The organism is Ruegeria sp. YTSC192, assembly GCF_059609705.1.
The window spans coordinates 221,632-278,582 of the sequence record NZ_JBXWMG010000003.1 but is presented as its reverse complement, the minus strand read 5'-3'; the positions used below and the strand labels follow the sequence as shown (position 1 = coordinate 278,582).

The window sequence follows — 56,951 nt, the reverse complement described above, 5'->3', positions numbered from 1 at the left end:
GCGTTCCGATCATCATAGCCCAGAACGTATAGGGGATCTTCTTCCGCAGCCCACCGTATTCGGTCATCTCCTGCTCGTGGTGCATCGCATGGATCACCGAACCGGCCCCGAGGAACAACAGCGCCTTGAAGAACGCATGCGTCAGCAGGTGAAACATCGCCGCTGAATACATGCCGACACCAGCGGCCACGAACATGTAACCCAGCTGCGAACAGGTGGAATAAGCGATGACGCGTTTGATGTCGGTCTGAACCAGACCCACGGTCGCCGCAAAAAACGCGGTCGAGGCCCCAAGGAAAGTGATGAACCCGGTGGCACCCGGCGCGAATTCCATCAACGGCGACATGCGGCAGACGAGGAACACACCCGCTGTCACCATGGTCGCGGCGTGGATCAGGGCCGACACGGGCGTCGGGCCTTCCATCGCGTCCGGCAACCAGGTGTGCAGGATCAACTGCGCCGATTTACCCATCGCGCCAATGAACAGCAACACGCAGATCACTTCGATCGCGGTCCATTCACCCCACAGGAAGTGCAGCTTTTCCTCGGCCAGCGCAGGCGCCGACGCGAAGATGTCCGAGAAGTTGATGCTGTCGGTCAGCAGGAAGATCGCGAAGATGCCCAGCGCAAAGCCGAAATCGCCGACCCGGTTGACGATAAACGCCTTCATCGCCGCCGCATTGGCCGAAGATTTGCGGTAATAGAATCCGATCAGCAGGTACGAGGCGACGCCCACACCCTCCCATCCAAAGAACATCTGCACCAGATTGTCTGCCGTCACCAGCATCAGCATCGCAAATGTGAAGAAGGACAGATAGGCAAAGAAACGTGGCTTATAGCTTTCGCCCTCGCGCCATTGCGGGTCGTGATCCATGTAGCCGAAGGAATACAGATGCACGAGCGCCGAGACAGTCGTCACCACGATCAGCATGATCGCGGTCAGACGGTCCAGACGAATGGCCCAGCTTGTCGACAGCGATCCGCTCTCGATCCAGCGCATGATCTCGATCTGTTGCGTCAACCCGTCGAAGGTGAAGAACACGATCCACGACAGCAGACAGGCCAGAAACAACAGGCCCGTCGCAGTCCACATGGCCGCTTTCTCGCCAATAAATCGCCAGCCAAACCCGCAGAGCAGCGCGCCCACCAGCGGGGCAAAGAGGATGGTGGTTTCCATATTCTCTTACCCCTTCATCATATTGACGTCTTCAACCGCGATGGTGCCACGGTTGCGGAAGAAGCAGACCAGAATGGCCAGCCCAATCGCCGCCTCGGCCGCCGCCACGGTCAGCACGAACAGCGTGAACACCTGCCCGACCAGATCGCCGAGGAAACTAGAAAACGCCACAAGGTTGATATTCACCGCCAGCAGCATCAGCTCGATACTCATTAGCAGGATGATGACGTTCTTTCGGTTCAGGAAGAGACCGAAGATGCCGATGACGAACAGCGTCGCCGCGACCGTAAGATAGTGTTCAAGTCCGATCATCGTCTTAAAGTCCCTGCCCCGGTTTCACGTCCTTCAATTCCATCGCCTTGGCCGGGTCGCGCATCATCTGGCCGATGATGTCCTGACGCTTGATGTCCTGACGGTGGCGCAGAGTCAGCACGATCGCACCGATCATCGCGACCAGCAGGATTAGGCCCGCCAGTTGGAACAGAAGGAAGTATTGATCATAAAGGATGACGCCCAGAGCCTCGGTATTGTGGCGGTCCGCTGGAACCGGCTGCGCCAGATTGGACGCCGCGCCCTGCGCGCTGTCCCATGCTCCGAACGCCATGATGAATTGCATCAGGATGACCAGACCGATCAGCAGGGCCAGGGGCATGTAGCGTGCCATCTCGGCCTTCAGCTCGGCAAAGTCCACGTCCAGCATCATCACCACAAACAGGAACAGCACCGCGACCGCGCCGACATAGACGATGATCAGCAGCATCGCCACGAACTCGGCCCCCAGCAGCACGAACAGGCCCGCCGAGGACAGGAAGGATAGGATCAGCCAAAGCACCGAATGCACTGGCTGGCGGCTGATCACCGTGAACAGCCCGCCGGTGATGGCGCTGATGGCAAACAGGTAGAAGGCAAAGACGGTCATTGATCCTCATCCTCGTTGTCGCCCAAGACCTCTTGCGCCAGATCCAGCGCGCGGGTCATGGCCGGGATGCCAGCAAAGACCGACATCTGACCGATCGTTTCCACGATCTCTTGTTTCTTCGCGCCCGCCTCCAGAGCATGACGCACGGTCTGGCGCACGGCCGCATCCGCTTGCGCACCCTGACAGGTCAGCCCGGCCAGCGTCAGCAGCAGGCGCGTCTTGGCATCCAGCCCGTCCTTGTTGACTGTGTTGCCGAACATCATCTCCATGACCTCTTTGGGCATGGTCGGCCACAAGTTCTCGAACCCTTTGGGCGAGAAATTCTCCATCGCCGGGTTCATCGCCTTGGCCATGTCCTGCGCCTGCTTCATCATCAGCTCAAACGGATTTTGGGGCGTGTCACTCATCTGTACGGTGCGTCCATTTCCAGATTGCGGGCGATCTCGGCTTCCCAACGCTCGCCGTTGTCGAGCAGCTTTTCCTTGTCGTAGAACAGCTCTTCACGGGTTTCCGTGGCGAATTCGAAGTTCGGGCCTTCGACGATAGCATCGACTGGGCAGGCCTCTTGGCAGAAGCCGCAATAGATGCATTTGGTCATGTCGATGTCATAGCGCGTGGTGCGACGGCTGCCGTCTTCGCGCGGTTCGGCGTCGATGGTTATGGCCTGCGCCGGGCAGATCGCTTCGCACAGTTTGCAGGCGATGCAGCGTTCTTCGCCGTTCGGATAGCGGCGCAGGGCGTGCTCGCCGCGGAACCGAGGCGACAGAGGGCCCTTTTCGTGCGGATAGTTCAGGGTGGCCTTGGGGGCGAAGAAATACTTCAGCCCCAGCTTCATGCCGACCCAAAAGTCCTGCAGCAGGAAATATTTGGCAGCGCGGGTGTAGTCGATTTGGGTCATATCAGCCTCCTACGCTCCAACGCGCGAATGCGCCCCAGAACCAGTCGAATTTTGCTGCAAAAGCCACGAAGACCACCCAAGCCAATGAGAACGGCAGGAACACTTTCCAGCCCAACCGCATCAGCTGGTCATAGCGGTAGCGGGGCGTGATCGCCTTGACCATCGCGAAGAGGAAGAAGAAGAACGCCATCTTGGCGACCATCCACAGCACGCCGTCGGGCAAACCGGGAATGGGCGACAGCCAGCCGCCGAAGAACAGCAGTGTGGTCAGCGCGCACATCAGGAAGATGGCGATGTATTCTCCCGCCATGAACAGCAGGAAGGGCGTGGCCGAGTATTCGACCTGATAGCCAGCGACCAGTTCCGATTCCGCCTCGGGCAAGTCGAACGGCGGGCGGTTGGTTTCCGCAAGCGCTGAGATGAAGAACAGGAAGACCATCGGGAAATGCGGCAGCCAGTACCAGCTGAAGAAGCCGAACGAGCCGTCCTGAGCGCGCACGATATCGCCAAAGTTCATCGATCCTGTCGAGATGATCACACCGATGATGATCAAGCCAATGGACACTTCGTAAGAGATCATCTGCGCCGCAGAGCGCAACGAACCAAGGAACGGATACTTTGAGTTCGACGCCCAACCGCCCATAATCACGCCATAAACCTCCAACGAGGATACGGCGAAGACATAGAGGATCGCCACGTTCAGATCTGACAACACCCAGCCGTCGTTGAACGGGATCACGGCCCAGGCGATCATTGCCAGCACGAAAGAGGTCAGCGGGGCAAGGATAAACACGGTACGGTCCGCACCCGCCGGGATGACGACCTCTTTGACCACATATTTCAACGCGTCGGCGACCGTTTGCAACAGACCGTAAGCGCCCACCACGTTCGGGCCACGGCGCATCTGAACAGCGGCCCATATCTTGCGGTCACCATAGACAAGGAACAACAGCGAGATCATCACAAAGGCCACAACGGCAAGCACCTGCGCCAGGATGATCAGGGCGATGCCGCCCGGTGTGTTAAAGAAATCAGCCATTGGTCCTCACACCGTGGGTCGTCGGGGATATCTTTGCGGGACGGATCATTCTGCGGCCATCCTGTTTGTGTTTTTCGTCTGCGCCGACAGCTCAGCCATCAATTGCGAGGCACGCGCGATCGGGTTGGTCAGGTAGAAATCCTTGACCACATTGCGGAAAGTGGCGTCGCCCAGCGTACCAGCCTCAAGCGGTTGCACCTCGTTCTCGATCACCTCGTCGATACGCGCCAGATGCGGCACCGCCTCGATCAACGCATTCCGCAATTGCGCCAAAGAGTCGAAAGGCAGAGTCGCCCCCAACTCGGCCGAGAGCGCACGCAAGATCGCCCAGTTTTCTTTGGCCTCACCCGGCGCGAAACCCGCACGCATGGCCAGCTGAGGGCGACCTTCGGTGTTCACGAACAACCCGTTTTCCTCGGTATAGGCTGCGGCAGGCAGGATCACATCAGCGCGGTGCGCGCCACGGTCGCCATGGCTGCCCTGATAGATGACGAATGCGCCGTCTCCGATCTCGACCTCATCCGCGCCGAGATTGTAGATCACATCGGCGGCGCTGATCGCGTCCATACCGTCTGCGTTGGTGGCATCCACATCCATCGCGCCCACGCGCGCGGCGGCGGTATGCAGGATGATCAGCCCACTTTCGGTATTGCTTGCAACGGTTTGTGCGGCGGCCAGAATAGCGGCGCCATCGGCCTCTTGCAGTGCCCCCTGCCCGACAATGACCAAAGACCGCTTTGCTTTGATCTCATCATCGCCGCCCATGTCGACGACCTTTTGCAATGCTGCGCGGTCATCGCCCATGTGGTGGTATTCATAGGTCAGATCGGCCGCTGGGCCGACCAGTGCAACCTCGGCCCCATGCGCCCAGGCCTTGCGGATACGAGCGTTCAGAACAGGAGCCTCATCGCGGGGATTGGTGCCGATCAGCAGAATACGTTCGGCCATGTCGATATCTTCGATCGCGGCAGTCCCGGCATAGGCCCCACGATTGCCCGCAGGCAGCTTGGCCCCATCGGTGCGGCATTCGACAACGCCACCCTGCCCTTCGATCATCTGTTTCAGCGCAAAGATCGCCTCAACCGGAGCCAGATCACCAACGAGACCCGCCGGTTTTTCGGCCCCTTTCAGCGCTTCAGCGGCTTTGGTGAGCGCCTCAGGCCACGAGGCCGGGCGCAGCTTGCCGTTTTCGCGCACATACGGGCGGTCCAGACGCTGACGGCGCAACCCGTCCCAGACAAACCGGGTCTTGTCGCTAATCCATTCCTCATTCACGCCGTCATGGTTGCGCGGTAGGAAACGCATCACTTCACGTCCTTTGGTATCCACGCGGATGTTCGATCCCAAGGCATCCATCACATCGATGCTTTCGGTCTTGGTCAGCTCCCACGGACGCGCGGTGAAGGCATAGGGTTTCGAAGTCAGCGCCCCCACGGGGCACAAATCAATGATGTTACCCTGCAAATTCGAGTGCAGCGTCTGATTCAGGTATGAGGTGATCTCAGCGTCCTCACCCCGTCCGGTCTGGCCCATCTGGGTGATGCCGGCGACCTCGGTGGTGAAGCGCACGCAGCGGGTGCAACTGATGCAGCGTGTCATAGCCGTGCCGACCAGCGGCCCAAGATCCAGATCATCAACGGCGCGCTTGGCTTCTTTGAAGCGCGAGCCAGAAACACCATAGGCCATGGCCTGATCCTGCAGATCACATTCCCCCCCCTGATCGCAGATCGGGCAATCCAGAGGATGGTTGATCAGCAAAAACTCCATCACCCCTTCGCGGGCTTTCTTGACCATAGGTGAGTTCGTCTTGACCTGAGGCGGCTGCCCTTCCGGCCCCGGGCGCAGATCACGCACCTGCATCGCGCAGGAGGCCGCAGGTTTCGGAGGGCCGCCCACGACCTCAACCAGACACATCCGGCAGTTCCCCGCAATCGACAGACGTTCGTGATAGCAAAAGCGCGGCACCTCGACCCCGGCCTCTTCACAGGCCTGGATCAGGGTCATGGCACCATCGACTTCGATTTCCTGCCCGTCGATATTGATCTTGCGGAGGTCAGACATCGTCAGTTCGCCCTCAAATAAACGCCGATGGCGCTGTTTCTGTCGATTTCCTTCCGCCCCAACGTGCAGAAGGAATTCGGGTTTTCATAGGTCACGCCGTTTGACGCCAGATAAGCCTCGCCCTTGGCGCGCATCCGGTCTTTTTCAGCATCAGAGTCGATATAGGCCCGGATTTCCTGGTCCGAATAGCCAAGGCTATTCGCCTCGGACCGCAGCCCCCACATCACGTTAATCGCTTTCAACTTCCGCCCGCTGATCGAGGGGCAATAGTCCGAAATCTCTTTCGCAACTGCGATGTAATACAGCTCATTGTCGATCTGTTTCACCTCACGCAGAGGCGGTTTGGCCTCGGCAATCGCGGGGATCATCAGCGCAAGACCGATGGCAAGTGTTTTCGCATAAGACATGACAGGTCCTTTCATCTTGGGTCGACCAAGATGGGTGTCGCCCTGTCTGCTATGCAATAACAGACCGCTGGCCCTGCCGTGATATGCGGAAAATAGCCTCATGGTCTTTGGCAGGTTCCAGCAAATGTCAGTTTGTCGTCGCTGATGCGCAGGTTTTGCGGCTCGGTATCCGGGCCGACCTTCCACGCGATACGCGACGAGCCAAAATTCTGGATGCAGAACTTGGTGCCTTCGAACCGGCCCGCCTCACGTGCGCCTTCCAACGAAGCGGATACATTGTTCACCACAACAGTGAATTCGGTCGGGGTCTTGCGTTTGTCGACCGATTTGGCCTTGGCGCGGAAGAACTGGCCGTCGAACAGCACACGGTCCTTGGACGAGGTGACGGTGCAGGCCGAAATCAGCACAAGCCCCGCAAGGCCAGCCAAGGTTGAGAATTTCATTGTCTTCACTTTGTTTATTCCTGTCAGATGGCTGGCATCTGGGCGGCTGCGCGCGTGATCAGAAAGGTGTGTCATCCCGCTCACTCCGCTGCGACCTGAGCGCAACGATTGTCGCGCCATTTGCTTGCTTGTTTCAAATCCGCCCATCCAAAGGCGTGCTCACTAGGACCTTCCTGGCGCAGACGATCAAGCCGCGTCATGGCTTCATCCAGATCCGGCTGGTGCCCCACGGGCACCCACCACATCACGAAATGCTGATCCCCCAGCAGTTCAAACCACTCTTGGCGGCGGTCGTAAAACTGTTTGTGTATGGTGCCCCAGACAAATGTCTCAAGGCTCGCGACATCTTCCCAGACTGTCAGGTTGGCAACAAATTGAGGATCGTCCCCAATCGCGTTTTCCGTATTCCCGGTTCCCGGCTCGCCTGAACCTTCCATCATCCATACAAAGCCCGGCATCCGCTTGCCCAAGCCGTTGACCTTGTCGAGATTGGCCATGAACTCAGCCACCCGAGGGTCATCCGTCGGGGCCAGCAGGCGGCCAATATTCAGTTCGGCCAGATGATATCCGTCGGGCTGCCTGATCATTCCGCTGCCATTGCCCCCATACGGCCTGATTTCTGGGCCTTGATGCGGTCTTCGATCTCTTCGCGGAAGTTGCGGATCAGGCCCTGGATCGGCCAGGCCGCGGCGTCGCCCAAGGCGCAGATCGTGTGGCCTTCGACCTGTTTGGTCACGTCAAACAGCATGTCGATCTCTTCCAGCTCGGCCTCACCGCGCACAAGGCGGTCCATCACGCGCATCATCCAGCCGGTGCCTTCGCGGCACGGCGTACACTGGCCGCAGCTTTCATGCTTGTAGAATTTCGACAGCCGCCAGATCGCCTTGATGATGTCGGTGGACTTGTCCATCACGATCACCGCCGCCGTCCCAAGGCCCGAGCCCAGCTCACCGCGCAGATAGTCGAAATCCATGATCGCGTCGCGCATATTCTCGCCGCGCACACAGGGAACGGACGATCCACCCGGAATGACCGCCAGCAGGTTGTCCCAACCACCACGAATGCCACCGCAATGGGTTTCGATCAGTTGCTCGAACGGGATCGACATCGCCTCTTCGACGACGCAGGGGTTGTTCACATGGCCCGAGATCGCAAACAACTTGGTGCCCGCGTTGTTCTGACGACCAAAGCCCGCGAACCAGTCCGCACCACGGCGCAAAATGGTCGGCACAACAGCAATCGATTCCACGTTGTTCACCGTGGTCGGGCAGCCATAAAGCCCTGCCCCCGCCGGAAACGGAGGCTTCATGCGTGGCATGCCCTTCTTGCCCTCAAGGCTTTCGATCAGCGCGGTTTCTTCGCCGCAGATATACGCACCCGCGCCGTGATGCAGGAATATGTCGAAATCCCAGCCCGAACCGGCGGCGTTCTTACCCAACAGCCCGGCTTCATAAGCCTCATCAATCGCGGCCTGCAGCGCCTCGCGTTCGCGGATGTATTCGCCGCGCAGGTAGATATAGCAGGTATGCGCATTCATCGCGAAAGAGGCGATCAGGCAGCCTTCGATCAGCGTATGCGGGTCGTGGCGCATGATCTCGCGGTCTTTGCAGGTGCCCGGTTCGGATTCGTCCGCATTCACGACCAGATAAGACGGACGGCCATCGCTCTCCTTTGGCATGAACGACCATTTCAGACCGGTGGGGAAACCCGCACCACCACGCCCACGAAGCCCTGAGTCTTTCATCGTCTGGATGATCCAATCCCGGCCCTTGTCGATCAGGCCAGCGGTGCCATCCCAATGCCCTCGGGCTTGCGCGCCGCGCAAAGTACGCTCGTGCATCCCGTAGATGTTGGTAAAGATCCGGTCCTGATCCTTCAGCATCGCGTGTTACCTTCAGCTGTCCTGACGCATGCGCCAGAGTTGAAATATGTTGACGCTTGCATAGATGAAGCCGGCCAAAGCGGCAAAATCAAATAGCAGCGCATAGCGCCCCGGCAGTCCGATCGCGGGGCCGATGAACAAAGTCATGACAAGCCAAGCCACCATCGTCACGGCGATGACGATGCCTATATGTCGACCCTTGCGGGCCATGGCTTGCTCTTTGTCCTTGTCCATCTCGTCCTTGGGGCCCTGCGGGCGCGTTTAGTCTTCGTAAGTGCCGTCTTCCTTGGCACGTTTGGCGAATTCGGTCTCATCCCCGACCGCCAGCTTGGCCGCCTGTTCAATCCAGCCATCGCGTTCAATCCGGCCTTTGAACTTCAGGCGCGCATCCACCCAGGCCACATGTTCCGCCGTCCACGAGGCGATCTGATCATAGTGGAAAAAGCCCAGACCGTTCAGTGTCTCTTCCAGCTTCGGCCCAACGCCTTTGAGCATCTTGAGGTCATCCGGCAAGCCCCCGCGCGCCTCGGTCAGCGTTCGGGGTTTGTCTTCCTCGACCTCTTTCGCTTTGGCCTCTGCCGCCTGTTTGACGGCAGGCTTCGGTGGCTCAGGCGCTTTGGGTGGTTTCGCAGCTGCCGAGGCTCCGGCTTGTTTGCCGTCCTTGCCCAGCCAAGGCGTGAGGATCGGAACCTCGGTCCCGTCGATCCGCTTGACCGTATCTCCCAGTTCTGCCGCCAAGGCCACGCTGGCATTGTGTTTCGGCTTTCCGGCCTCATGGTCCGTCAGACTGCTGAGGCCCTTCAAAGGCTCAGCCGCATAGCGCCCGTTCTGAGGGCCGGGCGTGGGAACTTTACCTGCTGCCAGATCGTCAATGATCTTGCCAAAGCTGTCGGCGGTCAGATCCTCAAAGTAATCCTTGCCGATCTGCGCCATCGGAGCATTGGTACAAGAGCCGAGGCATTCCACCTCTTCCCAGCTCAGCTTGCCATCGGCGGATAGTTCATGAGGTTTGGCCGCAATCTTGTCCTTGCAAACCGCGATCAGATCCTCGGCCCCGCAGATCATGCACGACGTCGTGCCGCAGACCTGAATATGCGCCACCGAACCAACTGGCTGCAGTTGGAACATGAAGTAGAACGAGGCGACCTCAAGCACGCGGATATAGGCCATACCCAGCATGTCGGCGACGGATTCAATCGCCGGACGGGATAGCCAGCCCTCCTGCTCCTGCGCGCGCCACAGCAGCGGGATTACCGCGCTGGCCTGACGCCCCTCGGGGTATTTGGTCATCTGCGCTTCGGCCCATTGCTGGTTGGCAGCGGTGAAGGCGAAGCTTTCGGGTTGTTCGGGGTGAAGACGGCGGAGCATTAGCGGTCAATCTCTCCAAATACGACGTCCATGGTGCCGATGATGGCGGCGACGTCGGCGAGTTGGTGTCCCCCCGCAACGTGGTCCATGGCTTGCAGATGCAGGAACCCCGGCGCGCGCAGTTTGGCGCGGTAGGGTTTGTTGGTGCCGTCGGCGACCAGATAGACGCCGAATTCACCCTTGGGGGCCTCGACGGCGGCGTAGACCTCACCCGCAGGGACGTGGAAGCCTTCGGTGTACAGCTTGAAGTGATGGATCAGGCTCTCCATCGAGGTTTTCATGTCGGACCGTTTCGGCGGGGTGATCTTGCCCCGGGCCAGAACGTCGCCGGGGCAATCGCGGATTTTGGCGATGGCCTGACGGATGATGTGCAGTGACTGGCGCATTTCCTCCATGCGGCAGAGATAGCGGTCGTAGCAGTCGCCATTCTTGCCGACGGGAATCTGGAATTCGAACTCGTCATAGCATTCATAGGGCTGCGCACGGCGGAGGTCCCATGCCAGACCTGATCCGCGCACCATCACGCCCGAGAAGCCGTATTTCTGAATGTCATCCTCGGTCACCACACCGATATCGGCGTTACGCTGTTTGAAGATGCGGTTTTCGGTCAGCAACCCGTCGATATCGTCCAGAACGGCGGGGAATTCGTGGCTCCATGCCTCGATATCGTCCAGCAGCTCGGGCGGCAGGTCCTGATGGACGCCGCCGGGGCGGAAATAGGCGGCGTGCAAGCGGGCACCGCAGGCACGCTCATAGAACACCATCAGCTTTTCGCGTTCCTCAAAGCCCCAGAGCGGCGGGGTCAGAGCGCCCACATCCATCGCCTGCGTGGTCACGTTCAGCAGGTGGTTCAGGATGCGCCCAATCTCGGAATACAGCACCCGGATCAGCGAGCCCCGGCGCGGCACCTCGACCCCGGTCAGCTTTTCGATGGCCAGACACCAGGCGTGTTCCTGATTCATCGGCGCCACGTAATCCAGACGGTCGAAATACGGCAGGTTCTGCAGATACGTCCGGCTTTCCATCAGCTTCTCAGTACCACGGTGCAGCAGACCGATATGCGGATCGCAACGCTCGACGATTTCTCCGTCCAGCTCAAGTACCAGACGCAAAACCCCATGCGCTGCAGGGTGTTGCGGGCCGAAGTTGATGTTGAAATTGCGAATCTTCTGCTCGCCGCTCAGCGCGTCCGTGCTGCCGTCATCATATCTTGAGCCGTCCATCACCGCCTCCGCTTTTTCTTCGCATCCGCGCGCACCCGGATCTTTTCGGCCTCAGCCGCCTTGGCCGCGGCACCGGCAAGCAGCACCCCAAGAGCGCCCAAAATGATCAGTTCCCCCAGCATCTCAGCGGCGCTCCAATTCTTGTAGCTTGATCCCCACCCACCAGAGCAGGGCAATCGTGCCGAACGGGATCAGACAGAGCAAACACCAGACTTTATTGATCCCGAAGAAGGGCAATATCTTGATCATCGGGATGATCGTCAGTGCGGAAAGGATCAACCACCAGATGCCACCCATCACTCTGCCTCCTGCTTCTCATCCCCCGGCAAGATGTAATTCGCACCTTCCCACGGGGACATGAAATCAAACTGACGGTATTCCTGCACAAGGCTGACGGGCTCATAAACCACGCGCTTCTGCGCCTCGTCATAGCGAACCTCGGTATAGCCGGTGGTCGGGAAATCCTTACGCAAAGGATAGCCACGGAACCCATAGTCGGTCAGGATGCGCCGCAAGTCAGGATGGCCCGAGAACAGGATGCCGAACATATCGAACACCTCACGCTCGAACCAGTTGGCCGAGGGGTGGACGTCGACGATTGACGGCACCATGTCTTCTTCGCGGATTGAGACCCGCAGGCGGATGCGTTGGTTCTGGTACATCGACAGGAAGTGATAAACCACGTCGAACCGTTTGGCCCGTTCGGGGTAGTCAACGCCCGTGATATCAACCAGCGTCGAGAACTGGCAGGAGCGGTCATTCTTGAGGAATTCGATGAACTCCAAAAGGTTTGACAGCGCGACATCCACGTTCAGCTCATCATGGGTGACATCCCAGGACAGCACACAGTCGGACCGTTTCAGTTCAAGATGCGTACCGAGTTCTTTAAGTGCTTCGCTCATCCGCCCTCTCCCTCAGCGCACGATGGTGCCGGTGCGGCGGATTTTGCGTTGCAGTTGCATCAGACCGTACAGCAGCGCCTCAGCCGTCGGAGGGCAGCCGGGGACGTAGATATCCACCGGAACAATACGGTCACAGCCGCGCACAACCGAATAGGAATAGTGGTAGTAGCCACCGCCATTGGCGCAGGACCCCATCGAGATCACATAGCGCGGCTCGGGCATCTGGTCGTAGACCTTGCGCAACGCGGGGGCCATCTTGTTGGTCAGCGTTCCGGCCACGATCATCACGTCGGACTGTCGTGGGGACGCACGCGGCGCGATGCCAAACCGTTCCGCATCATAGCGCGGCATCGAGGTGTGCATCATCTCAACCGCGCAACAGGCCAGACCGAAGGTCATCCAATGCAAAGACCCGGTGCGCGCCCAATTGATGATGTCTTCGGTCGAGGTCAGCAGGAAACCTTTATCCTGCAGCTCGGCGTTGAGGGCCTGGGTGGCGACTTCTTTGTCGACGCCGGCGGTATTTGCACCCGTCATCACTCCCATTCCAGGGCCCCCTTCTTCCATTCATAGGCAAAGCCGATGGTCAAAACGCCCAGGAAAACCATCATCGACCAGAACCCCACATCGCTGATGTCCTTGAAGCCCACGGCCCAAGGAAACAGGAAAGCAATCTCGAGGTCAAAAATGATGAAAAGGATCGAAACCAGATAGAAGCGCACGTCGAATTTCATACGGGCGTCATCGAAGGCGTTGAAGCCGCATTCGTAGGCGCTGACTTTTTCGGGATCGGGGTTGCGAACTGCCAAAACGACAGCTGCCAGAATCAGAACAATTCCCAGGCCGATGGCTACGGCCAGAAATACCAGAATAGGGAGATATTCCCGCAGCAGGTCTTCCACGTCTAGCTCCTTTCCTGCGCATCCCCTTTCGGGGGGCGCCGTCAATTGGCGTGTTGACTCGACTTTCTCTAGCCCCACGCGGTCAGAGGGTCAACCGAACACAAGCGCGCACCGCATCATTCATCCCCTTGACAGACCGTCGGGAATCACCCCGATTTCGCCTCGGCGGACAATAGACGCCCCAAGTTAATCTTTGTTGTTCCACTTGGGGTTACGTTTTTCAAAGAAAGCTTCAATGCCTTCCCGTGCTTCCTGTGTCTCCCATCGGGCAACCAACGCCTGGATCGTATGGTCGATCACACTGTCGTCAAGACGCGGACCGAGGTTTTGAACCAAGGCCTTGGCTGACGCCACAGCGCCCGGCGCACAGGACAGGTAAGGGGTGATTTCGTCTTCGACGGCACGCATCAGTTCATCGGCTGGCACCACTTTTGCCAACAGGCCAAGCTCCACCGCTTCGGCTGCATCAAACAGACGCGCCGACATGAATACGCGCCGCGCGCGCGCCTCACCCATCCGCGCGATCACGTATGGCCCAATCGTGGCCGGGATCAGCCCCAGCCGGGTCTCGGTTAGGCCCATTTTCAGCGTCTCAACGCCAATCGCGACGTCGCAGACCGAGGCCAGCCCGACGCCACCGCCAAACGCGTTGCCCTGCAATGCGCCAATCAGAGGTTTGGGCATCTCGTTCAGCGCCTGCAGCATTTTCGCCAGCTTGCGCGCCTCGGTGAAACGGGTCTCGGCATCCGCAGCCATCTGATCGCGCATCCACCCCAGATCGCCTCCGGCGCAGAAGCTCTTGCCAGATCCAGTCAACACAACAACGCGCACCGCCTCATCGTGCCCCAGCTGCGCCGCTGCCTGAGTCAATTCGCTGATCATCAGCGCCGACATGGCGTTGTGCTTTTCGGCGCGCGACAGGGTCAGCGTCGCGACACCCCGGTCATCCGTGACGACCGCAATCGTTTCAAACATGTCAGCCTCTCATTGCCTGCGCCATCTCCGCAGCTTCGTCCAGAACCGCTGTGTCCAGACCGGTCTCATATCCCAGCCGTTCCAGATGGGCAGCGACGGCTTCGGTCGCGACATTGCCAGCCGCGCCGGGCGCATAGGGGCATCCCCCCAAACCACCGACCGCAGCGTCAAACACCCGAACACCTAGCGCCAGCGCGGCATCTATATTGTCCATCGCGCGCCCGTTGGTGTTGTGGAAATGGCCTGCAAGCCGGGTAACCGGCACCCTGTCGCGCACCGCCAGCAGCAAATGTGCGATCTTGTCCGGGGTTCCCTGCCCGATCGTGTCGCCCAGCGAAATCTCATAGCACCCATGCGCAAACAGAGCGTCCGCGACCTCAGCCACTTTTTCGGGTGGGGTTGGACCGTCATAAGGGCAATCGGTCACGCATGAGACATAGCCCCGGACGGGCAGGTCGATATGGCGCGCGGCCTCAAGGATCGGCGCGAACCGTTCGATGGATTCCGCGATGGTCGCGTTGATATTGGCTTTCGAGAACCCTTCGGAGGCCGATGCAAACACCGCAATCTCGTCCGCTTTGGCCGCCAGCGCGTCTTCATAGCCGCGCATGTTCGGCGTCAACGCCGCATAGCGCACCCCCCCGGCCCGTTTAATCCCGGCCAGAACCGCGCCGCTGCCTGCCATCTGCGGCACCCATTTGGGCGACACAAAGCTGGCCACCTCAATCCGGTTGAACCCGGCGCGGCTAAGACAATCGACCAGTGCCACCTTCTCGGCCACCGGAATCTCGCGCTGTTCGTTCTGAAGCCCGTCCCTTGGCCCAACCTCGAATATCTCGACCCGTTCTTTCATCAGCGCATCCCTTCCCGGCTTCTTTTCATTTTACATTCGGATGGCCCGACTGTGCCACGCAATGCACGGCCCGAACAGATCAATCCTCGGCCAAGCGAACCAATGCCGCCCCGGCCTCGACCTGCGCACCCGCGTCGGCCAACACTTCGGCCACCACTCCGTCGCGGGCGGCGAGCAGGGAATGTTCCATTTTCATGGCTTCCAGAATCGCCAGCCGGTCACCCTCTTTCACTGCCTGTCCTGCCGAGGCGAAGACGGCCTTGACCAGACCGGGCATCGGCGCCTCGATCACGTTGGTATCTCCTGCGGCGCTGGTATCGCGATCCAAGGGGTCGACGATTTCGAACACCTGACCATAGCCTTCAAATACCGTGATCTGAGGTCCAGCGATGGCGACATTGGGCATGCGCTGTCCATCAATGACCCAACCGCCATTGCGCTGCGCGATCACCTGCGTGCCATCCACGGTCCAGACCTGCCGGTGCGGGCTTTCGACCTGAACATTCAGATCAATGACCTCTCCATCGCGCATCAGCTGCACGGCCCGATGCAACGGCCCCCACAGGGTGAAGCCGGTCTCTGAGGTCGTCTCCGTCAGCCCCAGCGCGGTCATCGCCGCAGCCACGACCGAGGCATTGGTCGCACCGGACATCCTCACCAGATCCTCCAGATCGCGCCCGATCAGACCCGTATCCACATCGCCCGAGGCAAACCCAGTATGGCGTGTCAAAGCGCCAAGAAAGGCCAGATTGGTCACCGTCCCGGCGACCTCGGTCTCACTTAGGGCGCGATGCAAGCCTTCCAGCGCGACCGCACGGGTCGGACCATGCACGACGACCTTGGCGATCATCGGATCATACCAGGGGCTGATCGTATCCCCCGCCCGCACGCCGCTATCTGCGCGGCACTCAGGCGGAAACTGCAGATGGGTCAGAGTCCCCGTTGCGGGCAAAAAGCCCTTGGGCACATCCTCGGCATAGAGCCGCGCCTCAAACGCGTGACCATTGATCGACAGGTCGTTCTGCTGCTTCGGCAGGCTTTCTCCCGCTGCTACGCGCAACTGCCATTCCACCAGATCAACGCCCGTAATCGCCTCAGTCACCGGATGTTCAACCTGCAGACGCGTGTTCATCTCCATGAACCAGAATCGATCCGGCCGCAGCCCTTCGGACGCGTCGACGATGAACTCAACCGTCCCGGCCCCTTTATATCCGATTGCCTCTGCCGCACGAACACCGGCCTGCCCCATCGCCTCGCGCATCTCAGCCGTCATACCGGGGGCGGGAGCCTCTTCGATCACCTTCTGGTGCCGCCGCTGAAGCGAGCAATCCCGTTCAAACAGATGCACCGCATGGGTACCGTCACCAAAGACCTGAACCTCGATATGCCGAGGCTTGGAGACGAATTTCTCGACCAGGACCGCATCATTGCCAAAGGCGGTCTTTGCCTCACCCCGCGCACTGTCCAACGCGTCCGAGAATGCATCGGGGGTCTCGACCAACCGCATACCCTTACCGCCGCCGCCCGCAACCGCCTTGATCAAAACCGGGTAGCCAATGGCCGCAGCTGCCTCGGCCAGATGGGCGGGGTCCTGATTGTCACCGTGATATCCGGGCACAACGGGAACGCCTGCGTCCTCCATCAAAGCCTTGGCCGCATCCTTGAGGCCCATCTTGCGGATTGCATCCGCAGATGGGCCGATGAACGTCAGGCCTGCGGCCTCAACCGCATCCACGAAATCCGGGTTCTCGGACAGAAACCCATAGCCGGGATGGATCGCCTGCGCCCCGGTCTCGAGCGCCGCCTGGATGATCACATCCCCCTTCAGATAGCTTTCTGCCGGGGCCGAACCGCCAATATGCACCGCCTCATCCGCCATCTGCACATGCTTGGCCAAGGCATCCGCATCGGAATACACGGCGACACAGGACACACCCATTTTTTGAGCGGTTTCCATCAAACGGCAAGCAATCTCACCCCGGTTTGCGATTAGGATTTTACTGAACATGGCAAACCGCCTCTTCGAAGATAGAACCAGACGAGCATTCGGTGCTTAAGTTCCAAGAGGATGCAGTGCATTCGAAAGCTTCATCGCGGAAATAAAACAGAAAGTTTCTCGCAGGGTCAGACCTGGCTGACATAATGGTCCAAGGTGTCTCGTCCTGACCTTCCCTAAAGTCGCCATCCACCTCGTAAAACTCTCCCCAAGCTGGCGCCACTTTGCTGAATCTGCACTGCCCACCGAACCACCCGTGATCATTGATCGACGTGAAACGAAATCGCTGGCAACCAACAAACCGGATAAACAGGTGCCCTCGTGCCAGACGCGATGGGTTCAACCACTCATTTGGGCAAAACCGTAGCCAGAGATCACAACCTGCTTTTGCAGCCGCAGGCATCGGCGTATTCGGATCCGCGTTCCAATCTTCGTTCAATTTCGTGAAATGAGTGTCCATTGGGCAATCACATCCTGAACACGCCGAAACGTGTTTCCTCAATTGGGGCGTTCAGCGCGGCGCTCAGCGATAAGGCCAGCACGTCGCGCGATTTGCGCGGGTCGATGATGCCGTCATCCCACAGGCGTGCAGAGGCATAGAGCGGATGAGACTGTTCCTCGAACATATCCAGCGTCGGGCGTTTGAATTCGGCCTCTTCCTCGGCGGACCATGTCCCGCCCTGCCGCTCGATCCCGTCGCGTTTCACGGTGGCCAAAACGCCTGCCGCCTGCTCGCCGCCCATTACGGAAATGCGCGAATTCGGCCAGGTCCACAGGAACCGAGGCTGATAGGCCCGCCCCGCCATGCCATAGTTTCCGGCTCCGAATGAGCCTCCGACAAGCATCGTGATCTTCGGCACCGAGGTTGTCGCCACCGCCGTCACCATCTTGGCCCCATGCCGCGCGATGCCCTCGTTTTCGTATTTGCGACCGACCATAAAGCCGGTGATGTTCTGCAGAAACACCAGTGGAATATGGCGCTGAGAACACAGTTCGACAAAATGCGCGCCCTTCTGCGCGGCCTCGGAAAACAGCACGCCATTATTGGCGATGATCCCGACGGGGCAGCCTTTGACATGGGCAAACCCGGTCACCAGCGTTTCCCCGAACCGTGGCTTGAACTCATCGAAACGCGAGCCATCGACCAGACGCGCGATCACCTCTCGGATGTCGTAGGGCGTGCGCAGGTCAGCCGGAACAACGCCGAGGATTTCCTCAGGATCATAAGCGGGCTCTTCGGATGCCTCAAACCGTAGGCCGGGCTTCAGCCCGGCACCGCCCAATGAGCCAACTGCCCGCCGCGCCAAAGCCAGCGCGTGGGCGTCATCCTCGGCCAGATAGTCCGCCACGCCGGACAGGCGCGTATGCACATCGCCGCCGCCCAGATCTTCGGAACTGACAACTTCTCCGGTCGCGGCCTTGACCAGAGGCGGCCCGGCCAGAAAGATCGTACCCTGTTCCTTCACGATGATGGTCACGTCCGACATAGCGGGCACATAGGCCCCACCCGCTGTACAAGAGCCCATCACCACAGCGATCTGAGCGATCCCCTTCGCGCTCATCCGCGCTTGGTTAAAGAAGATGCGGCCAAAGTGGTCGCGGTCCGGGAAGACCTCATCCTGATTGGGCAGGTTCGCGCCGCCACTATCGACCAGATAGATGCAGGGCAGATGGTTTTCCTCGGCAATCTCCTGCGCGCGCAGGTGTTTCTTGACGGTCATCGGATAGTACGTGCCGCCCTTCACGGTGGCGTCGTTGCAGACCACCATGACCTCGCGCCCCTGTACCCGACCAATACCCGCGATCACCCCGGCACAAGGCGCGGCGTCGCCATACATCCCATGCGCCGCCGTCGCGCCGATTTCCAGAAACGGAGACCCCGGATCGAGCAGGTTCGCCACCCTGCGTCTGGGAAGCATCTTGCCCCGAGAGACGTGTCGCGCACGGGATTTCTCGCCACCGCCCATACGGGCTGCTTCCGCCGCGGTCGAGATTTGCGCCAGCGCGTCAAGATGGGCTGCGCGGTTTGCTTTGAAGCCCTCAGAGGCGGGCATGGCCTTGGATGTGAGTTTCATTGCACCCCTACTCAACCTTTTCAGTTTCGGACAACCAAGCACGCTCTACTATCCGGGCGGCTCGCCAACCTGCTAAAGCATCGGTGTAAGAACATACTGCTTCTTCTGAGATATCTCCGACATCAATTTTTCCGCAATCCGGCAGCGGTGGAACAGGCCCAAGTCCATTGTCTCTTTCGAAAACTTCCTTTGCTGTAGGCAGAGCTTCGAAACCTAACTTACGCTCGTCAGGAATTCGCTGCCAGCGAACGTCAGCATCACGCAGCATCCAATTCGTGACTTCAACAAGACAGTACTCGTTCCTTGCTAGGTCAAATGCATATTCACACATTTTGCGAGCGTGACTGACGCATTCGCCGTCCATGATAAGCGCCAACTCAGTATTTGGAATACTGTCTGCACAGAAACTCAGACGTGCACCGACGCCAAGCTTGTCCTCATTGGCAGCCAGTTCGCCAGTTATTGGTGCCAAGCCCAACAATGCCAAAGGTAGTATCTTTAGAGTTTTTTTCATTGGCTCACCTCCGCGCTTGCCCGCGCCTTCAATTCCTTCCGGATCACTTTCCCCGTCACCGTCATCGGCAGCTCCTCCAGAAACGCCACCTCGCGCGGATAGGAATACTGCGCCAGCCGGTCTTTGACCCAGTCCTGCAACTCCGGCTCTGAGGCCTCGGCCCCCGGCTTCAAAACCACATAGGCCTTCACGATCTCGGTCCGCAGCTTGTCGGGCTTGCCGACCACGCCGACCGTTGCCACCGCCGGGTGGGTCAGCAGGCAATCCTCAATCTCCGCAGGACCGATGCGATATCCGGCGGATGTGATCACGTCATCATCTCGCCCGACGAAGCGCAGATAGTCACCTTCCCATACGCCTCTGTCTCCGGTGACCAGCCAATCTCCCCGGAACTTCTCAGCCGTGGCCTCAGGCCGGTTCCAGTACTCCAATAGCATCGAGGCCGAGCCGCGCCGGATGGCCACGTCGCCCTCTTCATCAGTTGGGTTTCCGTTTTCGTCGATCACCGCCACCTCGTGCCCCAATACCGGTTTGCCGATACAGCCGGGGCGCACCGGGAAATCCTCGGCGCAAGACGAGACAACCATATTACATTCGGTCTGGCCGTAGAATTCGTTGATCGTCAGTCCAAAGGCCTGTTGCCCCCAGGCCAGCATCTCGGCCCCCAATGGCTCACCGCCCGATGCAACCGACCGCAGGCCCGGGATGCTCTGATCCGCCGCCTTCAGCATCCGCAGCGCGGTCGGTGGGAAGAACACGTTGCGCACCCCGCCGCGCGCGACTACGTCGGCGCAGGCCTCAGGGGTAAATTTGTCCAGCCGTGAGGCCACCACGGGGATGCCCAGCGCGAGGCCCGGCATCAGAACATCGAACAGCCCTCCGATCCAGGCCCAATCCGCCGGGGTCCAGAGGCAATCCCCCGCGCGCAGGTGATTATGGCTGATCGAAACGCCCGGCATATGGCCGGTCAGTACACGGTGCCCGTGCAAAGCCCCCTTAGGGCTGCCGGTTGTGCCAGAAGTATAGATCAGCACGGCAGGGTCTTCGGGGCCGGTATCCGCAAAGGGCAGCTCTGGGCCGGGATGGGCAACCTCAGCGGCGATCATCGGCTCAGCCAGATCACCCAACAGCCCGGCGCCCTCGGCATCCGTCAGAACGATCCCTGCCCCGGCATCTGCCACGCGGGAGTGCAGCGCGTCCCGTTTGAACAGCTTGAACAAAGGCACCGAGATCGCGCCGATCTTCCAGATCGCCAGATGCGCCGCCGCACACCATGGGGACTGGTTGAGCAGAACGCCAACCCGGTCACCGGTCTGGACCTTGGGCAAGAGCGCCCGCGCAAGCCCATCAGCCATCTCGTGCAGCTGACCGTAAGTGACCGGTCGCGCCTCGCCCTCGGTCAGATCGACCAAGGCGACCTGTTCGGACGGATGGCTCAGACACTGGCGCGCCATGTTCAGCCGGTCGGGGACATCCCAGCCACCCTCCGAGCGCAACCCCGGTATGCGCAGATCGCCTGACATCAAAAATATCCCTTATTTTTCAATATTCTGGCAAAGTTGCACGCGGTGACTGCATTCACGCAAATTTGACTCAGATCAGAGAGCGCAGGCAACGCCCGTGCAAAACAGCGGCCATCAACTGAACCAAAGGCAGAAAAATGACCAATAAACTCGCCGCTTTGACCCTCTCCACCGCGCTGGTCGCGCTGGCTGGCCCCGCACTCGCCCAATCGCAAGGTGACTGGACCGTTGGTTTCGGTGTCGGCTACCTGGACCCGAAATCCGACAACGGAACGCTGGCAGGATTTGACGCCGAGGTCGACGACGACACCCGTCCGATCTTTACCGTCGAATACTTCATCCGAGACAACCTGGGTATCGAATTGCTGGCCTCCACGCCGTTCGAACACGATATCACCTTGGGCGGCAGCACCGACGCTGGCAGCACCAAGCACCTGCCCCCCACCTTGTCGCTGAACTACCACTTCCCGACCAACAGCGCGTGGAAGCCCTATGTCGGCGCAGGCCTCAACTACACTATCTTCTTTGAAGAAAGCTCTCCGCTTGGCGACCTGGAACTGGACAACTCGTTCGGTCTGTCGCTTCAGGCTGGTTTGGACTATCAGATCACTGAACAAGGCGCCGTCCGTTTGAACGTGCGCTGGTTCGACATCGACTCGGACGTCAAACTGAACGGCGCCGACATCGGTACAGCCGAAATCGACCCGTTCCTGGTTGGCGTATCCTACGTCCATCGCTTCTGATCCCTTGATCGAAACGCCCCGCAGTTCCCTCGGCTGCGGGGCGATTTCTTACCCGAGCATTTCGCCCATCATTTCGCGACCGATGAGCATGCGGCGGATTTCGCTGGTCCCTGCCCCGATCTCCATCAGCTTGGCATCCCGGAAGATCCGACTGACCGGAGCGTCCGACAAGAACCCCGCCCCGCCCATCGCCTGAACGGCCTGATGCGCCTGCGTCATCGCCGCCTCAGAGGCATAGAGGCAGCACGCCGCCGCGTCCTGACGGGTCACATCCCCACGGTCGCAAGCCTTGGCGACCTCATAAACGTAAGCACGGGCCGAGTTCATCGCGGTGTACATATCCGCGATCTTGCCCTGCATCAGTTGGAACATGCCGATAGGTTTGCCGAACTGTTTGCGCTCGGCCAGATAGGGCATGATTTCATCCAAACATGAAGCCATGATGCCGGTTCCGATCCCGGCCAGCACGACACGTTCGTAGTCTAGCCCTGACATCAGAACGGCAACGCCCTTGCCCTCTTCGCCCAGAACATTCTCGAACGGTACTTCGACATCTTCAAAGATCAGCTCAGCCGTGTTCGACCCGCGCATCCCAAGCTTGTCGAAATGGGGCGAGGTCGAGAACCCCGTCATCTCCTTCTCGATCAGAAACGCGGTGATCCCTTTCGATCCTGCTTCCGGGTCAGTCTTGGCGTAGACGACCAGAGTATCCGCGTCCGGCCCATTGGTGATCCAATACTTGTTCCCGTTCAGGCGGTAGTGATCATTGCGCTTCTCAGCGCGCAGCTTCATCGACACCACATCCGACCCGGCCGAGGGTTCGGACATCGCAAGCGCGCCCACATGCTCGCCCGAGATCAGGCGGGGCAGGTATTTTTGCTTTTGCTCTTCCGTGCCATTCAGCTTGATCTGGTTCACGCACAGGTTCGAATGCGCACCATAGGACAGCGAGACCGAGGCCGAGGCCCGCGCGATCTCCTCAATCGCGATCGTGTGCGCCAGATAGGTCATGCCCGCGCCACCATATTCCTCAGGCACGGTCACGCCTAGAAGGCCCAGCGTGCCCATCTCGGTCCAAAGCTCATTGGGGAACGCGTTCGACGCATCGACCTCGGCCGCCATCGGCTTGACCCGTTCCTGCGCCCAACGATGCACCATCTCGCGCAGCGCGTTCACGTCCTCGCCCAGATCGAATTGCATACTCGCCATGAACATTGACGCTCTCCTCTCAGCATTAATGAACAAGTGTTCAATAACTGGATACCAGCGAATCTGCGGCGGGTCAATCATTCCGGGCGTTGCGGTCCCGGCACGAAAAACGCCGCCCGAACCGGGGCGGCGTTTTCCAAAAATCAAGCGTGCGCCGCTGGCGCACTCAATTGGATCACGATTGGTAGACGGCTCCGACCTCGGCCCGGATGATGCGGGCGATCAGCTGGCAGTCTTCCACCGAAAAGGTCAGAGGCACGCGCATATCCATAATCCCCGCCAAAACCCGGTCCGAGGCAGGCATTCGCTCACTCTCGGCATAGCGCCAACTGTCATAGCGTGAGGTAAACCCGGTGGGCTCGGCACCGCCGAACCATTTCAGCTCTACTCCGCGGCTGGCGCAGCGACTGATCACCTCGGCGATCCGCTCCGGCAACCAGTCGAGCAGAAGGAACTGGATCGAGGACCCCACATAGGTCTCTGCCTCGGGACGCTCGACCATCGTCAGGCCGGGCGTTCCTCGCAGACCGTCTTCGATAGCCTGATACCGTTCGTTCCAGCGGGCTACCTGCCGATCCAGATCCCGCAACTGTGGGCGCAAAATCGCAGCCCGAAGGTTATCCATACGGCCCGAAACGTTCGGCGTAGTGTACTTGATCCGCTCGAACACCTCTGGCCCCGGGGCAGCCAAGTGCCGCTCGTAGAGCATATAGGACCCCGATAGCATGGTCGCTTTGGCCGCAAGTTCCTCATCATCGGTAACCAGCAGACCACCCTCGCCCGAGTTCACATGCTTATAGGTCTGGCACGAATAACACCCGATGGCCCCCTGCCGACCCGAGAGCTGCCCGCGCCACGCAGCCCCCATCGTGTGGGCGCAGTCCTCGATAACGACAACCCCGGCGGCATCGCAAAGCTGCATCAACCGGTCCATGTCGCACAGATGGCCACGCATATGGCTGAGCATCAGAACCCGCGCCTGATTCAGCTTGGTCGCCAGATCCTCCAGATCAATGGTCAGGTTTTCGGTCACGCCGACAAAAACCGGCTTGGCCCCGACCGAAGCAATCGCCCCCGGCACAGGGGCCAGTGTGAACGCGTTGGTCAAAACCGGCTCGCCGGGCTGCACACCCACGGCCCGCAAGGCAGTCGCCAAAGCATAGCCACCCGACGAAACGGCAAGGCAGTATTTCGCCCCCATCTGGGCCGCGAATTCCTGCTCCAGCAGCGCGGTCTCGCCCAATTCGCCAGGCACGACGTTGTAGCGATGCAAACGCCCATGTCGCAGAACGGCCAGAGCGGCCTCGACCGCCTCGTCCGGGATGGGTTCTTGCTGGGTGAAACTGCCGGTGAATATCTCAGTCATGACCTAGTTCTGGGGCTCCATCCGGTCCGGGTCAAGGGATCACGCGGCAGAACCGATCAACTCGGCCACAAGATCGGGCAGATCATCGAAATGATGCAGCAAGGCTTCAGGCTCCAAAGCGGCCATATCGTCGCCCGAGGGGCCGAACGTAACCAGAACCGAAGGCACCCCGGCTGCTTTCGCTGTATTTCGGTCGGTATCGGAATCTCCGATCAGAACGCACAGGTCAGGATGCCCACCTGCACGCCGTGCGGCCTCGCGCAGCGGTTCGGGGTCAGGTTTACGCACCGGCAGAGTGTCCGCACCGATCAAGGAGGCGAAGTGATCCAGCACACCCAATTGGCTGAGCAATTGATGCGCCAGACGTTCAGGTTTGTTGGTGCAGATCCCAACGCCATAGCCTGCGGTTTTCAGGCCCTCGACCGCCTCCAAAGCGCCGGGGTAGAACTGCGTGTGGGTGTCGATGTCTTGCGCGTATGCCTCAAGCAAAACCGGATAATACGCGTCGACCGTGCCTTCATCATAGGCCCCGACGCGCTTCAAGCCATGAGTCAGCATCATCCGCCCGCCACGCAGCGCAACGCCCGCATCCTGGCCATGGACCAGAACATCCCCGTGACCCATCGCGCGAAAACAATGGTTTGCAGCGGCCAGCAAATCGCCCGATGTATCCGCCAAAGTGCCGTCCAGATCGAAGATGACCGTGCGCATTGCGCCTCCTTGCTCGGCGGGTTTCCGCCATGTCCTGTTGCAATCGGCAATCTTGTTTGATGGCCGAACGGCTTGCGCCTTAGCCCTCAGCGGATAAAACGGACAGCAACAAAACACAAAGAGAAAACGATTTCATGACCATCGCCCTTGTCATCCTTGCCGCCGGGAAAGGCACCAGGATGAATTCGGACATTCCCAAAGTCCTGCACCCGATCGCGCAGGCCCCGATGCTGGTTCATGCCATGCGCGCCGGTTCAGTGCTGTCGCCCGAGCGCACCGTGATCGTCACAGGCCACGGGGCCGAGGCCGTCGCCAAGGTCGCCCAGACCGAGGATGAGACCGCGCAGATTGCCGTGCAAGAGGAACAACTGGGGACAGCCCACGCCGTCGCGCAGGCCCGCAATGCGCTAGAGGGGTTCGACGGCGATGTCGTGGTTCTTTATGGCGACACACCGTTCCTGCAGCCCGACACGCTCGAGCGGATGATCGAAGCGCGCGCGCAGAATGATCTTGTGATTCTGGGCTTTGAGGCCGCAGACCCAGCCCGCTATGGCCGTCTGGTGATGAATGGCGACACGCTGGAACGGATCGTCGAGTTCAAGGACGCCTCGGACGCAGAACGCGCAATCACCTTCTGCAATTCAGGCCTGCTGGCCTGCAACGCGGCAACCTTAATGTCCCTGATTGACGCGGTCGACAACGACAACGCCTCGGGCGAATACTACCTGACGGATGTGGTCGAAATCGCCCGCTCCCGCGGTCTGAGCGTGACAGCGGTTGCCTGCGATGAGGCGCAGACGCTGGGTGTAAACTCTCGCGCAGATCTGGCCGCAGCGGATGTGGTATTTCAGGCGCAGGCCCGGGCCGAGCTGCTGGATCTGGGGGTCACGCTGATGGCCCCGGACACCGTCTACCTTGCCGCCGATACTGTGATTGGGCGCGACACCGTGATCGAGCCGAATGTGGTCTTCGGCCCCGGCGTGACGGTCGAAAGCGGCGCAACGATCCGGGCGTTTTCGCATCTGGAAGGTTGCCATGTCAGCCGAGGGGCCATCATCGGCCCCTATGCCCGCCTGCGCCCCGGCGCGGAACTGGCGGAAAACGCCCGCATCGGCAATTTCGTCGAGATCAAGAATGCAGAGATCGCCGAGGGCGCGAAGGTCAATCACCTCAGCTATATCGGGGATGCCTCGGTCGGGGCAGGTTCGAATATCGGGGCGGGCACGATCACCTGCAACTATGACGGCGTGATGAAGCACAAAACCACGATTGGAGAGGGTGTTTTCATTGGCTCCAACACCATGCTCGTAGCCCCCGTTAGCGTAGGCGATGGCGCGATGACGGCAACCGGCACCGTCGTGACCAAAGACGTGGAAGCCGAAGCGCTTGCCGTTGCGCGCGCCAAGCAGGAAAACAAGCCCGGCTATGCGCGCAAATTATTTGATATGTTGAAGGCGAAAAAGGCTCGCCGTAGTAAAGAGGTTTGATTTTATGTGTGGAATTGTAGGTGTTCTGGGGCAGCATGAGGCCGCCCCCATTCTGGTTGAAGCCCTGAAACGGCTGGAATATCGTGGCTATGACAGCGCTGGCATTGCAACTGTCAACGATGGCATCCTGGATCGCAGGCGCGCTGTTGGAAAGCTGGTAAACCTAAGTGACCTGCTGGTCCACAACCCTCTGCGCGGCAAATCCGGGATTGGACACACCCGCTGGGCCACGCATGGCGCGCCCTCGGTCACCAACGCGCATCCCCATAAGGCCGGGCCTGTCGCCGTCGTCCATAACGGAATTGTCGAGAACTACCGCGATCTGCGCGCCGAGCTGGCCCAGCATGGCGTGGATTTCGTGACTGAAACCGACACCGAAACCGTCGCGCTGATGGCCGCACATTACCTGAACAGCGGACTGTCCCCGACCGAAGCAGCCTTCAAGACAATTGATCGGCTAGAAGGCGCGTTTGCACTGGCCTTTCTGTTCGATGGTCAGGACGACCTGATCGTGGCCGCGCGCAAGGGCTCTCCGCTGGCGATCGGCCATGGAGAGGGTGAGATGTATGTAGGCTCGGACGCGATTGCCCTAGCTCCGCTGACCAACAAGATCACCTATCTTGAAGAAGGCGACCGCGCCGTTCTGACCCGCACCTCGCTCGAAATCCGCACCGAAGCGGGCGAGTTGGCCAACCGCGCGGTCCGTAAGATCAAGCTGGACACAGCCCGCGTCGACAAGGGCGAGCACAAGCACTTCATGGCCAAGGAAATCGCCGAACAACCGGTTGTCGTGGCCGAGGCGATCCGGTCGTACCTGCCCGCCGGCGATGACCGCGTGGTTCTGCCCGAGAGCGATCTGGATTTCACCAAACTGGACCGTCTGACCATGGTCGCCTGCGGCACGGCCTTCTATGCCTGCCTGACAGCGAAATACTGGTTCGAGCAGCTGGCGAAAATGCCGGTCGAAGTCGATATCGCCAGCGAATTCCGCTATCGCGAACCTCCGATCACCGAACGCACGCTGGCCTTGTTCGTCAGTCAATCAGGCGAGACCGCCGATACGCTGGCCGCACTGCGCTATTGCGAGGGTAAGGCCGACAAGATCGTTTCGGTCGTCAATGTTCCCGAAAGCTCGATTGCGCGGGAAAGCGACCTTGCCCTGCCCATCCATGCGGGGGTTGAGATCGGCGTTGCCTCGACCAAGGCCTTCACCTGCCAACTTAGTGTGCTGCTGATGCTGGCGCTCAAAGCCGCCGCTGATCGGGGCACGCTGAGCGATGAGGAACTGGCCGATCACGCCGCCGCCCTGCGCGGCTTGCCCTCGGTGCTGAACGCCGCTTTGGATCAGAACCGCGCCATCCGCAAATCCGCCCAGCGCCTGTCCGAGGCGCGCGACGTGCTGTTCCTGGGTCGCGGCCTGATGTACCCGCTGGCGATGGAAGGCGCGCTGAAGCTGAAGGAAATCAGCTATATCCACGCCGAAGGTTATGCCTCGGGCGAATTGAAACACGGCCCCATCGCGCTGATCGACAAGCATATGCCAGTCGTGGTCATGGCCCCGCGCGACGCCGTTTTCGACAAGACCGTCTCGAACATGCAAGAGGTGATGGCGCGTAAGGGCAAGGTGATCCTTGTGTCGGACGATGATGGCATATCCGAGGCTGGCGATGATGTCTGGAGCACAATCCGTATGCCCCACGTTCACACGAACCTGACCCCGATCCTATACTCGGTTCCGGCGCAGTTGCTGGCCTATCACACAGCTGTCGCCAAGGGGACGGATGTGGACCAGCCGCGTAACCTCGCGAAATCCGTGACTGTGGAGTAAGACATGGCCAAGCAATTCCCTCAAATGGACGATGCGCATCAGAAATTCATCAACGAGCAGCACATGTTCTTCGTGGGCAGCGCCGGGGTTGAGGGGCGGGTCAATATCTCACCCAAAGGCATGGATTCCCTGCGTATTCTGGGGCCAAACCGGATTGTCTGGATGAACCTGACCGGCAGCGGGAATGAGACCGCCGGGCATCTGCTTGAGGTCAACCGCATGACCCTGATGTGGTGTTCCTTCACCACGCGCCCGCTGATCCTGCGCACCTACGGCACCGCACAGACGCTACATGCAGGCGATGACGGCTGGGACGAACTGGCTGCTCACTTCCCCAACCACCGCAGCGCGCGGCAGATCTATGATCTGAACATTGATCTGGTGCAGACATCCTGCGGCTATGCGGTTCCGTTCATGGAGTTCCAGTCGGATCGCGACACGATGCAGAAATGGGTCGACGGCAAATCCGACAACGATATCCGCGCTTATTGGGTCGAGAAGAACCAGCAGACGATTGACGGCAAACCTACCGGGGTTCCGGTCTAGACCATGCTTGCCCCCTATCTGGATCAGATCAAGGCGCACGCCGATGCCGAGCACGCGGAACAGGTCGCGGCCTATCACAAGGCCGAGCGTCCCTATCTGGGCGTCGCCGTCCCGGTTCTAAACGATCTGACCAAAGTTTGGCGCAAGGACTTGTCGGTTGCTGGGCGCGTCACCCTCGCGGATGCGCTCTGGCAGACCAACATCCACGAGGCCCGCGTCGCGGCCTCCAAACTGCTGACCCAGGCGCGGATTCGCCCGGATGAAGATGTCTGGGCCTTGTTGCAAAGCTGGGTGCCCGATTTCGACGCATGGGCCATCGCCGACCACGCCTGCACCGCCATCCAGAAACGCCTGAGCGCCGATCCAGCGCGGCTGGATCAAGTCGAAACCTGGACGGGATCAGACCATATGTGGACCCGCCGCGCCGCTCTGGTCTCGACCCTGCCCTGGACCAAGCAGAACCACCCCAAGCCAGAAGATCTGGCGCGCCGAGATCGTATCCTCGGTTGGGCTGCGGGCTATGTGCCCGATCGGAACTGGTTCATTCAGAAATCCATTGCATGGTGGCTGCGGGAGCTCTCTAAACATGATCCCGACAGGGTCGTGGCTTTTCTGGACGCGCATGGCAACGCGATGAAACCCTTTGCCCGGCGCGAGGCTGGGAAATACCTGAAGGGTTAGTTGGCGTAGATCTCGACCTCGACCAGCTGATCGAACGGCACCAGCAACGCCCGCATGGCATCCAGTGACAAACGGCTGCCGCCCGTTTCGGGCCCCGAGGCCGGAACCAGCGTGATATAAGCCTGCGCCCCGGTTTTCGGCACAACCACCCGCGCGGTTACCTCGGAATCGACCAAGGGCGTCTGCATCCAGCGGCCCGGAGTCGACGGATCACCCAAACCGGCAATGGTGGTCTTGGCCCCGGTCCAGTTTGCCGTCGCAGGTGCGGGCTGGATATAGGCTGTACTTTCCACCTCGGCGGACGCGGATTCGACGGCATCGGGCGTAGCCTCGGCCGTCGCTTCATCACGCCCGAGCAAACGATCCGTTGTCGAACGCACGGTATCGCACCCGACCAGCAAAACGCAGGATATCACAAGCAGTTCTCTCATACCCCGAACCTACTACCCCTCAGGCAGCTGTACCAGACCAAAGCACAGTTCACACTTGTCGCGGGCCTGTTCCAGCTTTACCTATACCGAATGACTGCTCCGCTGATTGATCCTTTCGCCCGCGCCATCACCTATCTGCGCGTCTCGGTAACCGACCGCTGCGACTTTCGCTGCGTCTATTGCATGTCCGAGAACATGACCTTTCTGCCCAAGAAAGAGCTGCTGACGCTGGAAGAACTGGACCGCATGTGTTCCACTTTCGTGAATATGGGCGTTGAGAAACTGCGCATCACCGGTGGTGAGCCGCTCGTGCGTCGCAATATCATGACGTTCTTCAACTCCATGACCCGTCATCTGGAAAGCGGCGCACTGAAAGAGCTGACGTTGACAACGAATGGCTCGCAGCTTGCGCGATTTGCCGATGATCTGTACGCGGCGGGCGTGCGGCGGGTGAATATCTCGCTGGACACGCTGGATGAGGACAAATTCGCCGCCGTTACGCGCTGGGGGCGTCTGAAACAGGTTCTGAACGGGATTGATGCGGCGCAAAAGGCGGGCCTTCGGGTCAAGATCAACGCCGTGGCTCTGAAGGGCTTCAACGAACCCGAATTGCCCCAGATCACCGAATGGTGTGCCGAGCGCGACATGGACCTGACCTGGATCGAAGTCATGCCGATGGGCGATATCGGCAACGAAGACCGGCTGGATCAATACTGGTCCCTCAAGGACGTGCGCAAGGAATACGAAAACCACTACAGCGTGACCGATCTTGCTGAACGTTCCGGAGGGCCTGCGCGCTATGTCCGGCTTGAGGAAACTGGCCAAAAGATCGGCTTTATCACCCCACTGTCCCATAATTTCTGCGAAAGCTGCAACCGCGTGCGCCTGACCTGCACCGGTGAGCTTTACATGTGTCTGGGTCAGGAAGACATGGCCGACCTGCGCCCCCCGCTGCGCGATCACCCGGACACGGAGAAACCCTTGGAAGAGGCAATCCGCGCCGCGATCAACCTCAAGCCCAAGGGCCATGATTTCGACTATTCCCGTCAGGCCGTCGATGGCCAGATGAGCCGCCACATGAGCCATACAGGCGGCTGACATGCCCGGCTCTGACATTCGTCCGACGCTGCTGTACACGCTGTACTGCAGTATCACCTCTCTCGCGCAGCCTTTGGCATGGCGTGCCGTGCGCAAGAAACTACAAGCGGCTGACGTTCCCACGCAGCGCCAACAGGAACGGCTGGGCCATGCCAGCCTAGACCGCCCCGCTGGACAACTTATCTGGTTTCACGCGGCCAGCGTTGGTGAAAGCCTCTCGGTCCTCAGCCTGATCCACCGACTTGGCGAGCGCCTGCCGCAAACCGAGTTCCTGATCACCTCGGGCACACCCACCTCAGCCGCGCTGGTTGCCAAGCGCCTGCCGCCGCGCACCCGACATCAATTCCCCCCCCTGGACAGCGCCGGCCCTGTACGACGGTTTCTGGACCACTGGGCCCCTGATGCCGCGATTTTCGTAGAAAGTGAAATCTGGCCCCGCCTGATCGTCGAGACGGCAGAACGCGGCACACCTCTGTGTCTTCTGAATGCACGCTTGTCCGACAGGTCCGTAGCAGGTTGGCAAAAGCGCCCCGAAACGGCGCGTTTCATCCTGGACCACTTCGCGCTGTTCCTGACGCAGAATGACAAAACCGCCCAGAACCTGATCACGATCGGAGCGGACCTACAACGCGTCCAACCCGGAACCAACCTCAAGGCGATGTCCGACCCACTGCCGGTGGATCATACCACTCTGGCGGATGTCCAAGGCCAAATCGGTCCTCGCCCCGTCTGGATCGCCAGCTCGACCCATGCAGGCGAAGAAGAAACGGTTCTGGTCGCCCACAACGCCTTGCTGAAGCAGTTCCCAGATTTGCTGTTGCTGCTGATACCGCGACACCCGGAACGGCGCGAGGAGGTCGCGACCCTCCTGACCAAAGCCAAACTCACATCGGCCTTCCGAACTAAAACAGACCCGATCACCCAAAAGACACAAGTCTACGTGGCCGATACCCTTGGCGAAACCGGAACATGGTACGCGCTTTGCCCGATTGTCTTTCTCGGCGGGTCTCTGAAAGAGATCGGCGGTCACAACCCGTTCGAACCCGCTCAAGCCGGGGCCGCCGTGATCACCGGTCCGGGCTACTTTAATTTTGCCGAAACTTTTGCACCCCTTATCGAAACCGGCGGGGCCGTTCAGGTCGAAACCGCAGAAGATCTGGAGATAGCCGTCAACAACTGGCTGTCCGACGACGCAGCCCTGACCCAAGCCCGCACTGCCGCCCGTGCCTGCGTCTCAACCCAAAAAGACGCGCTGCAAAACGTGATCGAAACGCTCTGCACCACGCTCGACCTCGAGCCGAAGGATCCTTCTTCATCTGGCTGAAAATACCTCGGGGGTGTGGGGGCAGAGCCCCCACCCTCTCCACTAGGCCGCAGGCATCCGCTGCTCGACAATCTCGGCCCACCAGCTGCACCCGGCTGGAATGGCCTCATCGTTGAAATTGTATTCAGGGTGATGAACCATGGCCGTGTCGCCATTGCCCACCAGAATATAAGCCCCCGGACGTTCTTCCAGCATAAAGGCAAAATCCTCGCCGCCCATGACCAGAGGAGCCTCTTCGCAAGCACCCGACACCGACCGTGCGACGTCAGCCGCAAACTCAGTCTGCTCATCGCTGTTCACCATGACAGGATAACCGCGGATATAGGTCACATCGGCCGTGCCACCAAAGGTCGCCGCTACGCCGTTGCAGATTTCGTTAATCCGCTGTTCGGCCAGATCGCGCATTTCCCTGCTCATGGTGCGCACGGTTCCCTTGATCTGAACCGACTGCGGGATCACATTGAACGCTTTCGACGAGGTCTCGAACGAAGTCACCGACACAACCACCTGATCAACCGGGTCCGCATTGCGCGAGGCAATCGTCTGCAGCGCCAGTACCGCCTGCGCCGTCATCACGGTGGTATCGACCGTCTCATGTGGTTTCGCGGCATGTCCGCCGCGCCCTTCAAACGTAATGTCGAACTGATCGGTGGCCGCAAAGAACGACCCCGGACGGATCGAGAAGCTGCCGACCGGTTTTCCCGGCCAGTTATGCATCCCGTAGACCTCCTGAATGTTCCAGCGGTTCATCATGCCGTCTTCACACATCTCACGACCACCGCCGCCACCTTCTTCGGCGGGCTGGAAGATCACGACAACAGTGCCGTCAAAATTGCGTGTTTCCGACAGGTACTTTGCCGCACCCAGCAGCATCGCGGTATGACCATCATGACCGCACGCATGCATCGCGCCCGGCGTTTTCGAGGCATAGTCGAGCCCCGTCGCCTCGAGGATCGGCAGAGCGTCCATATCCGCGCGCAGACCGATCACCTTGCCTTTGCTGTCCGACTTGCCCTTGATCACACCCACAACGCCGGTGCGGCCAATACCGGTAACAACCTCATCGCAACCGAACTCTGCCAGCTTTTCGGCCACCAAAGCACTGGTGCGGTGGGTTTCAAACAGGATTTCAGGGTTTTCGTGCAGGTCACGTCGCCACGTTGTGATCTCGTCCTGCAGTTCCGCAAAGCGGTTTTTGACTGGCATATCTTGTCTCTCCTAAACTATTCCGCCGGCATCCGGCGTTCGACCATCTCAGCGAACCAGCTACAACCGGCAGGTATGGCGTCATCATCGAAATTGTATTCCGGGTGGTGACACATGGCCGTGTCTCCGTTCCCTAGAAAGATGTAGGCTCCGGGCCTTTCTTCAAGCATGTAGGCGAAATCTTCCGACGGCATGATCGGATCGGTTCCATCGTTTACCTTTCCAGCCACGGCTGCGGCGGCCTCGGCGGCATAGCCGGTCTCGGCCTCGGAATTCACCGTCACCGGATAGCCCGGAGTCCATTCTACCATGGCCGACGCATCAAAGGCCGAGGCCGTATCTTCGGCAATCCGGCGAACACGCTGTTCCGCGATTGCGCGGTACTCGGGGTCAAGCGTTCGTACCGTGCCTTTCAGACGGACCGTATGCGCAATCACGTTCGAGGCGACGCTGTCCGTCTCGAACGTACCCACGGTCAGAACAACCCGTTTGATCGGATCGACGGTACGGGCCACAACGGATTGCAAAGAAACAACAATATGTGAAGCGACAAGCGTTGTATCCACCGCCTCATGCGGGGCGGCCGCATGGCCACCCTTGCCGGTGACGGTAATCTCGAACTCATCCGACGAGGCCAGCAAGGCTCCGGGCCGGATCGCAAATTCGCCAACTGGCAGGCCGGGCATGTTGTGCATGCCGTAGACTTCCTGAATACCCCAGCGCTCCATCAACCCGTCCTGACACATGGCGAGACCTCCGGCGCCGCCCTCTTCGGCGGGTTGAAAGATCAGCACGGCGGTGCCATCGAAATTCCGCGTCTCGGCCAAATACTGCGCAGCCCCAAGCAGCATCGAGGTATGCCCGTCATGCCCACAGGCATGCATCTTGCCCGGAACGGTCGAGGCATAGTCCAAACCCGTCGCCTCTTCGATCGGCAGAGCGTCCATATCTGCCCTCAGCCCGATCACCCGACCTTTGGTGTCCGAGCGGCCCTTGATCACAGCCACAACACCCGTCTTGCCGACGCCCTCGGTGATTTCATCGACACCGAAGGCATTCAACCGTTCCACAACAAAGGCGGCGGTCTCGTGAACGTCATACATCAGCTCGGGATGAGCATGCAGATGGCGGCGCCATTTGATGATCTCTGCCTGCATTTCGGCAAGTCTGTTTTTCACCGGCATATTGGACCTCCTCAGGGTCAGGTGGACAGTTTCTCGACCAACCGCTGCATGAACGCATGGCCCGCTTCAAACTGCGCGACCGAGATGAACTCGTTCGGCTGATGCGCCTGCGCGATGTCTCCCGGCCCGCAGATCACTGCCGAATAACCTGCTTCCTGAAACTGCCCCGCCTCGGTGCCATAGCTGACCACATGGCTGGCATTGTCGCCGGTCAGGGCGCGTACCAAAGCTTCGGCCTCACCATCCTGTTCGGGGACCAAGCCGGGGATCGAGAAATTTTCAGAGATTTCGATCCGTGCTTCGGGGCGAACCGCCTGCATCCGCGCCTCGACCGCGCGCACCTGTTCGAAATAGACATCGCGCCACGCGGCTTTGCTCTCATCCGGCACCGTGCGGAAATCGAGCATAAAGTGGCAATCCTTGGCGGTGATGTTATGCGCGGTGCCGCCTTCGATCTTACCTACATGCACCGTGGTCCAGGGCGGATCGAACACCGCAGCCGTTTCGCTGGGCGTGGTCGCCTGATTGCGGGCGTTCTGTTCGTTCGCCCAATTGATCAGCGGCGCGGCCTCCATGATGGCATTCACGCCGGTGTGCATGATCGAGCTATGAACCTCGAACCCGATCATATGCGTGTCATAGCCAAAACCGCCCTTATGGCCGGTGACAGCCTGCATTGTCGAAGGTTCCCCCACGATCACGGCCGAGCCTTTTGGCAGCACTTTGTTCATCGCCTCGATCATTGGCGGAGCGCCAGTGCACCCGACCTCTTCATCGAAGCTCAGCGCCAATTGCAAAGGACGCTTGAGACCCGCTTCGCGCGCCTCGACCAGCGCCCAGATCGCGAGCGCGTCAAAGCCCTTCATGTCGCAGGTGCCGCGTCCGTAATATTTGCCGTCCTTCTCGGTCACGGTGAACGGGTCCGTGTCCCAGGGCTGCCCGTCCACCGGCACCACATCCGTATGACCCGAAAGGACAACGGCCCCCTCTTCCAACGGGCCGACATGGGCAAAGATCGCCGCCTTGTGCGGCTGATCCGGGTCCGGCCAGCGATGGGCTTCGATACCGTGTTCGTTCAGATAACCTTCAACCCAGTCCACCAGTGGCAAGTTTGTGTCACGGCTTACAGTCGGGAATGAGATCAGTTTGGTCATGATCTCAAGCGGCGTCAGACGCTGTGCCATATTTATTAGTACCCGCTATCCGTGGTCAGGACGAAATGGCCCGGCTCAACCTCTTTGTATTCCGAAGGTTCCGGCGTGTAGTCGATTGGATGAATGGGCGACGGGATCGGTTTGAAATTCAAGTCTTTTTCCGACTTCCGCTTGTTTGGATCAGCAATCGGAACCGCCTTCATCAGCGCCTGCGTATACGGGTGCTGCGGGTTTTCGAACACCCGCGCGCGCGGGCCAAGCTCAACAATCCGGCCCAGATACATCACACCCACATGGTGGCTGACCCGTTCCACAACGGCCATATCGTGGCTGATGAAGAGATAAGACAGGCCCAGCTCGGATTGCAGCTCCATCATCAGGTTCAAAACCTGCGCCTGTACCGACACATCCAGCGCCGAGACGGCCTCATCCGCGATGATCAGCTTGGGGTTCAGGGCCAAGGCACGGGCGATTGCGATGCGCTGACGTTGACCGCCGGACATCTCATGCGGGAAGCGGCGCATGAAGCTGCGCGGCAGTTGCACCTTGTCGAACAACTGCGCCACCCGGTCCTGCAATTCCGCCCCCGAGGCCACACCGTAGTTGCGCATCGGTTCGGCCACTTGGTCGATCAACTGCATCTGCGGGTTGAGCGAGGCGAACGGGTCTTGAAAGATCATCTGCATATCCAGCCGCGCCTTGCGAAGGCCGGACTGATCCAACTTCATGATGTCAACGCCATCCAGATCGACCTCACCCGCCATCGGTTCGACCAACCGCAGGATCGAGCGCCCCGCCGAGGACTTGCCGCACCCCGATTCACCCACAAGGCTTAGCGTCTGACCCTTGTTCAGCGTGAACGATACATCCTCGACCGCATGCACGTTCGAGATTGTCCGGCGCAACAAGCCGCCTTTGACCGGGAAGCGCGTTGTCAGGTTTTTCACCGTCAGCAACGGCTCTTCCGTACCGGGAATCGGAGCGATGTTCTGCCCTTCAACCCCCAGCAGCTTCATCGGCTCGGGTGCGGATTTGCCCTGCATCTCACCCAATTTCGGCACCGCAGCCAGCAGCGCCTTGGTGTAATCGTGCTGCGGGTTTTCGAAAATTTCGGTGACCGTGCCCTCTTCGACCTTGTTGCCGCGGAACATGACCACCACGCGGTCGGCCATCTGCGCCACCACGGCCATGTCATGAGTAATGAACATCACCGCAGTACCGGTTTCGCGCTTCAAACGGTCCATCAGAGCCAAAATCTCGGCCTGAATGGTCACGTCCAACGCGGTTGTCGGCTCGTCCGCGATCAGCAGACGCGGCTCGCACGCCATCGCCATCGCAATCACGACGCGCTGGCGCATCCCGCCAGACAGTTCGTGCGGGTATTGTTGCAACCGACGCTCGGGTTCAGGGATGCGCACTTGTCGCAGCAGCTCCAACGCGCGTTCTTCGGCCTGCACCTTGGACATTTTCTTGTGAATGCGAAGCCCTTCGGTCAGCTGCCGGCCAACGGTGAAAACCGGGTTCAGGGCTGTCATCGGCTCCTGAAAGATCATTCCGATCTCATTGCCACGAATCTGTTTCATCAGATCCTGATCGGCTGCAGACAGGTCCATTTCGCCCCCGTCCCGCCGATCGAACAGCAGTTCTCCGCCCGCGATTTCGCCGCCACCGAACTCGACCAGACGCATCAGCGACAGCGATGAGACGGACTTTCCCGATCCCGATTCGCCAACAATACAAACGGTTTCACCCGGCCTGACCTCGAACGAGACGTCCTCGACGCCAACGACAGGGCCATCCTTGGTTTGAAACTCAACCCGCAGTTTTTTGATCTGTGCAATCGGCTGATCCAGCACCTGCGCACTCCCCTTGTCGTCATTGTTTTTTGTTCTGAATGCCAAACGCTAAGGCCGCCGATCAGGAAAAGTCAAACCATTACACAATTTCGCCACGGCACCACTTGCTTTTTTCTCAAGTTCTGTTTCGATACCCGCGTATGCGCCTTGGGGAGATGGCGTGCAGAGAAACAATGTTAGCGCTATTTTCGTGTTTTACCAAAATCTTACCCCCATGCGACAACGCCAAATCCGCAGGCATTGCGGAGATAATCGAGACACGCAAGTGTCCAATTCGGGAGTGACTTATGAAGATCAAAACCCTTTTGCTTGGTGCGATTGCAAGCACAGCGATGGCCCCGGCGGCCTTTGCCGAGCGTGGATCGGACGGAAATGTCAGCATCATTTATTGGCAGGCTCCGTCAATCATGAACCCGTTTCTGTCGGGTGGTACAAAAGATGTTGAGGCAGCCTCGCTGGTGATCGAACCACTTGCGCGCTACGACCAAGACGGGAACATGGTGCCATATCTGGCCGCTGAAATCCCGACCGTTGAAAATGGCGGCGTCAGCGAAGACCTGACCACCATCACCTGGAAGATTGCGCCTGGCCTCACATGGTCGGACGGTTCTCCGTTCACCTCGGCCGATGTGGTATTTACCGCAAACTACTGCATGGACCCCGAAGGCGGTTGCGCACAGGTGACCAAGTTTGAAGGTGTCACCGATGTCGAGGCTGTCGATGACCTGACCGTTAAGGTCACATTCGACGCGCCGACGCCCTTCCCCTACGGACCGTTTGTGGGTGGTGAAAGCCCGATCATTCAGGCCGCTCAGTTCGCTGACTGCATGGGCGCAAGAGCCCCAGAATGCACCGATCAGAACTTCAACCCGATCGGCACCGGCCCGTTCGTCGTCACCGAGTTCAAGCCGAACGACGTGATCACATTTGCGGCCAACGAAAACTATCGTGATCCGGCAAAACCCGCATTCGCAAGCGTGACCTTCAAAGGGGGCGGCGACGCAACTGCTGCTGGCCGCGCGGTTATGGAAACCGGTGAGTTCGACTATGCCTGGAACCTGCAGTTGGCCCCTGAGGTCATCGCGCAGATGCAGGAAGGCGGCAAAGGAACCCCGGTCGCAGGTTTTGGCCCGCTGGTCGAGCGTATCATGCTGAACCAGACCAACCCGTCGCCCGACCTGCCGGAAGGTGAGCGCTCGACAGCCGCGCATCCGCACCCGTTCCTGCAAGACCCGGCCGTTTACAAAGCCATGTCCATGGCCATCGACCGCCCGCTGCTGGTCGAGATCGGTTATGGTCAGGCAGGCAAAGTGACTTGCAACTGGGTCCCGGCCCCTGCTGCGTTCAACTCAACCTCGATGACCTGTGACACACAGGATATCGAAGGCGCGAAGAAACTGCTGGATGACGCAGGCATCGTTGACACCGATGGCGACGGCGTTCGTGAAAAAGACGGCGTTCCGCTGAAAATCGTCTACCAAACCTCGACCAACGCTGTGCGTCAGGACTTTCAGGCGCTGATCAAGGAATGGTGGAGCCAGATCGGCATCGAATCCGAACTGCGCAACATCAACGCGTCGGTCTTCTTCGGCGGTGATCCGGGTTCGCCTGACACCTTCCAGAAGTTCTATGCAGACGTTGAGATGTACGCCAACACCTTCAACGGCACCGACCCGCAATCCTATCTGGGCAACGGTCTGTGCGACAAGGCACCCAAGCCGGAATCGCAGTGGCAAGGTGAGAATATCAGCCGCTTCTGCAACGAAGAGTTTGATGCCTTGCACGCCAAACTGGCTGAAACCGCAGGTCTTGAGGCCCGTGCGGAAATCGCCAAGCAGCTGAACGATATCATCGTCCAGAATGGCGGCATGATCCCACTGGTGCACCGTGGCCGTCTGTCAGCGCATGCAAACACCCTGGGTGGTGTTGTCCTGAACGTTTGGGACAGCGAGCTGTGGAACATTGCGGACTGGTACCGCAAGACCGGTTCCTAAGGTCTGATTCTGCAAGGCCGCGCCCCGACCCTCGGGGCGCGGCCATTTGCACACACCCCAACAAGAAGACGCATATAAAGGCGCCTCTTAATGCTCAATTTTACAATCAGACGACTGGTGCTGGCCGTTCCCACACTGCTGTTCATCAGCCTCGTCATCTTCCTGCTCCTCGAACTCGCACCCGGCGATCCGATGGCGCAGGTTCCGCTCACTGTTCCCCCCGAAGTCAAAGAGAAGATGCGCGAGGCGCTTGGCCTTGGCCAACCGATGCATATCCGGTTCTGGAAATGGATCGTGCAGTTCTTCTGGATCGAGCCGCAGGTTCTGATCGACGCAATGTTCGGCACCACCTTCTCCGAGGGCGACCTGCGTGTGATTTCGTGGCAGACCCGCTCGCCCGTCATGGACATCGTTGTTCAGCGTATCCCGCAGACCCTGTGGGTTGTCGGCACCGCCTATGTAGTCGCCATCCTGATCGCCCTGCCCATCGGCATCTATTCCGCATATCGCCAGTATTCCTGGTTCGACCAGATGGGCACCTTCGTGTCGATGGTCGGCTTTTCGGTCCCGCCGTTTTTCTCGGGCGTGCTGGTGATCGTGATCTTCTCGGTTCAACTGGGCTGGTTCCCGTCGATCTATGACACCACCCTTGTTGTGAACAGTTGGGACAGTTTCATGTTGCAGCTGAAACAGATGATCATGCCGGTCATGGTTCTGGCGCTGCAGATCACCGCGCAGCTGAGCCGCTTCATGCGCGCTTCGATGCTGGACAACCTGAACCAAGACTACGTCCGCACCGCCCGCGCCAAGGGCCTCAGCGAATACACCGTAGTCATGGTCCACGTTCTGCGCAACTCGATGATCCCTGTGGTTACCGTTATTGCGCTGGGTATTCCGGCCATCTTCGGCGGCGCCATCATCACCGAGCAGGTCTTCAAGGTGAACGGTATCGGCCAGTTGCTGATCGGCGCGATCCAAGCCAATGACCTGCCGATGGTGCAGACGCTGACCTTCATCTTTGCCGTGTTGATCGTTCTGTTCAACCTGATTGCTGACGTGCTCTACGGCATTCTGGACCCGAGGATTCGCTATGACTGATACCGACAAATCAGACACGCTGGTCCCCGACGAAGGACTGGCCCCGGCATCGACCGCGCTGCCGACAGCAGGTGTGATGGACGATCTGGCCACCCCGCCCCGCAGCCAGTGGCGCGATGTGTGGGACCAGTTCAAAACGCACAAAGGCGCGATGATCGGGGCGATCCTGTTCATCTTCATCGTCGCCGGTGTCTATCTAGGGCCGTTCCTGTGGGGGATCGATCCCACCCAGATCGACATCCGCTCGCGCAATCAGGGCCCAAGCTGGGCGCATCCTTTCGGCACCGATCAGCTGGGCCGGGATATTCTGGCGCGGATGATGTCGGGTGGGCAGACCTCGGTCTCGGTGGGCATCACGGCCATGTTGCTGGCGTTGTTTCTGGGATCGTTCATCGGTGTGGTCGCGGGATTCTTCAAACGGCTTGACGGGCCGCTGATGCGCCTGACCGATCTGTTCCTTGCCCTGCCCTTGCTGCCGCTGCTGCTGGTCATGATGCTGCTGTTCCGCGAGCCTCTGTCCGCAGCATTCGGGTTGGAGCGTGGGATTTTCATCCTGATCGTCTGCGCCATCGGCATTACATCGTGGATGCCCACGGCGCGGATCGTGCGCGGCGACGTGCTGGCCATCAAAGAGCGTGAGTTCGTTCTGGCTGCACGCTCCATCGGCACCAGCAACCGGCAGATCATCACGCGGCACATCCTGCCGAACGTGCTGTCTCCGATCATGGTGTCGGCGACGCTGGGGATTGCGACGGCGATCATCACCGAAAGCGCGCTGTCCTTCCTCGGGCTTGGTTTCCCGCCGGATTTCCCGACCTGGGGCCGCCTGCTGTTTGATGGCGTCGACTATCTGCAACAATACCCCGAGCGTGTGTTCTGGCCCGGCCTTGCGATCTCGCTGACTGTTCTCAGCGTGAACTATCTGGGCGATGGCCTGCGCGACGCGCTGGATCCGCGCATTCGCGGTCGGTAATCAAACTCAGTCGGCGCGCTTCAGCGCGCCGGCACAGACCACGATCAGCACCGCAAGCGGCAGCAAGACACCAAATGCCATCCGCAGCGTCAGCAATTCGGCCAGAAACCCGATCAGCGGCGGTCCGATCAACAACCCTCCGTATCCGAGCGTTGCGACACTGGCGATGGCCTGTCCCGGTGGGATGTTTGGGTCGTTGGCTGCGCGGCTGAACGCCAAGGGCATGATCACCGCATAACCGACCCCCATCAGCGTGAACCCAACCAGCGCCAATGGCGCAGCACCTGCGGATACCACGCAGAACACCCCTATCGCCGCAAGGACACCGCCGCCCCGCGCCGCCACAACCGGGCCGACGCGCGCGACGAGGAAGCCGCCTGCCAAGCGGCACACCACCATCGCGACCGAAAAAACCGCATAGCCCAAGGCCGAGACGCTTTCAGCGGAACCAGTGACGTCGCGCAGAAAGAGGGCGCTCCAATCTGCGACGGCACCTTCCCCCAACGAACCGCACAGCGCCGTGAAGCCAACAAGGATCAACACCCCGGACGGGAACGCAAACACGGCACCTTGAGACTGCTCCGCGCGGCGCGACGTCCAATGCACCCGTGACATCGCCAGTGCGAAGACCACAACAACACCTCCTGCAACCAGAAAATGCTGCAGGACGGTCGCATCCCATCGGACGGCCGCAAATCCAGTGACCGCACCTAGACCGGCACCAAGGCTCCACATCGCATGAAACGAGGACATGAGCGGTTTGTCGTAAGCCTGCTCAACCTCGGCAGCCCATGCGTTCATCGCCACGTCCATCGAGCCATGAAAGGCACCGAACAGAAACAGGAACGCCGCGAGCATGGTGAAGCTGTCGGCAAGCGCCAGCAAAACCAGCGAGAGGGTGTAGAGAACCGCGATAATCCGTGTGATCGACACGGCCCCAAACCGGTCGGTCAATCGACCGGTCACTGGGAAGGAACAGACAGCACCCGCCGCCATGAACAAAAGGCCATAGCCAAGCGCGTCATGGCTTAGGTTCAGGTGATCGCGCACCGCCGGAATGCGAGAGGCCCAGATACCGAACAGGGCACCGTTCAGCGCGAACATCGCGGTGACGGCGCGCCACGCAGCAGCGACACTGATCATATCAAGGCCCCGCTTGTTTGATGCGCTTCGTCCTTTACTAGTACAATGCTACCAAACCGAGGCAAGTGCCGCTCACTCCAGCCGACGCCGAATTCTGCGAACGCCCATCCAAACAGCCAGAATGACCGGAACCGTTACCAAGGCCGTCAACATCCCTTTGCTGATCCCCGTCGACGTCAGAGGATACAGCAGATAGCTGACCAGCGAAACGGCGTAGTAGCTGATGGCAACCACCGACAGCCCCTCGACCGTGTGCTGCAGGCGCAGGGCCTGATCAGCGCGGCGGTCCATGCTTTCCAGCAAGGCTTGATTCTGTGCGCTGCGTTCCACGTCCACTCGTGTTCGCAGAAGATCTCCGGCGCGGATGGCCCGGTCGGACAAGGCCTGCAGACGCTGTTCCGTTGATTTCACGGTCCGCATCGCCGGGTCATAGCGGCGCATCATGAAGTCGGCAAAGCTCTGCCGTCCCATGAACCGCTCCTCACGCAAGACCGTGATCCGCTGATTGACGATGGCCTCATAGGCACCTGTGGCCCCAAACCGAAAAGAGCAGCGCGCCGAGATGGTTTCCAACTCGGTCGAGGTCTTCAGCAATTGCGGCAGCATATCATCGGGATGCTTGTCCCCATCGGTCATTTCGCCCATCAGCGCGGTCAGCTTCTGATCCAACTCGCCGATACGCGGGGTCAGCGATTTGACCCGTGCAAACCCCAGCATGGACATGGCCTTGTAGGTCTCGATCTCGCACAGGCGCTGGATGATCCGTCCAACCCGGCGCTGTCCCGTTCCTTCCGAGACGAACAGCGCAAACCGCATATGCCCCGCCGGATCTATGCGAAAGTCGCTGGCACAGATCGCGGCATTGTCTAGCATACAAGAAACAGCCAGACTTTCGGGTTCGAACCAGTCCGGCAGCAGGTCCCTGACCTCGTCATCCCCGGGCCGGGGAACAACCCGCAACAGGGCCGAGGTGATCCGTTGACCGGGACTGGCCATGATCCAATCCGGGGGAAAGACCTCAAAATCGGCGGGGTTGAACGCCCGATCACTCACATTCTGAGAGATCGCGGTGAAGGTCACAAACTCGGTGTGCTGCTCCCACTTGAGCCAATGACGTCCGATCTGCCCCGCATAATGCGTCGCATCGGGCTGAGGGTGCGGCGCGCCGTGGCGATCCAGCAGATTGACCAGATGCGCAATATCATCCTGCCGGTCGCCTTCAAGAGAGGTGGCGGGTTTCTTGATCGCCAGAAAGGCCACGGTACATGGCGCCTGCGCAACCGGAAAAGGCCGGGCGTGCAATTCATTGGCAAGCCTGTAGCGCAAGGGGTGGTCATCAATCGGCGTCATATGGGCCTCCGTTTCTTGCGCTGCACTATACGAAATCGCAGAAACACATCAATTCCCATTTTATTTCAATAATTTACAGGAATACCACAGTATACACCCCGGCTGATCAAAACCACCGCACGGGCATGACCCTGAACAAGCCAACAAAGAAAAGGGCGCCCGAGGGCGCCCTTTGCAACTAGGTTGGAATTGATGATCAGTCGATCATCGGCAGCAGTTTGTCCAGCGATTGCTTGGCGTCGCCATAGAACATGCGCGTATTTTCCTTGAAAAACAGCGGGTTCTCGATGCCCGAATAGCCGGTTCCCTGACCGCGTTTTGAGACGAATACCTGCTTGGCCTTCCAGCATTCCAGAACCGGCATGCCGGCGATGGGGCTGTTGGGATCTTCCTGCGCCGCAGGGTTCACGATGTCGTTCGATCCGATGACGATGGCCACATCCGTGTCCGGGAAATCGTCGTTGATCTCGTCCATCTCAAGCACGATATCGTAAGGCACCTTCGCTTCGGCCAGCAGAACGTTCATATGGCCCGGCAGACGACCCGCAACAGGGTGGATCGCAAAGCGCACATTCTTGCCTTTGGCGCGCAGCTTGCGGACCAGTTCGGACACCGATTGCTGTGCTTGCGCCACGGCCATGCCATAGCCCGGGATGATGACAATGCTGTCGGCATCGTTCAGCGCAGCGGCCACACCGTCGGCCTCAATCGCGATCTGTTCGCCTTCGACGGCCATCTGCTCGCCCTGCGGGCCACCAAAGCCACCCAGGATCACGCTGACAAAATGACGGTTCATCGCCTTGCACATGATGTAGGACAGGATCGCACCCGACGAGCCGACCAGCGCGCCGACCACAATCAGCAGGTCGTTGCCAAGGCTGAAGCCAATCGCCGCAGCCGCCCAACCCGAATACGAGTTCAGCATCGACACAACCACCGGCATGTCAGCACCACCGATACCCATGATCAGGTGATAGCCAATGAACAGTGCCGCCAGTGTCATCAGGAACAGCGGGAATAGACCGCCTGAGCTGGTGTACCAGATCAGACAGATCAGCGAGAGACCCGCCGCTGCTGCATTCAGCATATGACCACCGGGCAGCTTGGTCGCGACCGAGGTAACTTTGCCCGCCAGCTTGCCATAGGCCACGACCGAGCCGGTAAAGGTGATCGCACCGATGAAGATGCCGAGGAACAGCTCAACATGCAGGATCGCCAGTTCCGCCGGGGTCTTCTTGGCGATCAGCTTGGCGAATGCACCAAGGTCGGACAGGTCCGCCTGACCGGCGCTATCCTTGATCGCCATGACCTGAGCCACGTTGCCGATCTCGAAATGCGCGTTGAAGCCGACGAACACCGCCGCCAGACCGACGAGCGAGTGCATCGCAGCGACCAGCTGGGGCATCTCGGTCATCTGGACGCGCTGCGCCACGTATTGACCGATCAGACCACCGCCCGCGATCAGCAGCAGCGACAGCAGCCACAGGCCCGAACCCGGGCCAACCAGCGTGGCAAAGACAGCCAGCGCCATACCGACGATACCGTACCAGACCGCGCGCTTGGCGCTTTCCTGGTTCGACAAACCACCCAAGGACAGGATGAAAAGGACAGCCGCAACAACATAAGCGGCAGAAGTGAAGCCAATCATATGCCCGACCTCCTTAGGATTTCTGGAACATGGCGAGCATGCGCCGGGTTACGAGGAAGCCGCCGAAGATATTGATCCCGGCCATGAACACGGACAATGCCGCCAGCAGAATAACCAGGAACGATCCCGATCCGATCTGCATCAAGGCCCCGACGATAATGATCGACGAGATCGCATTGGTGATCGCCATCAGCGGCGTGTGCAAGCTGTGCGCGACGCCCCAGATCACCTGGAAGCCCACAAAGATCGCCAGCACAAAGACGATGAAGTGCTGCATGAAGCTGGCCGGAGCGATCAGCCCCACCAGCAACATCAGCGCGCCACCGACACCCAGCAGGGTGAACTGCTGCTTGGTCTGCGCCTTGAAGGCCGCAATCTCCTGTGCCTTTTTCTCTTCCGGGGTCAACTCCTTGACCTCAGGCTTTTTCTGCGCCGCAATCGCCTGCACCTTGGGCGGTGGCGGCGGGAAGGTGATCTCGCCCTCATGGGTCACGGTCGCGCCGCGGATCACGTCATCTTCCATGTCGTGGTTGATCTGCCCGTCCTTTTCAGGCGTCAGGTCAGTCATCATATGGCGGATGTTGGTGGCATACAGCGACGAGGCCTGCGCCGCCATCCGGCTGGGGAAGTCGGTATAGCCGATGATGGTCACGCCATTTTCGGTCACGATCTTCTCATCCGCGACGGTCAGTTTGCAGTTGCCGCCCTTTTCCGCCGCAAGGTCAACGATGACCGAGCCCGGCTTCATCGCTTCGACCATATCCTTGGTCCAAAGCTCGGGCGCTTCGCGGTTCGGGATCAGCGCGGTGGTGATCACGATGTCCATCTCGGGCGCCAGTTCCCGGAACTTGGCCAGCTGCGCTTCGCGGAACTCTTCCGACTGAACCGAGGCATAGCCGCCGGTGGCCGCGCCGTCCTGCTGGTCTTCTTCAAAGTCCAGATAGACAAACTCGGCCCCCATCGATTCGACCTGTTCGGCCACTTCAGGGCGCACGTCGAACGCATAGGTGATCGCGCCCAGCGACGTGGACGTACCAATCGCCGCCAGACCGGCAACACCGGCCCCCACGATCAGCACCTTGGCAGGCGGCACCTTACCGGCCGCCGTCACCTGACCGGTGAAGAACCGGCCAAAGTTGTTGCCGGCTTCGATTACCGCGCGGTACCCAGCGATGTTCGCCATCGAGGACAACGCATCCATCTTTTGCGCACGGGAAATACGCGGAACCATCTCCATCGCGATGACATTCGCGCCTTTGGACTTGGCAGCCTCCATCCCTTCTTCGTTCCCGGCCGGGTTGAAGAATGAGATCAGCGTCTTGCCTTTGGTCAGACGCTTCAGCTCGGTCTCATTGGGCTGGCGCACCTTGGCGACGATATCCGCAGCTTTCCAAAGCGATGCCGCGGTTTTCGCAACCTCGACACCGGCCTCTTCGTAAGCCGCATCAGAAAAGCCCGCCGCAGCACCGGCACCCTTTTCGATCAGGCAGTCATAGCCCAGTTTTTGCAGCTGGCGCGCCGAGTCCGGCGTCATCGCCACCCGGTTCTCACCGTCAAAAACCTCTTTTGGCGTTCCTATCTTCAACGGAGAGCCTCCTCTACTTTCGATGTGTTCGCGCGAATTTTTTGCATCTTTCGTTCAATCCTCAACTACAATGCGAAAGATTATTTCGCAACCGCAGCATTTGTTACGTTGTGTCATTGGCCGCATATCTTCAGATCCACCGTCGCGTCTTTTGCGCATAACGGGCAAAGTCAGCGCGGAATTTGCGGCGCAAGCGATCCTCTTCCGGCTCGATAAAGCGGCGTTCAAGGGTCCAGACAAAAATCGGCACCAGAACCAGCGACAGAACCGCATCGAAGCGCAGGATCAACCCTGTCAGGATAAGGACGTCCCCTAGATAGATCGGGTTTCGGCTGCGTTTGAAAATTCCGCTTTGCACCATGCTGGATGGGGTCTGGTGCGGCAACACAGTCGTCTGATGGCGGCGGAATTCAACAACGGCCAGAACCGCCAGAACAATACCGCCGCCGATGAGAACGCCGCTGGCAAGATCAGTCAGCCACCCTTCAAGAGACAGCCCAAATGAAAAGTATTGCGCTTGCAACCACGCAAGGCAGGCCGTCCCCAGCAACCAGAATGGTGGGATGTCGATTTTTTGCATTCGCGCTGACTACCTGTCGGGTTTTCTCGAAGACAAAGTCGCTTTCGACCGATTGTCTATCGCTTTCCGACATCAAGATCAAAACATCAAAAGGTCGCGGCAATAGATCTCAAAGATATGTATTGGAAGACAGCGCGTGGCGCATCCGTTCGCCAAAGGATGCAAACAAAGTTCACCGGCGGGACCCAACCGGAACACAAAGTCCGCCAGCCGGTTACCTGACTTCCAGCCCGGCGCCCAGCAATTCGGCCAATTGCGAGATGCGCGTCTCGAACTCATCGGCGCTGTTTGCGGTCATCTTTACGCCCATCAGGGTTGCGGTGATGGTCTTCGCCGTCTCTTCTGGGCCATTGGGCAGGCGGACGCGTCCGGCGCTGTCTTCGCGGCGCAACCAATCGGCATAAAGCGCAGTCAACGCGCCCTCACCCTCGGCCAGAATGTCCGAGGCGGTCGACTTGCTGGTATCCAGCATTTCCCGACCGTGGGGTGAGGTGAGTATTTCAGCCAAACCCTTGGTCTGCCCTGCAATCGCGCGCGTCAGCCGCTGGGATACCCTGCCATTGGCCGACAAAGCCCGCGATACGTTTTCGGTTTTTTCGGCGTAGTGCGCGCGGGTCAGGCTGCGAACGATCGCCTCTTTGTTCTTATAATGCAAATACACGGCCGGGCGTGACATGCCCGCCCCCTTAGCAATGTCATCCATCGAAGTCTTGCGGACCCCATAGGTCGCAAACGCCTCAAGCGCCGACGCAAGAATGGCCTGTTGCCGCGGATCGTCCTGTTTTTCGTTCATGAAACCGAACTGACATTTTCTGCGAAATTTGTCAATTGACACACTGACACTTTTAGACAATTATGTCAGAAACCGCCACAGCTACGAGAGGTGCGCCATGGCAATTGCGTTGAAGATCAACGGCAAGCAACATCAGGTTGATCTGCCCGATGACGTTCCCCTGCTTTGGGTCCTGAGGGATGAGGTCGGCCTGACCGGAACCAAATTTGGCTGCGGTGTGGCCGCCTGCGGTGCCTGCACCGTGCATATCGACGGAGAGGCAGTACGCTCGTGCCAGGTGTCTCTTTCCGATGTCTGGGGAGATGTCACCACAATCGAAGGCATCGGCTCGCCCGAGGCGATGGCCGTGATCCAGCAGGCCTGGGTGGATCATCAGGTGGCGCAATGTGGTTACTGCCAGTCCGGTCAGATCATGCAGGCGGCGGCTTTGTTGGCCGAAAACCCCGCCCCAACCGACGCGGATATAGATGACGCGATGCAGGGCAACCTGTGCCGCTGTGGCACCTACCCCCGCATCCGCGCCGCGATCCAAGACGCCGCTGGCAAGTTGCAGGAGGCTTAATCCATGGGAAAAGTTGGAAAAATTCTGCGCCGCACCTTCCTGGTCGGCTCGGCCGCTATTGTCGGCGGTGTAGCCTTCGGCGGTTACTACGTCACCCGTCCCGCCCCGAACCCTCTGAAACCCGGCGAGGGTGAGGCCGCACTGAACCCGTTCATTCTGATCGACCAGAATGGCGTGACCCTGTTTGCGCCGCGTGCCGAAATGGGGCAAGGCGTAAAGACGACCTGGGCTGCTTTGATCGCAGAAGAACTGGACGTCGATCTTGACCAGATCAATGTGCTGCATGGCCCCGCTGCGGCGGCTTACTACAATTCCGCTCTGGTTGGCGAAGGGCTGCCGAACAAGGGCTATGACATCTCGAACTTTCAGCACAATCTGGGTGAGACGCTGGGTGTCCTTGGCAAGGCGCTGAGCCTTCAGGTCACCGGTGGCTCGACCTCGATGAAGGACGGGTTCGAGAGGATGCGCCAAGCCGGAGCATCAGCGCGCGAGACGCTGAAACGGACCGCTGCCGACCGTCTGGGGGTTGACCCGTCGCAATTGCAGACGGCGTCAGGGCATGTCATCGCGCCCAATGGCGACAAGATCGCCTATACCGACCTCGCGATGGATGCCGCCGGTCTTGAGCCGGTCGAGGTTCCACTGCGTGACCCGTCCGAATGGCGGTATCTGGGCCAGACCCAACCGCGTCTGGACATGGTTGGCAAAGCGACAGGCACCGCTGAATTCGGCGTCGATGTCCGCTTGCCCGGCATGAAATTTGCAGCCGTGCGCATGAACCCCAAGCTGGGCGGCGCGATGAACGGCTATGAAGACAGCGCTGCAAAGGACATGCCGGGGGTCGAACAGATCGTCGATCTGGGCACCGGCGTTGCGGTCATCGCCAACAATACGTGGCTTGCCAACCAAGCGGTTGAGGCGATCGACGTGGATTGGGGGGATGCCCCCTACCCGCCGGAAACCGACGGCATCTTCGCCAAGATCACTGAGGCGTTTGACGATGCCCCGAACTCGACCATGCGCGATGACGGCGACGTCAGCATCACGCCCGAGGGCGCGACCGAGATCACAGCCGAATACCGCCTGCCCTATCTGGCCCACGCCACGATGGAGCCGATGAACGCCACCGCACTATATACCGGCGACGCGCTGGAATTGTGGTGCGGCAATCAGGCCCCCACTCTGATCCAATTCCGCGTGGCCAACACTGCCGGTCTGGATACGGATGCGGTGCAAGTCCACACCACCTATCTGGGCGGTGGGTTTGGTCGCCGGGGGGAACTGGATTTCGGCGAAATCGCCACCAAGGTTGCAATGGCCATGCCCGGCACTCCGGTCCAGACGACCTGGAGCCGGGAAGAAGACATGCGCCACGACTACTACCGCCCCGGTGCAATCGCCCGGATGCGCGGCGCTGTGAAGGATGGCAAGGCGGTGCTGATCGACGGCGCGGTTGCCTCGCAATCCCCCACGCAGCAAGCGGTTGAGCGCTATACCGGTATGCCCGGCGCGGGCCCTGACAAGGTTCTGGTCGAGGGCTTCTTCAACCAACCCTATACGGTTCCGAACTACCGCATGAGCGGCCATATCGCGAAGCTCGACGTGCCTGTTGGCTTCTGGCGCTCGGTCGGCAACAGCCATAACGGTTTTTTCCATGAAACCTTCATGGATGAGATGGCCCACGCCGCAGGCCGCGACCCGCTGGAATTCCGGCTGGAGTTGATGAAGACCGAACACGCCCCCTCGGCGGGTTGCCTTGAGGCCGTGAAAGAGATGTCGGGCTGGACGGGTCAAACTCCGGCTGGCATCGGGCGAGGTGTGGCCTTTACCTACAGCTTCGGAACTCCGGTCGCGCAGGTGATCGAGGTGGTCGACGAAGACGGCACCATTCGCATCAACAAGGCGTGGATCGCTTGTGACATGGGCATTGCGCTAGACCCTGAAAACGTCAAGGCACAGATGTTCGGCGGGATGATGTATGGCCTGAGCGCCGCTTGCTATGGCGAGATCACCTTTGCCGAGGGCGAAGTCGAACAGTTCAACTTTCCCGACTATGACGCAATTCGCATGCACACGGCCCCGCAGGTCGAAGTGCGCGTTCTCGAGACCAATCGCCATTTGGGCGGTGCGGGCGAGCCCGGCACTCCGCCTTCGATGCCGGCCTTGGGCAATGCGCTGTTTGATCTGACCGGAGAACGCGCGCGCACCCTGCCGTTGATCAATCAGTTCGACCTTCTGATTTGATCGCGACGCACCGGTCCGGCACCCCTTACGGCCGGGCCGGTGCCCAAACTCACGCGGTTCGTTGCAAACCCGGCGCAGTGGTTCCTGCAGACCAGGCGCGGACAGCGGCCCCAAATGCTTCGAACAAGGGGCGTGAAACCGGGTCATTTGCAGCATCCCATTCCGGGTGCCATTGAACCGACAGGGTAAAGCCCGGCGCATCCTTCACGTAAATCGCCTCGGGCGTGCCATCCGGCGCAAGCCCGTCAATCACGACCTTCTGCCCGACGGCCTTGATCCCCTGACCGTGCAGCGTGTTGGTCATCACCTCGCGTGCGCCGAACAACCTGTGGAACACACCGCCTTCGTTCAGAGTTACGACATGACGAAGGGCAAACTTCTCCTCAAGCGTTCCATCCGGTGGCATTCGGTGGTTCTGTCGCCCCGGAAGGTCGCGGATTTCGGGATAGAGCGTCCCGCCCATCGCCACGTTGACCTCCTGAAAGCCACGGCAAATACCAAAGAACGGCTGGCCACGCTCAACACAAGCGCGTACCAGGGGCAAAGTAATCGCATCGCGCGCCCGGTCGAAATCGCCATGCGCGTCGGTCGGTGGCTCACCGTATTCCTCGGGGTGCACATTGGGGCGACCGCCCGTCAGAAGAAACCCGTCGCACGCGTCCAGCAATTCCTCTACCGACACGTAACGTGGATCAGCCGGGATCAGCAGTGGCAAACATCCTGAAACATTCGCAACGGCATCCGAATTCATCGTGCCACCGGCATGGGTCGGGTAGTTGTCATTCATCAAGTAAGAGTTGCCGATGATACCGACGATGGGTCGAGACATTCTGCTTTCCCAAATTGTTTTCAAATCTTGAGGGAAAGCTATCGGCAGGGACAAAAGCGCGCAATAGCACAGGCCCTGTGTGTCAGCGCAGGTACTTGTTCAATACCGCACACCGGATCAACGGCTGGAACACTGTCCAAAAACCAGCGCCTATTGCCCGTTAAACGTGCAACACAAAAGCTCCATGTCGCAGAGAGAGCCTACGCAGGCTCCCCCCATCTTCAAAGAAATCAGCTTTCGCCAACAAGGCCCGCGCCTTCGATCCCAGCCATCGCGGCAAGCACGTCATTGTCCGAGGTGTCGCCGGTCACGCCAACGGCGCCAATCACGGCGCCTTTCTTGTCGCGCAACAGTACACCACCCGGCACCGGAACAACCTGCCCGCCATAGACGCCGTTCACGGCCGCCATGAAATAGGCCTGCGCCTCGGCCCGTTGCATCTGGGCCGTTCCGGCCATGCCCAACATGACTGAGCCATAGGCCTTGCCCTGTGCAATTCCAAAACGACCGGGGGCTGCGCCATCTTCGCGCTCGAATGCGATGACATGACCCCCTGCATCCAGAACCACAACCGAAAGCGGTTTCAATTCCAACCGGCGCCCCTCTTCCAGTGTCTTACGAATGATGGTGCGCGCCTTGCGCAAGGAAATTGCCATCGCTGATCCCTTTCATCTGGCCAAAAATATCCTCGGAGGAGTCGCGCCTCTGGCGCGATGGGGGCAGACAGCCCCCTTGGTCCCGTCCTATCCACTTAACCCAAGCTGGCTTTCAACTCCAAACGGCGGGCATGCAGAACCGGCTCAGTATAGCCAGACGGTTGCACACGACCCTTGAACACCAAATCGCAGGCCGCCTGAAAGGCAATGCCGTCAAAACCGGGTGCCATCGGATGATAGGCAGCGTCACTTTCGTTCTGACGATCCACAACGGCTGCCATCTTCTGCATCGCCGCCATCACCTGTTCTTCGCTGACGACGCCGTGGTGTAACCAGTTGGCCAGCGCCTGGCTGGAAATCCGGCAGGTCGCACGATCTTCCATCAGGCCAATGTCGTTCAGGTCCGGCACTTTCGAGCATCCAACACCCTGATCGACCCAACGCACGACGTAGCCCAGAATACCTTGTGCGTTGTTCTCGACCTCACGGGTGATCTCTTCATCGCTGAGGTTGCGTCCACCCAACAAGGGCACGGTCAGCAGGTCCTCCAACGTGCCGCGCGCGCCACCGGCGGCCAACTCATCCTGACGGGCCAGAACGTCGACCTTGTGGTAATGCGTGGCGTGCAGCGTTGCAGCGGTTGGAGAGGGAACCCATGCGCAGGTGGCCCCGGATTGCGGATGGCCGATCTTGGCCTCCAGCATATCGCCCATGCGGTCGGGCATGGCCCACATGCCTTTGCCGATCTGTGCCTTGCCTTTGAGACCACAGGCCAGACCGATATCGACATTGCGATCCTCGTAGGACGCGATCCATGGCGTGTTCTTGATGTCGCCCTTCGGCAACATCGGGCCTGCTTCCATCGAGGTGTGAATCTCATCCCCGGTCCGGTCAAGGAAGCCGGTGTTGATGAAGGCCACGCGCGATTTCGCGGCGCGGATACACTCCTTAAGGTTGGCCGAAGTGCGGCGTTCCTCATCCATGATACCCAGCTTCACAGTGTTGCGCGGCAGGCCAAGGATATCTTCGACCATGTCGAAAATCTCGACCGAGAACGCGACCTCTTCCGGGCCATGCATTTTGGGTTTCACCACATAGACCGACCCCGTGACCGAATTGCCACCGTCGCGCGCCAGATCATGCATGGCGATCAACGCGGTGCAGAGCGCATCCATGAGGCCCTCGCCGATCTCGTTGCCCTCGGCATCCAGCACGGCCGGGTTGGTCATCAGATGACCCACGTTGCGCACCAGCATCAGCGAGCGGCCCTTCAGACGTGCTTCGGCACCGGTCACGTCCGTGAAGTCCAGATCAGCCGACAACCGGCGGGTAAATGTCTTGCCAGATTTGCTGACCTCTTCGGTCAAGTCGCCTTTCATCAGGCCCAGCCAATTGCCATAGGCAACAACCTTGTCGGCGGCGTCCACGCAGGCCACGGAATCCTCACAATCCATGATCGTCGACAACGCGGACTCGAGCCGCAGGTCCGAGATGTTGGCCGGATCAGCAGCGCCAATCGCGCTGATCGGGTCGATCATGATCTGAATGTGAAGACCGTTGTTTTTCAACAGGATGAACTCGGGCTTTTCAGCAGCGCCGCCATAGCCAACAAAGCTTGCAGCATCCGCCAGCGCAGGAACCAAAGCACCAGCCTCAACACTCAGCTTCGTGACGTCCGCCCAGGATCCGCTGGCCAATGGAACAGCATCATCCAGAAACGCCTTGGCCCACGCAATCACGCGCGCGCCGCGTGCGGCATCGTAACCTCCGCCTGCAGGCAGATCGCCCAATACATCCGTGCCGTAAAGCGCATCATACAAGCTGCCCCAACGGGCATTGGCAGCATTCAGTGCAAAGCGCGCATTGGTGATCGGCACAACCAGCTGAGGGCCGGGGATCAGGGCGATTTCGGGATCGACATTGACCGTCTCAATGGCGAAATCCGGCCCTTCCGCGACAAGGTAGCCAATTTCGCGCAGAAACGCCTGATAGGCAGCGGGGTCCTCGGGCTGTCCCGTCCGATCAAGGTGCCAGCTATCAATGCGGCTTTGAATATCAGCGCGTTTGGCCAGCAGAGCCCGGTTCTTCGGCCCAAGTTCGCGGATCATCCGGGCCAGACCGTCCCAGAACGCCTCCGCCTGAACGCCAGTGCCCGGCAACGCCCGGTTTTCTATGAAATCCGTAAGCTCGCTGGCCACCTGCAACCCGCTGCGTGCGTCTCTACCGTTCATAATCCGTCTCTCCGCCTTGTGTGCCGTTGTATGCAGCAACCACTTAGGCCGAAAGTTTCCGATAGGCAACTTTTTCACCCCGGTTTCAGATAGTCCAATTTTCCGAAGGCTGTTTCAAAAACTGCAAGAAGATCGATCAGGTCCAATCGGCGTGGCTTGCAGCCCCGCGGCGATGCCCATAACGTCGCCCCCGAACCAAGCGATACGAGGCCACCGATGCGCGATGCCGCCCCCACCACGATCTATCTGAAAGACTACACCCCGTTCGGGTTTCTGGTGGACAATTTGCATCTGACCTTTGATCTGGCAGCAAATGCCACGCGCGTCACATCGCGCATCGCATTTCGTCCGAATCCTGAAGCCACGGATCGCACCTTTTTCCTGCATGGCGAGCAACTGAAGCTGATCCGCGCCTCCATCGACGGTACTGAGGTGTCGCCCGACCTGACACCCGAAGGGCTGACGGTTGCCGCCCCCGACGCCCCCTTTATCTGGGAGGCCGAAGTCGAGATCGACCCCGGCAACAACACCGCGCTGGAAGGGCTGTATATGTCGAACGGCATGTATTGCACCCAATGCGAGGCTGAAGGGTTCCGCAAGATCACCTACTACCCGGACCGCCCCGACGTGATGTCGACCTTCACGGTGCGTATCAATGGCGACCTTCCGGTGCTGCTGTCCAACGGCAACCCGTCGGGCAAAGGCGAAGGCTGGGCCGAATGGACGGACCCATGGCCTAAACCCGCCTATCTGTTCGCTCTGGTCGCCGGAGACCTCATCGCGCATCCGGGCCAGTTCACTACCATGTCCGGTCGCGATGTCGAACTGAACCTCTGGGTTCGCCCCGGTGATGAAGGCAAATGTGCCTTCGGGATGGATGCGCTGAAGAAGTCCATGAAATGGGACGAGGACGTCTATGGCCGCGAATACGATCTGGACGTGTTCAATATCGTGGCCGTGGACGATTTCAACATGGGCGCGATGGAGAATAAAGGGCTGAACATCTTCAACTCTTCCGCCGTTCTGGCCAGCCCCGAAACCTCGACCGATGTGAACTTCGAACGGATCGAGGCGATCATCGCGCATGAGTATTTCCACAACTGGACCGGCAACCGCATCACCTGCCGCGACTGGTTTCAGCTGTGCCTCAAAGAGGGGCTGACCGTTTTCCGCGACGCGCAGTTCACTTCGGACATGCGCTCGGCCCCGGTCAAGCGCATCCACGACGCCATCGACCTGCGCGCTCGGCAGTTCCCTGAGGACAATGGCCCGTTATCACACCCG

General features: G+C 59.7%; 56 protein-coding genes (2 of these 56 only partly in view). 13 read left to right on the top strand and 43 right to left on the bottom strand.

Annotated elements, in window-relative coordinates; translation table 11 throughout:
- The 26 genes from nuoL to AC2FD8_RS06755 all read right to left on the bottom strand — a co-directional run.
- Nucleotides 1-1,177, bottom strand: partial view of an NADH-quinone oxidoreductase subunit L gene (gene nuoL / locus AC2FD8_RS06880; protein WP_496854774.1) — the 5' portion only. It extends 947 nt beyond the left edge of the window; only the first 1,177 of its 2,124 coding nucleotides appear in the window; its start codon is at nt 1,175-1,177; the stop codon falls past the left edge of the window.
- A 6-nt stretch (nt 1,178-1,183) separates the two neighbouring features.
- Nucleotides 1,184-1,489, bottom strand: a complete 306-nt coding sequence (gene nuoK / locus AC2FD8_RS06875; RefSeq protein WP_005984024.1) for an NADH-quinone oxidoreductase subunit NuoK — start codon at nt 1,487-1,489, stop codon at nt 1,184-1,186.
- A 4-nt stretch (nt 1,490-1,493) separates the two neighbouring features.
- Nucleotides 1,494-2,096: an NADH-quinone oxidoreductase subunit J gene (locus AC2FD8_RS06870; protein ID WP_496854772.1), complete on the bottom strand. Its 603-nt coding sequence runs from the start codon at nt 2,094-2,096 to the stop codon at nt 1,494-1,496.
- On the bottom strand, nt 2,093-2,503 hold the full coding sequence (locus AC2FD8_RS06865; RefSeq protein ID WP_496854770.1) for a carboxymuconolactone decarboxylase family protein: 411 nt from the start codon (nt 2,501-2,503) through the stop codon (nt 2,093-2,095). Before AC2FD8_RS06865 ends, AC2FD8_RS06870 begins: the two co-directional genes overlap by 4 nt.
- The gene (nuoI, locus tag AC2FD8_RS06860; protein ID WP_037307839.1) at nt 2,500-2,994 is read right to left on the bottom strand and encodes an NADH-quinone oxidoreductase subunit NuoI; all 495 of its coding nucleotides are present in this window, start codon (nt 2,992-2,994) and stop codon (nt 2,500-2,502) included. The genes AC2FD8_RS06865 and nuoI overlap by 4 nt, the downstream gene beginning before the upstream one ends.
- Before the next feature lies 1 nt (nt 2,995).
- Complete coding sequence (gene nuoH, locus AC2FD8_RS06855) at nt 2,996-4,033, bottom strand: NADH-quinone oxidoreductase subunit NuoH (RefSeq protein WP_496854768.1); 1,038 nt, start codon at nt 4,031-4,033, stop codon at nt 2,996-2,998.
- A 45-nt stretch (nt 4,034-4,078) separates the two neighbouring features.
- Nucleotides 4,079-6,094 carry an NADH-quinone oxidoreductase subunit NuoG gene (gene nuoG / locus AC2FD8_RS06850; protein ID WP_496854766.1) on the bottom strand — a complete coding sequence of 672 codons (2,016 nt, stop codon included), beginning with the start codon at nt 6,092-6,094 and terminating at the stop codon, nt 4,079-4,081.
- A gap of 2 nt (nt 6,095-6,096) precedes the next feature.
- Complete coding sequence (locus AC2FD8_RS06845; RefSeq protein ID WP_496854764.1) at nt 6,097-6,501, bottom strand: DUF5333 domain-containing protein; 405 nt, start codon at nt 6,499-6,501, stop codon at nt 6,097-6,099.
- 98 nt (nt 6,502-6,599) lie between these two features.
- Nucleotides 6,600-6,944: a hypothetical protein gene (locus AC2FD8_RS06840; RefSeq protein WP_496874291.1), complete on the bottom strand. Its 345-nt coding sequence runs from the start codon at nt 6,942-6,944 to the stop codon at nt 6,600-6,602.
- 80 nt (nt 6,945-7,024) lie between these two features.
- Entirely contained in the window at nt 7,025-7,531 is a 507-nt protein-coding gene (locus AC2FD8_RS06835; protein ID WP_496854761.1) for a DUF3291 domain-containing protein, read from the bottom strand.
- Nucleotides 7,528-8,826, bottom strand: coding sequence for an NADH-quinone oxidoreductase subunit NuoF (nuoF, locus tag AC2FD8_RS06830; protein WP_496854759.1), 1,299 nt, complete (start codon nt 8,824-8,826; stop codon nt 7,528-7,530). The genes AC2FD8_RS06835 and nuoF overlap by 4 nt, the downstream gene beginning before the upstream one ends.
- A 12-nt stretch (nt 8,827-8,838) precedes the next feature.
- A complete protein-coding gene (locus tag AC2FD8_RS06825) occupies nt 8,839-9,060 on the bottom strand; it encodes a DUF5337 domain-containing protein (protein WP_496854757.1) in 222 nt (73 codons plus the stop codon).
- A gap of 27 nt (nt 9,061-9,087) precedes the next feature.
- Nucleotides 9,088-10,194 (bottom strand): NADH-quinone oxidoreductase subunit NuoE, encoded by a 1,107-nt coding sequence (gene nuoE / locus AC2FD8_RS06820; protein ID WP_496854755.1) that lies wholly within the window; start codon nt 10,192-10,194, stop codon nt 9,088-9,090.
- The gene (locus tag AC2FD8_RS06815; protein ID WP_496854754.1) at nt 10,194-11,417 is read right to left on the bottom strand and encodes an NADH-quinone oxidoreductase subunit D; all 1,224 of its coding nucleotides are present in this window, start codon (nt 11,415-11,417) and stop codon (nt 10,194-10,196) included. Before AC2FD8_RS06815 ends, nuoE begins: the two co-directional genes overlap by 1 nt.
- Nucleotides 11,417-11,539 carry a hypothetical protein gene (locus AC2FD8_RS06810; RefSeq protein WP_496854752.1) on the bottom strand — a complete coding sequence of 41 codons (123 nt, stop codon included), beginning with the start codon at nt 11,537-11,539 and terminating at the stop codon, nt 11,417-11,419. Before AC2FD8_RS06810 ends, AC2FD8_RS06815 begins: the two co-directional genes overlap by 1 nt.
- 1 nt (nt 11,540) lies before the next feature.
- A complete protein-coding gene (locus AC2FD8_RS06805; RefSeq protein ID WP_496854751.1) occupies nt 11,541-11,714 on the bottom strand; it encodes a hypothetical protein in 174 nt (57 codons plus the stop codon).
- Entirely contained in the window at nt 11,714-12,319 is a 606-nt protein-coding gene (locus tag AC2FD8_RS06800) for an NADH-quinone oxidoreductase subunit C (protein WP_496854749.1), read from the bottom strand. Before AC2FD8_RS06800 ends, AC2FD8_RS06805 begins: the two co-directional genes overlap by 1 nt.
- 12 nt (nt 12,320-12,331) lie before the next feature.
- Nucleotides 12,332-12,865: a NuoB/complex I 20 kDa subunit family protein gene (locus AC2FD8_RS06795; RefSeq protein WP_037307875.1), complete on the bottom strand. Its 534-nt coding sequence runs from the start codon at nt 12,863-12,865 to the stop codon at nt 12,332-12,334.
- Complete coding sequence (locus AC2FD8_RS06790) at nt 12,856-13,221, bottom strand: NADH-quinone oxidoreductase subunit A (RefSeq protein ID WP_170375125.1); 366 nt, start codon at nt 13,219-13,221, stop codon at nt 12,856-12,858. The genes AC2FD8_RS06795 and AC2FD8_RS06790 overlap by 10 nt, the downstream gene beginning before the upstream one ends.
- A gap of 186 nt (nt 13,222-13,407) precedes the next feature.
- Complete coding sequence (locus AC2FD8_RS06785) at nt 13,408-14,196, bottom strand: crotonase/enoyl-CoA hydratase family protein (protein WP_496854747.1); 789 nt, start codon at nt 14,194-14,196, stop codon at nt 13,408-13,410.
- Between the two features lies 1 nt (nt 14,197).
- Nucleotides 14,198-15,049: a hydroxymethylglutaryl-CoA lyase gene (locus AC2FD8_RS06780; protein WP_496854745.1), complete on the bottom strand. Its 852-nt coding sequence runs from the start codon at nt 15,047-15,049 to the stop codon at nt 14,198-14,200.
- A gap of 79 nt (nt 15,050-15,128) precedes the next feature.
- The gene (locus AC2FD8_RS06775) at nt 15,129-17,057 is read right to left on the bottom strand and encodes an acetyl/propionyl/methylcrotonyl-CoA carboxylase subunit alpha (RefSeq protein ID WP_496854743.1); all 1,929 of its coding nucleotides are present in this window, start codon (nt 17,055-17,057) and stop codon (nt 15,129-15,131) included.
- Nucleotides 17,047-17,505 (bottom strand): hypothetical protein, encoded by a 459-nt coding sequence (locus tag AC2FD8_RS06770; RefSeq protein WP_496854741.1) that lies wholly within the window; start codon nt 17,503-17,505, stop codon nt 17,047-17,049. Before AC2FD8_RS06770 ends, AC2FD8_RS06775 begins: the two co-directional genes overlap by 11 nt.
- 7 nt (nt 17,506-17,512) lie before the next feature.
- Nucleotides 17,513-19,120: a carboxyl transferase domain-containing protein gene (locus AC2FD8_RS06765; RefSeq protein ID WP_496854739.1), complete on the bottom strand. Its 1,608-nt coding sequence runs from the start codon at nt 19,118-19,120 to the stop codon at nt 17,513-17,515.
- Nucleotides 19,121-19,127: 7 nt separating this feature from the next.
- A complete protein-coding gene (locus AC2FD8_RS06760; RefSeq protein WP_496854737.1) occupies nt 19,128-19,634 on the bottom strand; it encodes a hypothetical protein in 507 nt (168 codons plus the stop codon).
- Nucleotides 19,631-21,157: an AMP-binding protein gene (locus AC2FD8_RS06755; protein ID WP_496854735.1), complete on the bottom strand. Its 1,527-nt coding sequence runs from the start codon at nt 21,155-21,157 to the stop codon at nt 19,631-19,633. Before AC2FD8_RS06755 ends, AC2FD8_RS06760 begins: the two co-directional genes overlap by 4 nt.
- A gap of 137 nt (nt 21,158-21,294) precedes the next feature.
- Between AC2FD8_RS06755 and AC2FD8_RS06750 the strand changes: the two genes are divergently transcribed.
- On the top strand, nt 21,295-21,900 hold the full coding sequence (locus tag AC2FD8_RS06750) for an OmpW/AlkL family protein (RefSeq protein ID WP_496854734.1): 606 nt from the start codon (nt 21,295-21,297) through the stop codon (nt 21,898-21,900).
- A 48-nt stretch (nt 21,901-21,948) separates the two neighbouring features.
- Here the strand turns inward: AC2FD8_RS06750 and AC2FD8_RS06745 are convergent, their stop codons facing one another.
- The 3 genes from AC2FD8_RS06745 to AC2FD8_RS06735 all read right to left on the bottom strand — a co-directional run bounded on the left by AC2FD8_RS06745 (nt 21,949) and on the right by AC2FD8_RS06735 (nt 25,186).
- Nucleotides 21,949-23,115, bottom strand: a complete 1,167-nt coding sequence (locus tag AC2FD8_RS06745) for an isovaleryl-CoA dehydrogenase (RefSeq protein WP_496854732.1) — start codon at nt 23,113-23,115, stop codon at nt 21,949-21,951.
- A gap of 169 nt (nt 23,116-23,284) precedes the next feature.
- Entirely contained in the window at nt 23,285-24,475 is a 1,191-nt protein-coding gene (locus tag AC2FD8_RS06740; protein ID WP_496854730.1) for a DegT/DnrJ/EryC1/StrS family aminotransferase, read from the bottom strand.
- A gap of 39 nt (nt 24,476-24,514) precedes the next feature.
- On the bottom strand, nt 24,515-25,186 hold the full coding sequence (locus AC2FD8_RS06735) for an HAD-IA family hydrolase (RefSeq protein ID WP_496854728.1): 672 nt from the start codon (nt 25,184-25,186) through the stop codon (nt 24,515-24,517).
- Nucleotides 25,187-25,320: 134 nt separating this feature from the next.
- Between AC2FD8_RS06735 and glmU the strand changes: the two genes are divergently transcribed.
- The 4 genes from glmU to AC2FD8_RS06715 are packed head-to-tail and all read left to right on the top strand — an operon-like array spanning nt 25,321 to nt 29,728.
- Nucleotides 25,321-26,673, top strand: a complete 1,353-nt coding sequence (gene glmU, locus AC2FD8_RS06730; protein WP_496854726.1) for a bifunctional UDP-N-acetylglucosamine diphosphorylase/glucosamine-1-phosphate N-acetyltransferase GlmU — start codon at nt 25,321-25,323, stop codon at nt 26,671-26,673.
- A 4-nt stretch (nt 26,674-26,677) separates the two neighbouring features.
- Nucleotides 26,678-28,501, top strand: a complete 1,824-nt coding sequence (gene glmS, locus AC2FD8_RS06725) for a glutamine--fructose-6-phosphate transaminase (isomerizing) (protein ID WP_496854724.1) — start codon at nt 26,678-26,680, stop codon at nt 28,499-28,501.
- A 3-nt stretch (nt 28,502-28,504) separates the two neighbouring features.
- Entirely contained in the window at nt 28,505-29,047 is a 543-nt protein-coding gene (locus AC2FD8_RS06720) for a pyridoxamine 5'-phosphate oxidase family protein (RefSeq protein ID WP_496854722.1), read from the top strand.
- 3 nt (nt 29,048-29,050) lie between these two features.
- On the top strand, nt 29,051-29,728 hold the full coding sequence (locus AC2FD8_RS06715) for a DNA alkylation repair protein (RefSeq protein WP_496854720.1): 678 nt from the start codon (nt 29,051-29,053) through the stop codon (nt 29,726-29,728).
- Here AC2FD8_RS06715 and AC2FD8_RS06710 read toward each other — a convergent pair.
- Nucleotides 29,725-30,159 carry a hypothetical protein gene (locus AC2FD8_RS06710; protein WP_496854718.1) on the bottom strand — a complete coding sequence of 145 codons (435 nt, stop codon included), beginning with the start codon at nt 30,157-30,159 and terminating at the stop codon, nt 29,725-29,727. The two genes, AC2FD8_RS06715 and AC2FD8_RS06710, sit on opposite strands and share 4 nt — an antisense overlap.
- Nucleotides 30,160-30,249: 90 nt before the next feature.
- On the opposite strand from AC2FD8_RS06710, the gene moaA reads away from it, so the two are divergent.
- Complete coding sequence (gene moaA / locus AC2FD8_RS06705) at nt 30,250-31,257, top strand: GTP 3',8-cyclase MoaA (protein ID WP_496854716.1); 1,008 nt, start codon at nt 30,250-30,252, stop codon at nt 31,255-31,257.
- Between the two features lies 1 nt (nt 31,258).
- The gene (locus tag AC2FD8_RS06700) at nt 31,259-32,581 is read left to right on the top strand and encodes a 3-deoxy-D-manno-octulosonic acid transferase (protein ID WP_496854714.1); all 1,323 of its coding nucleotides are present in this window, start codon (nt 31,259-31,261) and stop codon (nt 32,579-32,581) included.
- A gap of 42 nt (nt 32,582-32,623) precedes the next feature.
- Here AC2FD8_RS06700 and AC2FD8_RS06695 read toward each other — a convergent pair whose 3' ends face one another.
- From AC2FD8_RS06695 to AC2FD8_RS06680, 4 genes are read right to left on the bottom strand one after another with little or no spacing between them, the layout of a single operon-like run.
- Entirely contained in the window at nt 32,624-33,787 is a 1,164-nt protein-coding gene (locus tag AC2FD8_RS06695) for a M20 aminoacylase family protein (RefSeq protein WP_496854712.1), read from the bottom strand.
- Between the two features lie 17 nt (nt 33,788-33,804).
- Nucleotides 33,805-34,971 (bottom strand): M20 aminoacylase family protein, encoded by a 1,167-nt coding sequence (locus AC2FD8_RS06690; protein WP_496854710.1) that lies wholly within the window; start codon nt 34,969-34,971, stop codon nt 33,805-33,807.
- Nucleotides 34,972-34,988: 17 nt separating this feature from the next.
- Nucleotides 34,989-36,155 carry an acetylornithine deacetylase gene (gene argE, locus AC2FD8_RS06685; RefSeq protein WP_496854708.1) on the bottom strand — a complete coding sequence of 389 codons (1,167 nt, stop codon included), beginning with the start codon at nt 36,153-36,155 and terminating at the stop codon, nt 34,989-34,991.
- Between the two features lie 5 nt (nt 36,156-36,160).
- Nucleotides 36,161-37,981 carry an ABC transporter ATP-binding protein gene (locus tag AC2FD8_RS06680; RefSeq protein ID WP_496854706.1) on the bottom strand — a complete coding sequence of 607 codons (1,821 nt, stop codon included), beginning with the start codon at nt 37,979-37,981 and terminating at the stop codon, nt 36,161-36,163.
- Nucleotides 37,982-38,268: 287 nt separating this feature from the next.
- Between AC2FD8_RS06680 and AC2FD8_RS06675 the strand changes: the two genes are divergently transcribed.
- From AC2FD8_RS06675 to AC2FD8_RS06665, 3 genes are all read left to right on the top strand, one after another.
- A complete protein-coding gene (locus AC2FD8_RS06675; protein ID WP_496854704.1) occupies nt 38,269-39,975 on the top strand; it encodes a peptide ABC transporter substrate-binding protein in 1,707 nt (568 codons plus the stop codon).
- 90 nt (nt 39,976-40,065) lie between these two features.
- Complete coding sequence (locus tag AC2FD8_RS06670; RefSeq protein ID WP_010442803.1) at nt 40,066-41,073, top strand: ABC transporter permease; 1,008 nt, start codon at nt 40,066-40,068, stop codon at nt 41,071-41,073.
- Nucleotides 41,066-42,046, top strand: coding sequence for an ABC transporter permease (locus AC2FD8_RS06665; RefSeq protein WP_496854702.1), 981 nt, complete (start codon nt 41,066-41,068; stop codon nt 42,044-42,046). Before AC2FD8_RS06670 ends, AC2FD8_RS06665 begins: the two co-directional genes overlap by 8 nt.
- 6 nt (nt 42,047-42,052) lie before the next feature.
- Here AC2FD8_RS06665 and AC2FD8_RS06660 read toward each other — a convergent pair whose 3' ends face one another.
- From AC2FD8_RS06660 to AC2FD8_RS06635, 6 genes are all read right to left on the bottom strand, one after another.
- On the bottom strand, nt 42,053-43,189 hold the full coding sequence (locus tag AC2FD8_RS06660) for an MFS transporter (RefSeq protein ID WP_496854701.1): 1,137 nt from the start codon (nt 43,187-43,189) through the stop codon (nt 42,053-42,055).
- Between the two features lie 72 nt (nt 43,190-43,261).
- The gene (locus AC2FD8_RS06655; RefSeq protein WP_496854700.1) at nt 43,262-44,539 is read right to left on the bottom strand and encodes a DUF3422 family protein; all 1,278 of its coding nucleotides are present in this window, start codon (nt 44,537-44,539) and stop codon (nt 43,262-43,264) included.
- A 196-nt stretch (nt 44,540-44,735) separates the two neighbouring features.
- Nucleotides 44,736-46,187, bottom strand: a complete 1,452-nt coding sequence (locus tag AC2FD8_RS06650) for an NAD(P)(+) transhydrogenase (Re/Si-specific) subunit beta (RefSeq protein ID WP_496854698.1) — start codon at nt 46,185-46,187, stop codon at nt 44,736-44,738.
- Between the two features lie 13 nt (nt 46,188-46,200).
- On the bottom strand, nt 46,201-47,772 hold the full coding sequence (locus tag AC2FD8_RS06645) for a Re/Si-specific NAD(P)(+) transhydrogenase subunit alpha (RefSeq protein ID WP_496854696.1): 1,572 nt from the start codon (nt 47,770-47,772) through the stop codon (nt 46,201-46,203).
- Between the two features lie 130 nt (nt 47,773-47,902).
- Complete coding sequence (locus AC2FD8_RS06640) at nt 47,903-48,352, bottom strand: methyltransferase family protein (RefSeq protein ID WP_496854694.1); 450 nt, start codon at nt 48,350-48,352, stop codon at nt 47,903-47,905.
- A 214-nt stretch (nt 48,353-48,566) separates the two neighbouring features.
- Nucleotides 48,567-49,145, bottom strand: a complete 579-nt coding sequence (locus tag AC2FD8_RS06635; protein WP_496854692.1) for a TetR/AcrR family transcriptional regulator — start codon at nt 49,143-49,145, stop codon at nt 48,567-48,569.
- Nucleotides 49,146-49,242: 97 nt separating this feature from the next.
- On the opposite strand from AC2FD8_RS06635, the gene AC2FD8_RS06630 reads away from it, so the two are divergent.
- A complete protein-coding gene (locus AC2FD8_RS06630; protein ID WP_496854690.1) occupies nt 49,243-49,707 on the top strand; it encodes a (2Fe-2S)-binding protein in 465 nt (154 codons plus the stop codon).
- 3 nt (nt 49,708-49,710) lie between these two features.
- Nucleotides 49,711-51,951 carry a xanthine dehydrogenase family protein molybdopterin-binding subunit gene (locus tag AC2FD8_RS06625; protein ID WP_496854688.1) on the top strand — a complete coding sequence of 747 codons (2,241 nt, stop codon included), beginning with the start codon at nt 49,711-49,713 and terminating at the stop codon, nt 51,949-51,951.
- A 49-nt stretch (nt 51,952-52,000) separates the two neighbouring features.
- Here the strand turns inward: AC2FD8_RS06625 and AC2FD8_RS06620 are convergent, their stop codons facing one another.
- The 3 genes from AC2FD8_RS06620 to AC2FD8_RS06610 all read right to left on the bottom strand — a co-directional run bounded on the left by AC2FD8_RS06620 (nt 52,001) and on the right by AC2FD8_RS06610 (nt 55,667).
- Complete coding sequence (locus AC2FD8_RS06620) at nt 52,001-52,780, bottom strand: gamma-glutamyl-gamma-aminobutyrate hydrolase family protein (RefSeq protein WP_496854686.1); 780 nt, start codon at nt 52,778-52,780, stop codon at nt 52,001-52,003.
- Between the two features lie 230 nt (nt 52,781-53,010).
- Nucleotides 53,011-53,436 (bottom strand): GlcG/HbpS family heme-binding protein, encoded by a 426-nt coding sequence (locus AC2FD8_RS06615; RefSeq protein WP_496854684.1) that lies wholly within the window; start codon nt 53,434-53,436, stop codon nt 53,011-53,013.
- A gap of 95 nt (nt 53,437-53,531) precedes the next feature.
- Nucleotides 53,532-55,667 (bottom strand): malate synthase G, encoded by a 2,136-nt coding sequence (locus AC2FD8_RS06610; protein ID WP_496854682.1) that lies wholly within the window; start codon nt 55,665-55,667, stop codon nt 53,532-53,534.
- A gap of 216 nt (nt 55,668-55,883) precedes the next feature.
- Between AC2FD8_RS06610 and pepN the strand changes: the two genes are divergently transcribed.
- On the top strand, nt 55,884-56,951 hold the 5' portion of the coding sequence (gene pepN, locus AC2FD8_RS06605) for an aminopeptidase N (RefSeq protein ID WP_496854680.1). 1,485 nt of this gene lie beyond the right edge of the window; 1,068 of the gene's 2,553 nt are visible here — the first part of the coding sequence; its start codon is at nt 55,884-55,886; the stop codon falls past the right edge of the window.

Coding starts and splice junctions, on each gene's coding strand:
- AC2FD8_RS06620 (WP_496854686.1), bottom strand. CDS start 52,780: ATGTCTCGACCCATCGTCGGTATCATCGGCAACTCTTACTTGATGAAT.
- AC2FD8_RS06610 (WP_496854682.1), bottom strand. CDS start 55,667: ATGAACGGTAGAGACGCACGCAGCGGGTTGCAGGTGGCCAGCGAGCTT.
- AC2FD8_RS06865 (WP_496854770.1), bottom strand. CDS start 2,503: ATGAGTGACACGCCCCAAAATCCGTTTGAGCTGATGATGAAGCAGGCG.
- AC2FD8_RS06845 (WP_496854764.1), bottom strand. CDS start 6,501: ATGTCTTATGCGAAAACACTTGCCATCGGTCTTGCGCTGATGATCCCC.
- AC2FD8_RS06780 (WP_496854745.1), bottom strand. CDS start 15,049: ATGAAAGAACGGGTCGAGATATTCGAGGTTGGGCCAAGGGACGGGCTT.
- glmS (WP_496854724.1), top strand. CDS start 26,678: ATGTGTGGAATTGTAGGTGTTCTGGGGCAGCATGAGGCCGCCCCCATT.
- AC2FD8_RS06690 (WP_496854710.1), bottom strand. CDS start 34,971: ATGCCGGTGAAAAACAGACTTGCCGAAATGCAGGCAGAGATCATCAAA.
- AC2FD8_RS06630 (WP_496854690.1), top strand. CDS start 49,243: ATGGCAATTGCGTTGAAGATCAACGGCAAGCAACATCAGGTTGATCTG.
- AC2FD8_RS06670 (WP_010442803.1), top strand. CDS start 40,066: ATGCTCAATTTTACAATCAGACGACTGGTGCTGGCCGTTCCCACACTG.
- AC2FD8_RS06795 (WP_037307875.1), bottom strand. CDS start 12,865: ATGGGAGTGATGACGGGTGCAAATACCGCCGGCGTCGACAAAGAAGTC.
- AC2FD8_RS06825 (WP_496854757.1), bottom strand. CDS start 9,060: ATGGACAAGGACAAAGAGCAAGCCATGGCCCGCAAGGGTCGACATATA.
- AC2FD8_RS06660 (WP_496854701.1), bottom strand. CDS start 43,189: ATGATCAGTGTCGCTGCTGCGTGGCGCGCCGTCACCGCGATGTTCGCG.
- AC2FD8_RS06635 (WP_496854692.1), bottom strand. CDS start 49,145: ATGAACGAAAAACAGGACGATCCGCGGCAACAGGCCATTCTTGCGTCG.
- AC2FD8_RS06650 (WP_496854698.1), bottom strand. CDS start 46,187: ATGATTGGCTTCACTTCTGCCGCTTATGTTGTTGCGGCTGTCCTTTTC.
- AC2FD8_RS06815 (WP_496854754.1), bottom strand. CDS start 11,417: ATGGACGGCTCAAGATATGATGACGGCAGCACGGACGCGCTGAGCGGC.
- nuoH (WP_496854768.1), bottom strand. CDS start 4,033: ATGGCTGATTTCTTTAACACACCGGGCGGCATCGCCCTGATCATCCTG.
- AC2FD8_RS06665 (WP_496854702.1), top strand. CDS start 41,066: ATGACTGATACCGACAAATCAGACACGCTGGTCCCCGACGAAGGACTG.
- AC2FD8_RS06840 (WP_496874291.1), bottom strand. CDS start 6,944: ATGAAATTCTCAACCTTGGCTGGCCTTGCGGGGCTTGTGCTGATTTCG.
- AC2FD8_RS06715 (WP_496854720.1), top strand. CDS start 29,051: ATGCTTGCCCCCTATCTGGATCAGATCAAGGCGCACGCCGATGCCGAG.
- moaA (WP_496854716.1), top strand. CDS start 30,250: ATGACTGCTCCGCTGATTGATCCTTTCGCCCGCGCCATCACCTATCTG.
- AC2FD8_RS06760 (WP_496854737.1), bottom strand. CDS start 19,634: ATGAAAAAAACTCTAAAGATACTACCTTTGGCATTGTTGGGCTTGGCA.
- nuoF (WP_496854759.1), bottom strand. CDS start 8,826: ATGCTGAAGGATCAGGACCGGATCTTTACCAACATCTACGGGATGCAC.
- argE (WP_496854708.1), bottom strand. CDS start 36,155: ATGGCACAGCGTCTGACGCCGCTTGAGATCATGACCAAACTGATCTCA.
- AC2FD8_RS06615 (WP_496854684.1), bottom strand. CDS start 53,436: ATGGCAATTTCCTTGCGCAAGGCGCGCACCATCATTCGTAAGACACTG.
- AC2FD8_RS06625 (WP_496854688.1), top strand. CDS start 49,711: ATGGGAAAAGTTGGAAAAATTCTGCGCCGCACCTTCCTGGTCGGCTCG.
- AC2FD8_RS06765 (WP_496854739.1), bottom strand. CDS start 19,120: ATGAAACTCACATCCAAGGCCATGCCCGCCTCTGAGGGCTTCAAAGCA.
- AC2FD8_RS06835 (WP_496854761.1), bottom strand. CDS start 7,531: ATGATCAGGCAGCCCGACGGATATCATCTGGCCGAACTGAATATTGGC.
- nuoK (WP_005984024.1), bottom strand. CDS start 1,489: ATGATCGGACTTGAACACTATCTTACGGTCGCGGCGACGCTGTTCGTC.
- nuoE (WP_496854755.1), bottom strand. CDS start 10,194: ATGCTCCGCCGTCTTCACCCCGAACAACCCGAAAGCTTCGCCTTCACC.
- AC2FD8_RS06735 (WP_496854728.1), bottom strand. CDS start 25,186: ATGCGCACGGTCATCTTCGATCTGGACGGCACTTTGGCGGATACATCG.
- AC2FD8_RS06800 (WP_496854749.1), bottom strand. CDS start 12,319: ATGAGCGAAGCACTTAAAGAACTCGGTACGCATCTTGAACTGAAACGG.
- AC2FD8_RS06640 (WP_496854694.1), bottom strand. CDS start 48,352: ATGCAAAAAATCGACATCCCACCATTCTGGTTGCTGGGGACGGCCTGC.
- nuoG (WP_496854766.1), bottom strand. CDS start 6,094: ATGTCTGACCTCCGCAAGATCAATATCGACGGGCAGGAAATCGAAGTC.
- AC2FD8_RS06785 (WP_496854747.1), bottom strand. CDS start 14,196: ATGTTTGAAACGATTGCGGTCGTCACGGATGACCGGGGTGTCGCGACG.
- nuoI (WP_037307839.1), bottom strand. CDS start 2,994: ATGACCCAAATCGACTACACCCGCGCTGCCAAATATTTCCTGCTGCAG.
- AC2FD8_RS06770 (WP_496854741.1), bottom strand. CDS start 17,505: ATGGACACTCATTTCACGAAATTGAACGAAGATTGGAACGCGGATCCG.
- AC2FD8_RS06655 (WP_496854700.1), bottom strand. CDS start 44,539: ATGACGCCGATTGATGACCACCCCTTGCGCTACAGGCTTGCCAATGAA.
- AC2FD8_RS06675 (WP_496854704.1), top strand. CDS start 38,269: ATGAAGATCAAAACCCTTTTGCTTGGTGCGATTGCAAGCACAGCGATG.
- AC2FD8_RS06775 (WP_496854743.1), bottom strand. CDS start 17,057: ATGTTCAGTAAAATCCTAATCGCAAACCGGGGTGAGATTGCTTGCCGT.
- AC2FD8_RS06755 (WP_496854735.1), bottom strand. CDS start 21,157: ATGTCAGGCGATCTGCGCATACCGGGGTTGCGCTCGGAGGGTGGCTGG.
- AC2FD8_RS06720 (WP_496854722.1), top strand. CDS start 28,505: ATGGCCAAGCAATTCCCTCAAATGGACGATGCGCATCAGAAATTCATC.
- AC2FD8_RS06700 (WP_496854714.1), top strand. CDS start 31,259: ATGCCCGGCTCTGACATTCGTCCGACGCTGCTGTACACGCTGTACTGC.
- AC2FD8_RS06870 (WP_496854772.1), bottom strand. CDS start 2,096: ATGACCGTCTTTGCCTTCTACCTGTTTGCCATCAGCGCCATCACCGGC.
- glmU (WP_496854726.1), top strand. CDS start 25,321: ATGACCATCGCCCTTGTCATCCTTGCCGCCGGGAAAGGCACCAGGATG.
- AC2FD8_RS06695 (WP_496854712.1), bottom strand. CDS start 33,787: ATGCCAGTCAAAAACCGCTTTGCGGAACTGCAGGACGAGATCACAACG.
- AC2FD8_RS06740 (WP_496854730.1), bottom strand. CDS start 24,475: ATGACTGAGATATTCACCGGCAGTTTCACCCAGCAAGAACCCATCCCG.
- AC2FD8_RS06805 (WP_496854751.1), bottom strand. CDS start 11,714: ATGGGTGGCATCTGGTGGTTGATCCTTTCCGCACTGACGATCATCCCG.
- AC2FD8_RS06750 (WP_496854734.1), top strand. CDS start 21,295: ATGACCAATAAACTCGCCGCTTTGACCCTCTCCACCGCGCTGGTCGCG.
- AC2FD8_RS06810 (WP_496854752.1), bottom strand. CDS start 11,539: ATGCTGGGGGAACTGATCATTTTGGGCGCTCTTGGGGTGCTGCTTGCC.
- AC2FD8_RS06710 (WP_496854718.1), bottom strand. CDS start 30,159: ATGAGAGAACTGCTTGTGATATCCTGCGTTTTGCTGGTCGGGTGCGAT.
- AC2FD8_RS06745 (WP_496854732.1), bottom strand. CDS start 23,115: ATGTTCATGGCGAGTATGCAATTCGATCTGGGCGAGGACGTGAACGCG.